The sequence below is a fragment of the Desulfurococcus sp. genome (genome assembly GCF_038881575.1).
Taxonomy (GTDB): domain Archaea; phylum Thermoproteota; class Thermoprotei_A; order Sulfolobales; family Desulfurococcaceae; genus Desulfurococcus.
In genome coordinates, this window is sequence record NZ_JAVZPN010000005.1 from 16045 (window position 1) to 72866 (window position 56822).

General features: G+C 46.1%; 66 protein-coding genes, 4 tRNA genes and 1 pseudogene (1 of these 71 running past the window's edge). 57 read left to right on the forward strand and 14 right to left on the reverse strand.

The genetic code is table 11. The features are described from left to right. Positions 1-112 (reverse strand): annotated as a pseudogene (locus QXV08_RS05735) (pyruvate ferredoxin oxidoreductase); the annotation flags it as partial. A gap of 153 nt (positions 113-265) precedes the next feature. Between QXV08_RS05735 and QXV08_RS05740 the strand changes: the two are divergent. Beyond that, complete coding sequence (locus QXV08_RS05740) at positions 266-1021, forward strand: DNA polymerase sliding clamp (protein ID WP_342786063.1); 756 nt, start codon at positions 266-268, stop codon at positions 1019-1021. Positions 1022-1038: 17 nt separating this feature from the next. Here QXV08_RS05740 and QXV08_RS05745 read toward each other — a convergent pair whose 3' ends face one another. Then, the gene (locus QXV08_RS05745; RefSeq protein WP_342786061.1) at positions 1039-1311 is read right to left on the reverse strand and encodes a hypothetical protein; all 273 of its coding nucleotides are present in this window, start codon (positions 1309-1311) and stop codon (positions 1039-1041) included. An 83-nt stretch (positions 1312-1394) separates the two neighbouring features. On the opposite strand from QXV08_RS05745, the gene QXV08_RS05750 reads away from it, so the two are divergent. Then, a complete protein-coding gene (locus QXV08_RS05750; protein ID WP_342788121.1) occupies positions 1395-1769 on the forward strand; it encodes a hypothetical protein in 375 nt (124 codons plus the stop codon). 40 nt (positions 1770-1809) lie between these two features. On the opposite strand, the gene QXV08_RS05755 is transcribed toward QXV08_RS05750, so the two are convergent. After that, on the reverse strand, positions 1810-2163 hold the full coding sequence (locus QXV08_RS05755) for a hypothetical protein (protein ID WP_342786057.1): 354 nt from the start codon (positions 2161-2163) through the stop codon (positions 1810-1812). 417 nt (positions 2164-2580) lie between these two features. On the opposite strand from QXV08_RS05755, the gene QXV08_RS05760 reads away from it, so the two are divergent. The 7 genes from QXV08_RS05760 (at position 2581) to QXV08_RS05790 (ending at position 11487) form a co-directional block, all read left to right on the forward strand. Beyond that, positions 2581-5379 (forward strand): DEAD/DEAH box helicase, encoded by a 2799-nt coding sequence (locus QXV08_RS05760; RefSeq protein WP_342786055.1) that lies wholly within the window; start codon positions 2581-2583, stop codon positions 5377-5379. 79 nt (positions 5380-5458) lie between these two features. Continuing rightward, positions 5459-7408: a phosphoadenosine phosphosulfate reductase family protein gene (locus tag QXV08_RS05765; protein WP_342786053.1), complete on the forward strand. Its 1950-nt coding sequence runs from the start codon at positions 5459-5461 to the stop codon at positions 7406-7408. A 152-nt stretch (positions 7409-7560) separates the two neighbouring features. Next, a complete protein-coding gene (locus QXV08_RS05770; RefSeq protein ID WP_342786051.1) occupies positions 7561-8391 on the forward strand; it encodes an RNA methyltransferase in 831 nt (276 codons plus the stop codon). 80 nt (positions 8392-8471) lie between these two features. After that, entirely contained in the window at positions 8472-9662 is a 1191-nt protein-coding gene (locus tag QXV08_RS05775) for a 50S ribosomal protein L3 (RefSeq protein ID WP_342786049.1), read from the forward strand. Positions 9663-9671: 9 nt separating this feature from the next. After that, the gene (rpl4p, locus tag QXV08_RS05780) at positions 9672-10490 is read left to right on the forward strand and encodes a 50S ribosomal protein L4 (protein WP_342786047.1); all 819 of its coding nucleotides are present in this window, start codon (positions 9672-9674) and stop codon (positions 10488-10490) included. Beyond that, a complete protein-coding gene (locus QXV08_RS05785; protein WP_198011725.1) occupies positions 10487-10756 on the forward strand; it encodes a 50S ribosomal protein L23 in 270 nt (89 codons plus the stop codon). Before rpl4p ends, QXV08_RS05785 begins: the two co-directional genes overlap by 4 nt. Positions 10757-10767: 11 nt before the next feature. Beyond that, positions 10768-11487: a 50S ribosomal protein L2 gene (locus tag QXV08_RS05790; RefSeq protein WP_342786045.1), complete on the forward strand. Its 720-nt coding sequence runs from the start codon at positions 10768-10770 to the stop codon at positions 11485-11487. A gap of 15 nt (positions 11488-11502) precedes the next feature. Here QXV08_RS05790 and QXV08_RS05795 read toward each other — a convergent pair whose 3' ends face one another. Then, the gene (locus tag QXV08_RS05795) at positions 11503-12720 is read right to left on the reverse strand and encodes an RNA-guided endonuclease TnpB family protein (protein ID WP_342786043.1); all 1218 of its coding nucleotides are present in this window, start codon (positions 12718-12720) and stop codon (positions 11503-11505) included. A gap of 76 nt (positions 12721-12796) precedes the next feature. Between QXV08_RS05795 and QXV08_RS05800 the strand changes: the two genes are divergently transcribed. From QXV08_RS05800 to QXV08_RS05965, 34 genes are all read left to right on the forward strand, one after another. Beyond that, on the forward strand, positions 12797-12940 hold the full coding sequence (locus tag QXV08_RS05800) for a hypothetical protein (RefSeq protein WP_342786041.1): 144 nt from the start codon (positions 12797-12799) through the stop codon (positions 12938-12940). A 128-nt stretch (positions 12941-13068) separates the two neighbouring features. Then, complete coding sequence (locus tag QXV08_RS05805) at positions 13069-13986, forward strand: MoxR family ATPase (protein WP_342786039.1); 918 nt, start codon at positions 13069-13071, stop codon at positions 13984-13986. Beyond that, positions 13970-15880, forward strand: coding sequence for a vWA domain-containing protein (locus QXV08_RS05810; protein WP_342786037.1), 1911 nt, complete (start codon positions 13970-13972; stop codon positions 15878-15880). Before QXV08_RS05805 ends, QXV08_RS05810 begins: the two co-directional genes overlap by 17 nt. Before the next feature lie 36 nt (positions 15881-15916). Further along, entirely contained in the window at positions 15917-16360 is a 444-nt protein-coding gene (locus QXV08_RS05815) for a 30S ribosomal protein S19 (RefSeq protein WP_342786035.1), read from the forward strand. A 13-nt stretch (positions 16361-16373) separates the two neighbouring features. Then, on the forward strand, positions 16374-16847 hold the full coding sequence (locus QXV08_RS05820) for a 50S ribosomal protein L22 (RefSeq protein ID WP_342786033.1): 474 nt from the start codon (positions 16374-16376) through the stop codon (positions 16845-16847). Between the two features lie 2 nt (positions 16848-16849). Beyond that, entirely contained in the window at positions 16850-17521 is a 672-nt protein-coding gene (locus QXV08_RS05825; RefSeq protein WP_342786031.1) for a 30S ribosomal protein S3, read from the forward strand. A 10-nt stretch (positions 17522-17531) separates the two neighbouring features. After that, on the forward strand, positions 17532-17753 hold the full coding sequence (rpmC, locus tag QXV08_RS05830) for a 50S ribosomal protein L29 (RefSeq protein ID WP_342786119.1): 222 nt from the start codon (positions 17532-17534) through the stop codon (positions 17751-17753). After that, positions 17753-18031, forward strand: coding sequence for a ribonuclease P protein subunit (locus tag QXV08_RS05835; RefSeq protein ID WP_342786117.1), 279 nt, complete (start codon positions 17753-17755; stop codon positions 18029-18031). Before rpmC ends, QXV08_RS05835 begins: the two co-directional genes overlap by 1 nt. 6 nt (positions 18032-18037) lie before the next feature. Continuing rightward, entirely contained in the window at positions 18038-18388 is a 351-nt protein-coding gene (locus QXV08_RS05840; RefSeq protein WP_342786029.1) for a 30S ribosomal protein S17, read from the forward strand. Further along, positions 18388-18816 carry a 50S ribosomal protein L14 gene (locus QXV08_RS05845; RefSeq protein ID WP_012608832.1) on the forward strand — a complete coding sequence of 143 codons (429 nt, stop codon included), beginning with the start codon at positions 18388-18390 and terminating at the stop codon, positions 18814-18816. Before QXV08_RS05840 ends, QXV08_RS05845 begins: the two co-directional genes overlap by 1 nt. Positions 18817-18829: 13 nt before the next feature. Continuing rightward, positions 18830-19231 (forward strand): 50S ribosomal protein L24, encoded by a 402-nt coding sequence (gene rplX, locus QXV08_RS05850; RefSeq protein WP_342786026.1) that lies wholly within the window; start codon positions 18830-18832, stop codon positions 19229-19231. 2 nt (positions 19232-19233) lie between these two features. After that, a complete protein-coding gene (locus tag QXV08_RS05855; RefSeq protein WP_342786025.1) occupies positions 19234-19992 on the forward strand; it encodes a 30S ribosomal protein S4e in 759 nt (252 codons plus the stop codon). Then, complete coding sequence (locus QXV08_RS05860) at positions 19992-20555, forward strand: 50S ribosomal protein L5 (protein ID WP_342786023.1); 564 nt, start codon at positions 19992-19994, stop codon at positions 20553-20555. The genes QXV08_RS05855 and QXV08_RS05860 overlap by 1 nt, the downstream gene beginning before the upstream one ends. A 9-nt stretch (positions 20556-20564) precedes the next feature. Further along, complete coding sequence (locus QXV08_RS05865; RefSeq protein WP_012608828.1) at positions 20565-20729, forward strand: 30S ribosomal protein S14; 165 nt, start codon at positions 20565-20567, stop codon at positions 20727-20729. 12 nt (positions 20730-20741) lie between these two features. Continuing rightward, a complete protein-coding gene (locus QXV08_RS05870) occupies positions 20742-21143 on the forward strand; it encodes a 30S ribosomal protein S8 (RefSeq protein WP_014768032.1) in 402 nt (133 codons plus the stop codon). Positions 21144-21154: 11 nt separating this feature from the next. Then, a complete protein-coding gene (locus tag QXV08_RS05875) occupies positions 21155-21709 on the forward strand; it encodes a 50S ribosomal protein L6 (protein WP_342786018.1) in 555 nt (184 codons plus the stop codon). Beyond that, positions 21706-22119 carry a 50S ribosomal protein L32e gene (locus QXV08_RS05880; RefSeq protein ID WP_342786016.1) on the forward strand — a complete coding sequence of 138 codons (414 nt, stop codon included), beginning with the start codon at positions 21706-21708 and terminating at the stop codon, positions 22117-22119. Before QXV08_RS05875 ends, QXV08_RS05880 begins: the two co-directional genes overlap by 4 nt. Position 22120: 1 nt before the next feature. Next, positions 22121-22579 (forward strand): 50S ribosomal protein L19e, encoded by a 459-nt coding sequence (locus tag QXV08_RS05885; RefSeq protein WP_342786014.1) that lies wholly within the window; start codon positions 22121-22123, stop codon positions 22577-22579. A 15-nt stretch (positions 22580-22594) separates the two neighbouring features. Then, positions 22595-23185 carry a 50S ribosomal protein L18 gene (locus tag QXV08_RS05890; RefSeq protein WP_342786012.1) on the forward strand — a complete coding sequence of 197 codons (591 nt, stop codon included), beginning with the start codon at positions 22595-22597 and terminating at the stop codon, positions 23183-23185. 5 nt (positions 23186-23190) lie between these two features. Next, positions 23191-23835, forward strand: a complete 645-nt coding sequence (locus tag QXV08_RS05895) for a 30S ribosomal protein S5 (protein WP_342786010.1) — start codon at positions 23191-23193, stop codon at positions 23833-23835. Positions 23836-23846: 11 nt separating this feature from the next. After that, complete coding sequence (locus tag QXV08_RS05900) at positions 23847-24335, forward strand: 50S ribosomal protein L30 (protein ID WP_342786008.1); 489 nt, start codon at positions 23847-23849, stop codon at positions 24333-24335. Positions 24336-24346: 11 nt separating this feature from the next. Then, positions 24347-24817, forward strand: coding sequence for an uL15 family ribosomal protein (locus QXV08_RS05905; RefSeq protein ID WP_342786006.1), 471 nt, complete (start codon positions 24347-24349; stop codon positions 24815-24817). A 141-nt stretch (positions 24818-24958) separates the two neighbouring features. Next, positions 24959-26383, forward strand: a complete 1425-nt coding sequence (gene secY / locus QXV08_RS05910) for a preprotein translocase subunit SecY (protein ID WP_342786004.1) — start codon at positions 24959-24961, stop codon at positions 26381-26383. A 2-nt stretch (positions 26384-26385) separates the two neighbouring features. Beyond that, positions 26386-26841 carry a 7tm Odorant receptor gene (locus QXV08_RS05915; protein ID WP_342786002.1) on the forward strand — a complete coding sequence of 152 codons (456 nt, stop codon included), beginning with the start codon at positions 26386-26388 and terminating at the stop codon, positions 26839-26841. A gap of 64 nt (positions 26842-26905) precedes the next feature. Next, the gene (locus QXV08_RS05920) at positions 26906-27178 is read left to right on the forward strand and encodes a 50S ribosomal protein L34e (protein WP_342786000.1); all 273 of its coding nucleotides are present in this window, start codon (positions 26906-26908) and stop codon (positions 27176-27178) included. A gap of 28 nt (positions 27179-27206) precedes the next feature. Continuing rightward, positions 27207-27764 (forward strand): (d)CMP kinase, encoded by a 558-nt coding sequence (cmk, locus tag QXV08_RS05925; protein WP_342785998.1) that lies wholly within the window; start codon positions 27207-27209, stop codon positions 27762-27764. Positions 27765-27793: 29 nt separating this feature from the next. After that, a complete protein-coding gene (locus tag QXV08_RS05930; protein WP_342785997.1) occupies positions 27794-28084 on the forward strand; it encodes a 50S ribosomal protein L14e in 291 nt (96 codons plus the stop codon). 69 nt (positions 28085-28153) lie between these two features. Next, on the forward strand, positions 28154-28423 hold the full coding sequence (locus QXV08_RS05935; protein WP_342785995.1) for a tRNA pseudouridine synthase A: 270 nt from the start codon (positions 28154-28156) through the stop codon (positions 28421-28423). A gap of 18 nt (positions 28424-28441) precedes the next feature. Beyond that, positions 28442-29212 (forward strand): RNA-guided pseudouridylation complex pseudouridine synthase subunit Cbf5, encoded by a 771-nt coding sequence (locus tag QXV08_RS05940; protein ID WP_342785993.1) that lies wholly within the window; start codon positions 28442-28444, stop codon positions 29210-29212. Next, positions 29209-29790, forward strand: a complete 582-nt coding sequence (locus tag QXV08_RS05945; protein ID WP_342785991.1) for a methyltransferase — start codon at positions 29209-29211, stop codon at positions 29788-29790. Before QXV08_RS05940 ends, QXV08_RS05945 begins: the two co-directional genes overlap by 4 nt. 5 nt (positions 29791-29795) lie before the next feature. Further along, positions 29796-29879 (forward strand) — tRNA-Ser (locus QXV08_RS05950). Between the two features lie 475 nt (positions 29880-30354). Beyond that, the gene (locus tag QXV08_RS05955; protein ID WP_342785989.1) at positions 30355-31314 is read left to right on the forward strand and encodes a hypothetical protein; all 960 of its coding nucleotides are present in this window, start codon (positions 30355-30357) and stop codon (positions 31312-31314) included. A gap of 59 nt (positions 31315-31373) precedes the next feature. Continuing rightward, entirely contained in the window at positions 31374-34694 is a 3321-nt protein-coding gene (locus QXV08_RS05960; protein ID WP_342785987.1) for a glycoside hydrolase, read from the forward strand. A 144-nt stretch (positions 34695-34838) separates the two neighbouring features. Continuing rightward, positions 34839-36068: a S8 family peptidase gene (locus QXV08_RS05965; RefSeq protein WP_342785985.1), complete on the forward strand. Its 1230-nt coding sequence runs from the start codon at positions 34839-34841 to the stop codon at positions 36066-36068. 8 nt (positions 36069-36076) lie between these two features. Here QXV08_RS05965 and QXV08_RS05970 read toward each other — a convergent pair whose 3' ends face one another. Together QXV08_RS05970 and pcp are read right to left on the reverse strand one after the other, a co-directional pair. Next, positions 36077-36949, reverse strand: a complete 873-nt coding sequence (locus tag QXV08_RS05970; RefSeq protein WP_342785983.1) for a hypothetical protein — start codon at positions 36947-36949, stop codon at positions 36077-36079. Positions 36950-37001: 52 nt separating this feature from the next. Beyond that, positions 37002-37661, reverse strand: coding sequence for a pyroglutamyl-peptidase I (gene pcp, locus QXV08_RS05975; RefSeq protein ID WP_342785981.1), 660 nt, complete (start codon positions 37659-37661; stop codon positions 37002-37004). Positions 37662-37735: 74 nt separating this feature from the next. Here pcp and QXV08_RS05980 point away from each other — a divergent pair, with 74 nt between their 5' ends. The 6 genes from QXV08_RS05980 to QXV08_RS06005 all read left to right on the forward strand — a co-directional run bounded on the left by QXV08_RS05980 (position 37736) and on the right by QXV08_RS06005 (position 45092). Next, complete coding sequence (locus QXV08_RS05980) at positions 37736-38920, forward strand: alanine--glyoxylate aminotransferase family protein (RefSeq protein WP_342788117.1); 1185 nt, start codon at positions 37736-37738, stop codon at positions 38918-38920. Positions 38921-39314: 394 nt separating this feature from the next. Then, positions 39315-40769 (forward strand): MFS transporter, encoded by a 1455-nt coding sequence (locus QXV08_RS05985; RefSeq protein WP_342785977.1) that lies wholly within the window; start codon positions 39315-39317, stop codon positions 40767-40769. Between the two features lie 74 nt (positions 40770-40843). After that, on the forward strand, positions 40844-41827 hold the full coding sequence (locus tag QXV08_RS05990) for a hypothetical protein (RefSeq protein WP_342785975.1): 984 nt from the start codon (positions 40844-40846) through the stop codon (positions 41825-41827). Then, on the forward strand, positions 41796-42935 hold the full coding sequence (locus tag QXV08_RS05995) for a hypothetical protein (RefSeq protein WP_342785973.1): 1140 nt from the start codon (positions 41796-41798) through the stop codon (positions 42933-42935). The genes QXV08_RS05990 and QXV08_RS05995 overlap by 32 nt, the downstream gene beginning before the upstream one ends. Further along, positions 42911-44431, forward strand: coding sequence for a hypothetical protein (locus QXV08_RS06000; RefSeq protein WP_342788116.1), 1521 nt, complete (start codon positions 42911-42913; stop codon positions 44429-44431). The genes QXV08_RS05995 and QXV08_RS06000 overlap by 25 nt, the downstream gene beginning before the upstream one ends. A gap of 4 nt (positions 44432-44435) precedes the next feature. Further along, complete coding sequence (locus tag QXV08_RS06005) at positions 44436-45092, forward strand: ATP-binding cassette domain-containing protein (protein ID WP_342786115.1); 657 nt, start codon at positions 44436-44438, stop codon at positions 45090-45092. Between the two features lie 82 nt (positions 45093-45174). Here the strand turns inward: QXV08_RS06005 and rbcL are convergent, their stop codons facing one another. Further along, positions 45175-46512 (reverse strand): type III ribulose-bisphosphate carboxylase, encoded by a 1338-nt coding sequence (gene rbcL, locus QXV08_RS06010; protein WP_342785969.1) that lies wholly within the window; start codon positions 46510-46512, stop codon positions 45175-45177. 117 nt (positions 46513-46629) lie between these two features. On the opposite strand from rbcL, the gene QXV08_RS06015 reads away from it, so the two are divergent. Continuing rightward, entirely contained in the window at positions 46630-47097 is a 468-nt protein-coding gene (locus QXV08_RS06015; protein WP_342785967.1) for an archease, read from the forward strand. Here QXV08_RS06015 and QXV08_RS06020 read toward each other — a convergent pair. Together QXV08_RS06020 and QXV08_RS06025 are read right to left on the reverse strand one after the other, a co-directional pair. After that, positions 47086-47643 carry an archaemetzincin family Zn-dependent metalloprotease gene (locus QXV08_RS06020; RefSeq protein ID WP_342786113.1) on the reverse strand — a complete coding sequence of 186 codons (558 nt, stop codon included), beginning with the start codon at positions 47641-47643 and terminating at the stop codon, positions 47086-47088. The two genes, QXV08_RS06015 and QXV08_RS06020, sit on opposite strands and share 12 nt — an antisense overlap. Positions 47644-47722: 79 nt before the next feature. After that, positions 47723-47795 (reverse strand) — tRNA-Phe (locus QXV08_RS06025). A gap of 137 nt (positions 47796-47932) precedes the next feature. On the opposite strand from QXV08_RS06025, the gene QXV08_RS06030 reads away from it, so the two are divergent. Together QXV08_RS06030 and dcd are read left to right on the forward strand one after the other, a co-directional pair. Further along, a complete protein-coding gene (locus tag QXV08_RS06030) occupies positions 47933-48658 on the forward strand; it encodes a nucleotidyltransferase family protein (protein ID WP_342785965.1) in 726 nt (241 codons plus the stop codon). 2 nt (positions 48659-48660) lie between these two features. Further along, positions 48661-49209, forward strand: a complete 549-nt coding sequence (gene dcd / locus QXV08_RS06035; RefSeq protein WP_342785963.1) for a dCTP deaminase — start codon at positions 48661-48663, stop codon at positions 49207-49209. 763 nt (positions 49210-49972) lie between these two features. Here the strand turns inward: dcd and QXV08_RS06040 are convergent. From QXV08_RS06040 to QXV08_RS06050, 3 genes are all read right to left on the reverse strand, one after another. Next, on the reverse strand, positions 49973-50431 hold the full coding sequence (locus QXV08_RS06040; RefSeq protein ID WP_342785961.1) for a hypothetical protein: 459 nt from the start codon (positions 50429-50431) through the stop codon (positions 49973-49975). 189 nt (positions 50432-50620) lie between these two features. Next, entirely contained in the window at positions 50621-50788 is a 168-nt protein-coding gene (locus QXV08_RS06045; RefSeq protein ID WP_342788115.1) for a hypothetical protein, read from the reverse strand. A gap of 123 nt (positions 50789-50911) precedes the next feature. Next, positions 50912-51021 (reverse strand) — tRNA-Glu (locus tag QXV08_RS06050). Positions 51022-51131: 110 nt separating this feature from the next. On the opposite strand from QXV08_RS06050, the gene QXV08_RS06055 reads away from it, so the two are divergent. Next, positions 51132-52136, forward strand: a complete 1005-nt coding sequence (locus QXV08_RS06055) for a zinc-dependent alcohol dehydrogenase family protein (RefSeq protein WP_342785959.1) — start codon at positions 51132-51134, stop codon at positions 52134-52136. A 2-nt stretch (positions 52137-52138) separates the two neighbouring features. Here QXV08_RS06055 and sfsA read toward each other — a convergent pair whose 3' ends face one another. Both sfsA and QXV08_RS06065 read right to left on the reverse strand, forming a co-directional pair. Further along, entirely contained in the window at positions 52139-52864 is a 726-nt protein-coding gene (gene sfsA / locus QXV08_RS06060; RefSeq protein ID WP_342785957.1) for a DNA/RNA nuclease SfsA, read from the reverse strand. Beyond that, positions 52833-53192: a hypothetical protein gene (locus QXV08_RS06065; RefSeq protein ID WP_342786111.1), complete on the reverse strand. Its 360-nt coding sequence runs from the start codon at positions 53190-53192 to the stop codon at positions 52833-52835. The genes sfsA and QXV08_RS06065 overlap by 32 nt, the downstream gene beginning before the upstream one ends. 192 nt (positions 53193-53384) lie before the next feature. Between QXV08_RS06065 and QXV08_RS06070 the strand changes: the two genes are divergently transcribed. From QXV08_RS06070 to QXV08_RS06085, 4 genes are all read left to right on the forward strand, one after another. After that, the gene (locus QXV08_RS06070) at positions 53385-55739 is read left to right on the forward strand and encodes a plasma-membrane proton-efflux P-type ATPase (RefSeq protein WP_342785955.1); all 2355 of its coding nucleotides are present in this window, start codon (positions 53385-53387) and stop codon (positions 55737-55739) included. Between the two features lie 341 nt (positions 55740-56080). Further along, positions 56081-56156, forward strand: a tRNA-Gly gene (locus tag QXV08_RS06075). A 364-nt stretch (positions 56157-56520) separates the two neighbouring features. After that, positions 56521-56745 carry a VapB-type antitoxin gene (locus QXV08_RS06080; RefSeq protein WP_342785953.1) on the forward strand — a complete coding sequence of 75 codons (225 nt, stop codon included), beginning with the start codon at positions 56521-56523 and terminating at the stop codon, positions 56743-56745. Continuing rightward, positions 56732-56822, forward strand: the 5' portion of a protein-coding gene (locus QXV08_RS06085; protein ID WP_342785951.1) for a type II toxin-antitoxin system VapC family toxin. The gene runs 305 nt beyond the window's last position; 91 of the gene's 396 nt are visible here — the first part of the coding sequence; its start codon is at positions 56732-56734; its stop codon lies beyond the right edge, outside the window. Before QXV08_RS06080 ends, QXV08_RS06085 begins: the two co-directional genes overlap by 14 nt.

Below are 56822 nucleotides of genomic sequence, written 5' to 3' on the forward strand. Positions count from 1 at the left end.
ATGGGAATCCCTGGCCGTGTTTACCCTCGAGCATTGCTGCCTCTACTAGTATATTGGCTGCTGTTACAGCTCCTTGCCCTCCTCTCCCGTAGAATAATATCTCATGTAGCATTATTATACACCTATATATACACCTATATATCGATCGATACAATACATATTTTGGGCTAATAAATCCAACGGTTAAGACTATCTCTTCATATCGCTCCCTTGTGAATGAATATATTTTAACCACGTATAGAATTAGTTATCAGGGGTGGGTCAATTGTTTAAAGCTGTCTACCCTAATGCATCGAAGATGAAATATATTACACAGGCTATCGCGAAAATCACTGATGAAGCACCAATCTACGTGACACAGGAAGGGTTGGAGGTCAAGGTATTAAGCCCTGATAAATCGATGCTTAGCATAGTTAGAATACCTGCCATGAGCTTCGAGGAATATAGTGTTGAAAAAGAGGAGTCCTTCATCGTTGCATCAACGGATTTAAACAAGATAATGAGGCGTGGGACAAGGAACGATGTGTTAGTTATGGAGCTTGACAGGAGTAACAATGTGTTAAATATAGTGTTTAGAGATAGGAAAACAGGGCTTGAAAGGGTTTTCCAGCTAGAGCTATTACCGAGAACACCGGAGCCGGTTCCAGAATTAAACATTGAGCTAGGGGTAGTCGTTAAAATGATGGTTGAAGACTATATGAATATAATCGGGGACTTGAAAACCATTGGTGAGGAAGCAGTATTCGCTTATGAGGAAAACAAGTTAAAGATATCCTCCTCGGAGCAGCAGAAGGAGTATGTAGGCGTATTCACAGAGGGCTCGCCGCTCCTATACGCGTATTCATCGGTTGAGAAAGCAAGGGCAGTCTACAGTATCGACCTGCTGGCTGTAACAGTCAAACCGGCTTCAGCATCTAAACAGGTGACTATATCCTTTGACACGGATAAACCAGTGAAAGTAGAGTACGAGCTAGCCGGGGGAGGTCAACTAATATACTGGGTTGTCCCAAGAGTAGGCTAGCTGGTTAGAGGAGCTATCTAGGCCGAGGGCTTCCTGCTCTCACTGCTTAATTTCCCAAGTAGCTCCATTAATAGCTTCCTACGCTCCTCGGGGCTGGCAACCCTTGGTTGAGCAGGTTTCTCTAGTACGGCTTCAACGCGCCAAACCGGTCTAGGGCACTCGCTTCTCTTCAGGCATGATATACAGCACTTGGCATCAACTAGTAGGTTCTGGAACAGGGTGCATTGTTTAACAGGGCTGTAGTAGCCGCATACATCGCATCTCTCCCAATATATCGTCAATGTCGACACCCCTGAGTTTAATAATAGCTATGAAAATATTATAATGATGACGTAAAATACGTTATTCTAGCTGGTTTAAGGTGGTTTCAGCCGTGTTGAAGATTTTAATCGACCTAGCTAAAAGCCCTCGGATAGTGCTGGATAAGGAAGAGGCTCTAAGGTTGCTCACGGAGTATGCAGTCTTAAAGAAGTCGAGGGATCTAGAGGAGGCGATTAGGATAGTGAGAAATTTCACCGAGTACCTGTCTTACTCTAGGAGGAAGTTCGAGGAATACATTAACGTACCAAAGGATCCGGGGGATGCTCTGAGGGGCCGGGTCGTAGTGCATAGGATCAGGTTGTTTATGGATGGTGCCAGGGAGATGGTTGAGATAGTTTTCGATAGAAGAATTAATATCGATGAACTAGTCTCCATACTTAAAAAGATGGGCTTCACCGAGGTTACTATTGAGGAGCAGAGGATCTAACCTCCTCTCAACCCTAAAGAGCTGGGTTTTCAGTTGTAAGCTATTTTTTCTTCTCCTTTCTGCTTTTCTTCCCCTTGCTTTTGCTTTTACTTGTCTTCCTCTTCTTCCCTTTACTCTTCTTCTTAGCCTTCTTCCCAGTGGTCTCCTTTGCGGTCTCATGGGTTTTCTCATGTTTATCATGGGATAGCTGTGTCGGGATTATTTTAGTCAACTCCTCTATGCTTGCCTCCCCCTTCAGTATCCTACGCCATGTTTTCGTGACGTCTAGTAATAGCTTCAACTGCTCTATTTGTACTTCCTTCCCTTCTTCTTCCTCGTATTCCTCCTCTATCATCTCTTCTTCTAGGGTAATGTCTTCCTCGTATTCCGTCTCGTTTTCATTAAATAAAAGCATGACTTACACCCCTCTCTTGTTTAGAAAATGTTTTTATCTAGATTTTAAACTAAGATTAACCGATAATTACAGCTGAAAGCCTCGTCCTTCAGGGCGGAGGGGTTGTCAGAACTAGGAGCCTCATTCTTTAAGGTGAGGTGTTGTAGTGTTTATATTGTTTTGATGCTGATACTATAATAAGATGACATAGTATTGTTGGTGTATACTCCTAGTGTATGAGCTATTCTTTCTCCCAGGATGCAAAAAGAAACCGTTCCTATGTATTACTGTTATTACTTTCTTGTTCGTATGCGAGTCAACATAATGCCACTCACACGTGTTGTAGCCGATTATCTTAGCCCTAAACCTCGATATGGTATTTCCTGAGTGTTTAAACTGGTTTAAAGCCCTTAGATTAAAACGGGTAGCTGAGTAGCCATGAGCGGTATTGTAGAATGCATCAGGAAGCTGGGATACAAGAGTTTCACAGAGCTTCAGAAAAAAGCTTTTAACAAGGTAGCTGGGGAAGGCAGGTCAGTGTTAATACTGGCTCCAACCGGTAGTGGTAAAACAGAGGCTGCTGTGTTACCGGTTTTCTACAGGGTTAGAGTTGAAGGGCTGAAACCCATCGCGGTAATCTACATTACTCCCCTAAGGGCTTTAAACAGGGATATTGAGGGGAGAATCAAGAAGATTGCATCCTGCTTCGAGCTCAGCGTCGCAGTAAGGCATGGTGATACGCCTGAGAAGGCGCGCAGAGAGCTAGCTGATAACCCGCCCCATGTATTAATCACCACGCCCGAGTCATTCGCGTACATAATTGTCAACGAGAAGCTCCGCCATTACATCGCTAACACAAGGTACTTGATAATCGATGAATTCCATGAAATGGTGAGGAGTAAGCGTGGACTATTATTCCTGACAATACTATACCTACTCGGGGAGTACCATGGCTTTAAACCATTAAGGATAGCGCTATCTGCAACCCTCTCCAACCCTAGTGAGTACCTTAAACTGTTATCCCCTATAGGTGAAGATGTAGAGGTCATCGTGGATGAATACGTTAAGAAGATGGATGTAAAGGTTGTGGTATCCGGTAAACCCGGCTTGCTGAGTCTACTGGGTGATGACTCCGTTGACCCTAGGTTATCCTATATAGTGGATGCTGGAAGAAGGTATAAGGGGGTACTGGTTTTCACGAACACGCGCTCGCTTGCGGAAATGCTTGGTTCCCTACTGAGGAAGCTTATCGAGAAGCATGGTTTAGACCTCAAGGTGGGTGTGCATCATGGTAGTTTATCCCGTAGTCGCAGAGAGGAGGTTGAGTCTGGATTTAAACAAGGAGAATTAAATATATTGGTTGCTACATCGAGTATGGAGCTCGGTATAGATATCGGGCACATCGACTTCGTTATCCAGTATTTATCGCCCAGGCAGTCCTCGAGGCTTATTCAAAGGATTGGGAGAAGCGGGCACAGGCTTAAAGGCATCGGCCGTGGGGTGGTGTTGAGCACGATCAATCTACTACACCTATTGGAATCCCTGATCCTCGTTGACGAGGCTTTGAGAAATAAAGTGGAGAAGGAAGAGGTGATATCTAAACCGCTTGATGTCCTAGCATACGCCATGGCACTACTAGTCCTCTTGAATCCTGGTGGTGTCAACAGGGATGAACTATATGATAGGCTGGTGAGGCATGTTCTATACCGTGATCTATCCCCCGAGGAATTCAATAGGCTAATCGAATACATGGTCTACACACACGTCTTAAGGGATGATGGAGGATTACTTAAGCCCACTAGAAAGACTAGGCTCTATGTCTATAGGACATCAATGATCCCTTCTACAAGGGACATCCATGTCGTAGAGGTTTCAACAGGTAGGACCATAGGCTCCCTAAACGAGGAATACGTTATACTGAGGCTTAGGCCGGATGACGTGATCATTCTAGCAGGGGAGGCATGGAGGGTAATAGGATTTGATGATGAAAAAGGGCATCTCTATGTTGAGAAAACAAAGGGTGACTACGCCGAGTCGCTCATACCGCACTGGGAAGGCGAGAATATACCGGTTGACACGCGTGTAGCGTTGAGAATTGGTGAGGTAATAGACTATGTAAAGAAGAATAAGAGCCTCCCAGAAGAGCTTAAGAAGTTGTTGGAGACTAATGTGGAGATACCTTGGAGCCTCGCCGAGGAATTAAGCGGGTATAGCAGGATATATGTCGACTACGTGGAGAAAATGAACCTTCTCATCATAAATATTAATGCTGGAAGCAAGGTGAATAGTTTAATACGCGACGTCATCACGTACCTGCTTAGACAGAGATTCCCCATCGTGGATTTCACATCGTATTCTTCTCCCTACGCTGTCTTGGTGAGGGTGAAGGGCTATATATATCCGGCTGAACTGATCAATACCGTTAAAACGATAATCATAAACCTGGGGAAATACATCGACAACAACGCGTTCCTAAGGAGTATTGTGAAGGATAGCCAGGCATTATACTGGAGGATATACCAGGTTGCCCAGAGATTCGGAGCTATAACGCCTGGGGAGACCGGGGTGACGAAGTCCATGCTTAATGCATTAGCCGACACCATTATAGGTGAGGAAGCATTTAAGGAAGTCCTTATAAAGGACTATGACTTGGAGTCGGCTCGGAGCATAGCCTCATTAATTACCGGGGGAGGCATAAGTGTTGAAACCAGGGTCTACGATGACCTGGCTAGACACCACTTGGAGATACTCGGGTATATTGAGCTACCTATTAGGAAGGATGTTGTAAACATAGATATATCCCAGTACTTGGAGAGACTCCTTGAGAGAGAACTAACACTACTATGCCTTAAATGCGGGTACATCAAGCAAGGCAAGGTGAGGGAGCTACTCGAGATAGGTAAGTACTCATGTCCCAGATGCGGTCTTGCCACGTTAACTATTGTTAAAGGAGATGTGGAGGAGGAGAAAGGCATCGTTGAAAAGTTGAGGAGAGGGATGGAATTGAAGGGTGGCGAGCGCCGCCTCTTAGATGACCTCGCCAAGAGAGCGGTTATACTCTATAAATTCGGTAAGCAAGCCCTTCTGGTTTTCGCTGGAAGAGGAGTGGGAACCAGTGAGGCCGTAAGAATACTTAACAATGCCTCGAGGGGTACAGATCTAGTTAGAGAGATATATGAGAGGGAGAAGACATTTCTACGGGTTAAGAAATATATTGACAGCAAGGATGATAAGTAGCCTGCATCAAACTGGTTCAACTCAATCTAAATTAGGTTGATTGTATAGATGATAATCTAGGTAGGTCTAGTGATGCTGTATGGTGAGGATCTGGCCTAAAACAGCGAAGATATACTGGGATCCATGGAGAAACATACCTGTTGTCAGACCTAGGCAGGAGGAGTTGGATTTATACTATGCAGTAAGGCTCAGCGAGCCCGGTGATGCCAGGCCTGTCTTCCCCGGTGACCTGGAGAAGCTCAAGGACGCCATACTATATGAGTATGGGAGCGATAAAGTATATATGAGGCTCTTCAACACCGGCTTTATGCTGTTTAATAAGGTCCCGCACTGGGACTTAATGTATGAGATAGTGTCATCTGGAAACGTCCTCGGCCAATTATATTATGACCCATTCAGGGAGAAATGGAGGTTTAGGCTGACATACTCCGGGGCATATATTGCTAGCGAGGAGGGATTAGTTGATAAAGCTGTGCTGGAGGGGCCGATCTACACTGGTAGGGAGGTTAAGCCGGCTCCGAGTACTAGTATGAGACAATTGATCATCGTAGACAAGACGGGGAATATAAGGGGTCTTGGGGAGGTATACGGGGATAGCTTAATAATTGTTAAGACGTTCCATGATAGAACAATGCCCGTGGAAACCAGTGGTAAATCAGCCTCTATCGAAGACGTGTTAAAGCATAATGAGGAGGGCTTGGAGGCTTTAGCTGGGAAATCTATTTCATACCTGAAGAGGCTTAGAGGAAAGTATAGACTCCCAGTTTCAGTCTCATACTCCGGCGGTAAGGACAGCCTTGTGGCGCTTGACCTAGCATACAAGGCTTTCGGAGAGCTTGAAATGGTTTTCAACGATACAGGGCTTGAACTACCTGAGACAATAAAGAATGTACATGAGGTCTCGGAGAAGTATGGTGTGAGACTACATATCGCATCAGCCGGAGATATATTCTGGAGAGCTGTAACAGTCTTCGGTCCCCCCGGTAAAGACTATCGCTGGTGCTGTAAGGTCGCTAAGCTGGTTCCAATAGCCAGGTTAACGAGGACCCTATGGCCTAACGGGGCTTTAAACATAGTTGGACAGAGGGCTTTCGAGTCGCTTGACAGGGCGAAGAGCCCGAGGGTGTGGAGGAATAAGTGGATACCCCACTTAGTGTCGACGTCGCCTATACAGGAGTGGAGCCAGCTGGAGTGCTGGCTCTACATATTCAAGCATAAGCTACCATACAATAAACTCTATGAGCGTGGATTCGATAGGCTGGGATGCTTCCTATGCCCCTCAAGCGCTCTAGCCGAGTTCAAGGATGTTGAGAAGGAGTATCCGGAGCTCTGGGGTAAATGGGAAAGGATCCTGGAGGAGTGGCGTGTTAAGCTGGGTCAGCCAGCTGAATGGGTGAAGCTGGGATTGTGGAGATGGCTTACGCCGGCATCGGCTAAGAGGAGGATCGCTAGACATATTGAAAACTATAGTATAGACTGGAGGAGGGAGTATACTAATAGGTTACTGGGGAGCAGTATAAATCTAGCACCTCTTGAAATAGTGGAGTCGGATAACGAGTTGAAGATATTGTTCAACAAGGAGGTTCTAGCACCAAGCATCAGGGAGGTTGTTAAGGTGAATATGGGTAGGCTGGGATACAGTGTGGAGGAGCAGGAAGACGTATTCAGGGTTTCATCAGTGAACACGGTTATAACGGTCTCGGAGAGAAGCATCCATGTAAAGCCGTTTATGAATAGTGAGAACACAGAGGATCTTGTAGACCTCCTCAAGGTGATCTATAGAGCATATGGATGCGTTAAATGTGGGAGTTGTATACTCTGGATACCACCAGGCAACGCTATGCTTACGCAAAATGGGCCAATACCTTTAAAGAACCTGGATGATAAAACCAGGAGGTTCTACTTGGAGGCATGCCCTATAAGCGATCAACTAGTGGAGAAGACGCTGGTACCACTCATACTTGGAACCCCTAAAGCATTCAAGCGTAAGACTCGTAGAAGGATAATCACTAGCGAACACTATGGCTGAGAACATATAGTTGTGAAGCATTATTATAAACCTCGGTAATGCTTAAACTGTAGAGGGTGATTTAGATGGGTGGACGGCAGAAGACAACTATTTTCATGGTTAAGGAGAGGAGGAGAGAGTCCCAGAGTAGTCAGAAGAAAGGGTAGGGTTGAGTGGCCAGGATAGGTTTAAGCATTGTTCTACCTACAAGCATCCTCTCGGTGGAGCCCACCCTGTTTTTAAAGTCCCTCAGGATACACCAGGTTGCTCGTTGGTCCTCTATATTCGGTGTTAACAGGGTGGTGTTTTACCGTGAATATGAGACGTCTCGAGACGAGTTCCGTGAGCATAGAGAGATCATAAGTGTTCACTGGAGATACTTCTTCACACCCCCATACTTGAGGAGAAGACTTGTTCCACGCAATCCCTTGCTCCGCTACGTGGGGGCTCTGCCCCCTATAAGGCTCTCAGAGTTCAATGTATCGGGTAAACCGGTTGATGGTGAGGAGAGGATAGGGTTTATTACTCTTGAAGAGGGCAGGCTTACCGCTTACTTGGATAACGTTGAGAAATATAGCTTAGTGAATCCGGGTGAGTGCAGACAGGGGTTTTCAAGGGTCAGGGTTATCGATTCCAGGAGGAGGCTTGCCGAGTGTATTGATACAGAGTACTATATTGGTCCATCACTGGTATTCAGGGGCTCACTTAGAGAGGTCCTGGATGAGGCTGGCGGGAAAGTATTCATTATTGCAACAGATAAGACTGGGGAGGCACCCTCGTCGAGTAAGCTTGCCTCTCTCAAGGAGAGGAAGGAGTTGATGCTGTTATTCGGGAGCCCTGAGCATGATTTATTCGAGATATCACGGGGCGAGGGGTTCGATCTATTAGAGCATGTTGACGCAGTGTGGAATACTATACCGGGTCAGTGTGTTGTATCCGTTAGAACCGAGGAGGCAGTTATAATAACCCTTGGACTCCTAAATTACTGGTTGAAAAAGGAGTAGTGTATATAAGTGCTCATACATTATCTAACACTATGCTTTTAAAACCTGTTTACCTATAGAAGCCTTGAAGGTGTTTAGGGATGGGTCATAGGAAGCTGCATGCGCCAAGGCATGGTAGTCTAGGTGTAAGGCCAAGGAAGAGGGCTGAAGAGCTGACTCCCAGAGTTAAGAGATGGCCTGAGAAATCATGGTTCGATATACTAGTGGAGAGGCTTGGAAACGAGGCTGCATCACAGGGTGTAGTAGCTAGGCCAGTGCTCCTGGGGTTCCCAGCGTACAAGGCCGGGATGACTCATGCTATAATAGTTGAGGATAGACCAAACACTCCGGTGACAGGTAAGGAGGTATTTACGCCTGTAACTGTACTTGATGCCCCACCGATAGTAGTGCTCGGTGTGAGAACCTACATTATTGATGAGGAGGGATACTTGAAGACCAAAGGTGAGGCTTGGAGGAGCCCCTATGGCGCTGTTGCAAAAGCTTTCGAGGAGCTCTATGCTGGCAACCCATTGATGGGGATTAGTGTGAAAGATGTTGTGAGAAAATATCTGCATGGATTAAGAAAGGTGAATCATGGACTAGTTAAGCCTGAGCCATCAAGTGAATACGGCTTCAAGTTTGTTGCCGAGAGTAGTGAAAGCGAGTTAAAGGATGCTCTTAGCGGTGAGATAGCCGATGTGAGGGTAATAGCTTCAACGATACCGGTGTTATCTGGTATAGGTAAGAAGAAGCCTGAAATAGTCGAGTTGAAGATCGGTGGGGGCAGTATAGATGAGAGATTGAAGTATGCCGAAGGCATTCTAGGCGGCTACGTTAAAGCATCAGATGTCTTCATGGAGGGACAGTTCGTGGATGTCATCGGTGTAACAAAGGGTAAGGGTTTCCAGGGAGTTGTAAAGAGGTTTGGTGTTAAGGAGCTACCCAGGTGGCATAAGCACAGGAAGGGTAGTAGGAAAATTGGTGCCAGGAGCCCGGGCTTCGGTACTATGAGTGAGCCGCCACAGGCCGGCCAAATGGGTTTCCATAGGAGGACTGAGTATAACAAGAGAATACTTAGGATGGGGTTGAATGGGTTGGAGACAACTATTGAAGGCGGCTTCCTACACTACGGGCTTGTTTACGGCCCATATATAATGCTTAAGGGCACGGTGTTCGGGCCTGCGAAGAGAATGCTTATACTGCGCCACCCGATTAGACCTAACTTAAAATGGCTACCTCTCTCAGGCCCTAAGATAGCTTATTTAAGCCTTGAGAGCAAGCAGGGCATTTAGGTGGTGGTTATGACTCTCGAGACAATTACTCCATTAGCCTTTAAGGAGAAGATAAAGGTCAACGTATACGGTGTCGACGGTAACGTGGTCGGTGAGATTGAGCTGCCAGAGTTATTTAATGTACCAATACGTGGAGACCTCATTAGAAGAGCCTTCCTATCAGCGTTTACGGCGATGCTGCAGCCGAAGGGAAGGGATCCCTTGGCTGGTAAAAGAACCACGGCTAAATACTGGGGTGTTGGATACGGTTTAGCCAGGGTGCCAAGGCTACCCAATGGTACAGCAAGGTTTGTTGTAAGCACTAGAAAAGGACACGCAGCTTTTCCACCTAGACCCGATGAGAGGATACATGAAGAGGTGAATAAGAAGGAAAGAGTTATGGCTATAATCTCAGCGCTTGCAGCCACCTCGAGACCCGAGCTAGTAAGGGAGAGAGGACATGTATTTACACCTAGCAGGCTCCCTGTGATCATAGTGGATGAAGCCGAGTCAAGTATTTCTAAAACTATACAGGTTAGGGAGTACCTGGAGAAGATAGGATTGTGGAGTGATGTAGAGAGAAGTATGGATGGCATGGGTATAAGGGCTGGTAGAGGTAAGATGAGGGGGAGGACCTACGTGGAGCCACGCAGCATATTATTTATTGTGTCAAGTTACAGTGTGCCACTTGCGAAGGCTGTAAGAAACCTCCCTGGGGTAGACATAGCGACACCTGGGAATCTAAGCATCCTGCATCTGGCCCCAGGTGGTGTGCCGGGTAGGTTAACGGTTATATCTATGAAGGCTCTTAACGAGCTTGCTTCAAAATATAGGGTGAGACCGCTATGAGTATGGATAGACTATACAAGGTCATTATTAGGCCTCTCCAAAGCGAGAAAGCTTTAACGCTCATCGATAAACAGAACACTCTGACATTCATTGTAGATATAGATGCAAGCAAGACCGAGATTAAGAGGGCTGTCGAGGAATTATTTAACGTCAAGGTCGAGGACGTCAGGACGCTCATTACTCCGAGAGGGGAGAAGAAGGCATATGTTAAACTAGCCCCAGAGTATAAGGCCAGCGAGGTTGCTTCGCAGCTGGGATTAATCTAGGGTGGTGATATATGGGTAAGAGGATTATACCTCAGAGAAGGGGTAAGGCTTCCCCGGTATTCAAGACACCTGATCACATACATGTAGCACCAGCCAGATACCCGTTGCTAGACCCCTCTAAAACCTATAAAGCTGTAGTAGAGGACTTAATCCATGACCCCGGTAGATGGGTACCTCTGGCCCAGGTTAAACTGGAGACAGGGCTAGTATTCTACGTCCCCGCTGTCGAGGGAATGTATGCTGGGCAGATAATCGAGATAGGTCCTGAAGCCAAGCCTGTCAACGGCAATATACTCCCGGTAGGCATGATCCCCGAGGGAATGCAGGTTGTAAATATAGAGAAGAGGCCTGGTGATGGAGGGAAATTTGTCCGGGCAAGTGGTACATACGCCATTATTGTTGGCAGAGCTGGTGGTAAAACACAGGTTCAACTACCGAGTGGTAGAGTAATCGAGGTTCCCAACGAGTCCAGGGCCATGATCGGCGTGATAGCTGGGGGTGGTAGATTAGAGAAGCCCTTATTGAAAGCTGGTGCAGCATATTATAAGTGGAGCGCTAAAAGTCGCGTGTGGCCTAAGGTTAGAGGCGTAGCAATGAATGCAGCGTTCCATCCCCATGGTGGTGGTAGCCATCAGCATGTAGGTAGGCCGAGCACGGTAGCACGTAATACTCCACCAGGTAGAAAGGTAGGGCACATAGCTGCTAGGAGGACAGGTAGGAGAAAAGGCTAGTCTTTTCATAGGGGTTCAGGTCTGACATAGATTTATGTTAGTTGATATCATCCCCTCATTTTTGTTCCCCCGCATCCCGCTCGGGTTTGCATCTGGCTTGGGGGCGTTCAGGGCGACCCCGGACACCCCACATCTCGAGTATCTAATGAATAGATTTGTACATGCTATAACGTCTCTGTCTCCTATGAAGCCGCACTTCTTGCACTTCAGAACTCTGTAGCCAGCTTCAATTAGGTTGCCGCCGCATCTCGGGCACCTCGACGAGGTCTTCCTCGGATTTACATAGGCTGTTTCCAGCCTTTTCTCAAGGGCTTTGTACTCTATTGCGAACTGTATTCTCCTATAGAACCAGAGAGATAGCTTTTTGTTGAAGCTTCTGCTCTTCTTAGCGTTCTCCCTAACCTTCTTCAGGTTCTCAAGCACAATTATCGAACCATATTTACTTGCCAGCTCCGCTACTAGGTCCCCAAGCTTGTACACGTAGTCAAAAGCAATACTTCTGATTCTTTCACCATGTCTCTTAATAACCCTTCTAACACCTTTGATGAACCTCCACGACCTTGGGTATCTCCTCTGTATTCTCTCAACCCATATCCTGTGAGTTAATAGTTTTCTGAGAGGAGTCCTAAACCTCTTAACTCTAAGCAACTTACCGCTCTTAGAGAACACAACTAATGTTACATTGTCAAAGTTTATGTCTACTGCCATAACAGTTCTGGAGTTCTTCAGCTCAACAACCTTCTTAAAGTATATCGACACCCAGTAATCTTTTCCATCATATCTGATAGCAATCTCATAGTTGTTCCATCCAAGGAACTTCTCTATCCTCTCCTTGGGCACTAACAGCTTCAGCTTGGCTTCGTAGCCGTTGTGGAGCTTTAGCACCAATATCCTATTCTCTAGGTTTAGCCTGTAGTCGTACTTGTCTATTCTAGCCGTTAATTTTCTCAGAATCGGCTTTTTGCCACTATTTCTCTTTGCTGATTTCACAATAGCTTTGGCGTAGCTGTATATCTGTTTAGCGTGGTGTGCTCTCAACCCATAGCTCACGAGCTTGCTGTAGAATATTTTGTGGAGTGTTTTTAAGGAAGGTGTTGTCTCCAAGCTCCACATGCTGTTTACAACAAGCTGTGTTGCATCACGGAATAACCTCAGGAACTCCAAGAGCTTCTCATCGCTACCCTCAGGGAGAGCCCTGACCTTGAGCGTTTCAACCAGCTCTCGCACCCTCATCGAGTAGCTCCCAAATGTAATTATTGGTGAGAAAACTTAAAAGCTTTTTCCACACATCTATGTCTCTGGTGTCCCTATGCCAGTCTATGTAGTTGAAGGTAGCATAATGAGGTATAAGAGGGACTACTACGTAGTATACCCGCTCGGAAGAGAGAACAGGGAGAAGCTGAGAAAACTGCATGGAAAGAGGGTATACGCAGTAATAGTAGTGGAGGAATAACATCAACCGATACAAACCTATATGAAAACTAAAACAGCAACCAAAGGCGTTATTAATAAATCCCTTTAACTACTTCCTTGTAATTGGATAATGCTTAACGGTTCCACATTATTGAATGGGTTGTAATCATGGTAGTTGACTCTATGGATCCCATTGTTAGAAAGGTTTATGATATATATGGCCAGGTGGTTGAGGCTAGGCAACCTGTCAGGGATCCCGAGGGGATGATAAGAGCTTTAAGGGAAGAGTTTAAGCTCGTGGTTAAACCCTATGTCGTTTACCTAACCATTTCAGCCTTCATCAATAACAGGCCTGTCCTCTATGAGGGTCCCCCGGGTACCGGTAAGACCGAGATAGGTGAGGCCATATTATATCTATGGAGCGGTAGAAAGCCCTTTATACTCCCATGTAGTGAAAACTATGATGAATACAGGGTCATAGGGGACTTCCACCCGGCAATAGCCATGTCAAAGGGTTTTAATGAGGAGAGCTTCATACCTAGGCCGTTGCTAGCCGGCTTGATAATGGAGACCGGTGTCCTAATAGATGAGATAAGGAGAAGTAGTGAGGAGTTCCAGAACCTCTTGTTAGATATTATTGATAAAAGGAGGATAATAATACCGGAGTTGAAGAGGGTTTACAGGCAGAATGGATCAGGGTTTCAAGTAGTATTCACAAGCAACCCCTATGATATTGCCCAGGGAGAGCTTAGTGACGCCTTCCTAAGGAGGGTTGTTAGGATAGAGTTCCAGTATCCATCCATGGAAGAGGAGTATGAGATAGTGGAGTTAAAACTAGGTGACTTAAGCAGTAGGCTCAGTGATGCGGTGATATTTAAGGCTCTTGAAGCGGTTAGGAAGCTGAGGAGTAAAGCAGTATACAAGCCCGGGATCTCTGACACGGTTGCATGGCTCACTCTAACCGCGCTACTATCCAATATCAAGGGTAAGAGTAAGGCTAGCGAGGAAGAACTACGTGAAGCCGGGAGGGCCGTGCTCTATAAGAATCCAGAGGATGAGGAATTAGTCAATGAGATACTTGGATAACGTTGAAGAGTTGAGAAGGCTCATCGATGAAAGGATACGGGTTGAACTAGATGAGCTTAGGGGGGCTCTAGGGGAGTTTAAGAAGGCTTCCATCGACAAGTTGGTATTATATATTGGAATGAAGCTTGCTCTATCAATGATCACTAGTGACCCCATCCTCCTCGCTGAGTTAAGGGATAAACTGGTTGAATCCCTAGGACTCACGTATAGGAGGCAGGTTGAGCCAAGCGATACCGTGGAGTTGTTTACACTGGATGAGAAATTATATAGGAGGCTAGGTAGGGCACGGGTTCTAACCATTAGCAGTATACTCGGCGAGGAGTCTTCGAGGGGAGAGCTGCTCACATACATATGGATGAGGAAGGCAGGGATCCTGAAGAAGCGATCCAACGGTTCCCTAGTAGTCGATAGAGACGAGTTGTCGAGGCACCGGGCTGGCTCCACATATAGGTTAGAGTTAAATGATATAAAGCGGTTCCTCGGTGAGATACCTAGTAGGCTCTGGAGTAAAGTACTCACTGAGGACTTATTAAATAGTGCTAAGACAGGGGACTTAGTGTCCCTAGCCGAGAAGTTCTACGGGTTCAACCATAGCGTGGATAGTAGGATAATCAGTGAGCTGAGGAGGCGTATAGTAGAGGGATGGATGCCCTCGTTCAATGATGCACGTAGACTCGAGAAAGTACTGGGGAAGGTTCTTAAAGGGGTTAAAGCAGACATACCCCCGCATCTACTTCAATACATGGATAACGCTGCCGAGTATGTGAAAGAGAAGGGAAGAGAGCTTGCTGAGAGGATAGAGGAGCTCCCGTTGAAGGAGAGATGGGGGGTTTTAAGGGGGCTTAGACAAAGGGTGAGGGATACTGATTTCTATAAGCACCTTAACCCCATATCGCTAATGGAGTTAAAGAGCCTTGGTAGCCTGGATAAAGCTCTCGCCAGCAAGATAATGCTGGGGGAGGTTATAGGGAGCTATGTGGAGTACATGTTGACCCGTGATACCTCCTTCAAAGTTTACGCCTTATACATTGCTGAGAGAATTGATCCATCTATGCTGGAGCCTGTGTACAGGCCAGTGCTCGAGAGTATTATTGTAGGCGATGAGAAGAAGCTATTGTTCCACCTTGGCAGGGAAATAGGCTTCGACCTGATAGAGCTAATCTCGATAAAGCTCACTGAGGAGTATTCTAGGAGTGGAGCCATCGATCAATCCCTCGTGAAGCGAGCAATAGCCATCGGCATGAGGCTGTTGAACTACATGAAGGGCGGGGAGGGCTATGCGTGGAGGATCGAGAAGACGGGTTTAAGAGGTAGGCTTGACACCAGGGGCACGGTGTATAAGAGGATTCGTTTAAGCAATGAAATAGTCTATAGGAGACATAGGAGAAGGCAACGCATGGTAGGCGTTGTAGATGTAAGTGGTAGCATGGCTAGGTTTGCTCTATGGTCGATCCTCTCTTTGGCAGTGTTATTCCCAAGTGTCTCATACATAGTGTTGTTTAGTGAGAGAAGCCATGTATATAGATCCCCGGTTAAGAAGACTACCCGGATGCTCGCAGGCTTCCTGGAGAAACTATATACGGAGGGATTCAAGGGGTATACTAATATATCTGATGCATTAAGGAAAGCCGGTGAGTTAGCTCTGAGAAGTAACTCTAAGACCATTGTGGTATTCAGTGACTTAAAGCAGACGATCCCTGATGTAGACCCATGGATCGTTGCTGGCGAGCTTGTTAAGAAGGGATTGAAGGTGATCATCGTAGTGCCGCGTAGCATCGAGGAGGAAACTATAGAGAAGTATAGGAAAGAGGGATGTGATGTCGTGGTTGTCGAGAACCCTGAGAACATAGCAAACATTTTAAAAAGGAGGATAAATCTTAAAAATAGAGTCTAGTAGTGTCTATTACGTGAGTGCTTAACGTGTGAGGGGATGATGGATTTGGCGGTGAATTTACAGGATCTCCCGGTGGAATGGAGGAAGTTCAAGTATAGGGGTAAGAGCCTCGAGGAACTCTTGAATATGTCGATGGATGAACTCGTGACGTTGCTACCGGCTAGGCAGAGAAGGAGCTTGAAAAGGGGTTTAACAAAGGCCCAGATAAAGTTGCTTGCGAAGATAAGGAAGATAGCCAGGAACCCTGAGCTAGCTAGGAAAGCCGTGATAAAGACGCATGTAAGGGATATGGTGGTTCTCCCGGAGATGGTGGGATTGACGATTGCTGTGTATAATGGGAAAGAGTTTATCCCGGTTAAAGTCACGCCGGAGATGATAGGTCATTACCTTGGTGAGTTCAGCCCCACTACCAAGAAGGTTACTCATGGTGAGCCAGGACTTAAGGCTACAAGGGCAAGTCGCTTCGTAGCCATGAAGTAGAGGTGTTACATGTATGCCTACATGGCATTACTCTGTAAAACTCGAGGATGAATCAAAAATCGCTAAGGCAGTCAGGTATGATATACCGGTCTCAATAAAATATATGCGTGAAATAGCTTACACGCTTAAAGGGATGAAGTTGAGTGAGGCCATCAGGTTCCTCGAAGACGTTGTGAAAATGAAGCAGGCTGTCCCATTTAGAAGGTATCATGGGAAGCTGAGCCATAAGAAGGGCCTAGCTGATAGGTTTAAGTGGCCTATTGGCAGATACCCTGTTAAGGGAGCTAGATATGCTTTGGAAGTCCTCAGGAATGTTGAGGCTAATGCTGAGAACAAGGGGCTTGACAAGGATAAACTGGTGATAATCCATATAGCGGCCCATAAAGGGGTTACGTTGAAGAGGTATATGCCGCGTGCTTTCGGTCGGGCCACTCCTAAGTTCCGTAGAATGAGTAACCTAGAGGTCATTGTTAAGGAGGTTGGTTAAGCATGGTCGGGCCCCGGGTTAAATCGTACTTCCTTGAATATGGGTTGAAGAAACTAATGATCGATGAGTTTCTGGCACACTACTTCAAGGATGCTGGATACGCTGATGTAGAGTTATATAGGACTCCAACAGGCTATCGTGTCGTCATACATGCTGAGTACCCTGGTAGACTAATAGGTAGGGGAGGTAGCGTTATAAAGAAGCTGTCCACGATACTCCAGAATAGATTCGGCCTCGACAATGTTAACATAACGATATCGCCTGTAATAGACCCTGATTTAAACGCTAGGGTTGTGGCGCTCAGAATTGTTAGGGCATTGGAGAAAGAGATACCTTTCCGCCGGGTAATGATGTACATGCTTAAAAGGGTGATGGATGCTGGCGCAGTTGGCGCCGAGATCATTATAAGCGGTAAACTGAGGGGTGAAAGGGCGACATATGAGAAGCTTAAGGCCGGGAAAGTGTACAAGGCTGGCGAGCCAGTGGAGTACATAGTTGACAGGGCAGTAGTCAAAGCACTCTTAAAGCCTGGTATATTCGGTGTTGAAGTCGTCATTGTTAAACCAGGTATAAAGATGCCTGACCACGTTGAGATAAAGACCCTGAAACCCGAGGAGCTGGAGGCTTTAAAGCCAGCTAAGGCAGCAGAGGGTGGTGGTAGTGAAGGCAAGTGAGATAAGGAGGATGGCCCCGGAGGAGAGGCTTAGGAAACTAAATGAATTAAGGCTAGAGCTGGTTAAGCTAAGGCTTCAGGCTAGAATGGGTACTCTGACGAATACCGCTAGAATACGGAATGTGAGGCGCGATATCGCGAGGATATCAACGGTGATCAATGAGGAGGGCGGCGTGCCCGTGAGCGGGGCAAGCACTACTAGTGGAGAAACTGGCTCAGAGGGTCAGGCGTGATGAGGGTGAGTAGTAGGAACATCGCCTACCACGAGCTCATAGGGCTAGAGGTCAGGATCCTACAGTACCCTGATCCATCGCTTGTGGGGTTGAAGGGTAGGGTGGTTGATGAGACGTTGAAAACCCTTGTTATTGAGACTCTATCTGGTAGAAGGGTGAGGATTTTTAAGTTCAACAGTGTACTCGAGTTCATGCTTCCTGACGGGGAAGCCGTGGTTATTAAAGGGTCTACGATTATTGGTAGACCCTGGGATAGATTGAAAATGGTTTCGAGGTAGGTTTCCATGAGTCAGAGCAGGGTTAATAACATAGGTGTAACGGGTATTAATCCACCCGAGAAAACATGTAATGACCCCAAGTGCCCCTGGCATGGAAGACTTAAGGTTAGGGGAGTAATTTTAACAGGTGTTGTAGCCAAGAAGAAGATGCAGAGGACTGTTGTTGTTAGACACGAGTACTTGCACTACGTGAAGAAATACATGAGATATGAGAAACGCCATAGAAACATACATGCCCACCTACCTCCATGCATAGATGTTAAAGAAGGTGATACAGTAGTGATCGGCGAAACACGTCCCCTCGCAAAAACAGTTGCCTTCGTAGTCCTAGGAGTGATTAAACGGGGTGGTGAGTGATGGGTGCAAAGAGAGCTGTAGCCGGTAAACCAGCCTTCTCGAGGCGGAGGGTTAACACCGGCCTCCAAGTAATGTCCATAGCTAAGGCAGCTGATAACAGTGGGGCAAAGGAGGTAATGATCATAGGTGTCCCTGGATACCATGGCAGACTGAGAAGGGTTCCGCCAGCCGGTGTTGGAGACCTAGTTGTCGTGAGTGTTAAGAAGGGTATTCCAGAAATGAGGAAAAAGGTGTTTAAGGCTATAGTGGTGCGTCAAAGGAGACCCTATAAGAGGCCTGATGGTACATGGGTTGCCTTCGAGGATAACGCTGTAGTGATATTGACGCCTGAGGGCACGCCTAAGGGCACGGAGATCAGGGGGCCTATAGCCAGGGAGGCAGCCGAGAGATGGCCCCAGATAGCTAATCTTGCATCAATGATTGTGTGAGGAGGTGTAAACTATGCCGTTAACAAATTCCATTAAGCCCAGTAAGCAGAGGAAACAGCTGGCTTTAATGCCCCTTCACCTAAGGCATAAATTATTTAATGCACCACTCTCAGACGAACTGCGTCAGAAACTTGGCGTGAAGAGGTTGCCGGTTAGACAGGGCGATACTGTTAGGATCATGAGGGGGGAGTTTAAAGGGCATGAGGGGAAGGTTGTGGAAGTCGACTTAAAGCGCGTCAGGGTGTTCATTGAGGGTGTGCAGAGAAAGAAGGCTGATGGATCGCCTGTTTACGTTCCAATCCATCCTAGTAAGGTCATGATTATAAAGGCTGATCTAAGTGATAAAAGAAGGCTTGAGATAATTGAGCGGAGGAAGGTTGGTACTAGTAGCGAGCACGGTCAAGAGGTGGCTTAGAAATGGGTGGCATGGGTGGTAGCAGGCATTTAAAAGCGATCAATGCACCTAGGTATTGGCCTATACTTAGGAAGGAGTATAAGTGGGCTGTTAAGCCATCGCCTGGCCCACACCCCATATCTAGGTCGATTCCACTATTAATCCTTGTCAGAGATATGCTGGGTTATGCTAAAACAGGCAAGGAGGCTAGGAGGCTCATAGCCGAGGGATACTTCAAGATCGATGGGAGAGTGAGGAGAGATTACAAGTTCCCCGTTGGCGTAATGGATGTAATCGAGATCGTGGGGATCAATAAATACTACAGGGTCATCCCAGTACCAACCAAGGTACTTGGGTTGATTGAGATATCGAGGGAGGAGGCATCCTTCAAGCTTTGCAGGATAGAGAATAAGACCACGGTGAAGAACGGGCATATACAGTTAAACCTGCATGATGGACGAAACGTATTGATTAGGGTCAATGATCCAAGAAATCCTGTTGAAGACACGTATGATACACTAGGCACGTTAAAGCTATCCATACCTGTTCAACAAATCCTCGACTATGTCCCCTTGAAAGAGGGTGTTATAGCGATAGTGTCTGGTGGTAGAAACGTTGGGAGAGTGGGTAAGATAGTATCGATACACAAGGGCATGAGGAGATATAGGAGTATAGTCACGCTTGAAGATAAGCAAGGCAATAAGTTCCAGACTAGCTTGGACTATATATTTCCAATAGGTGTTGAAAAACCATTGATAAAACTGCCGGAGGGTGCATGGTAATGAGTATCCTTACACAGGATGTTGAAAGCAGGATCCTTGAAAAATGGAGTAGCAATCCGATGCTTAAGCCTTTCATAGCTAAGGTAACAGTTAACATAGGTGTAGGCGCTGAATCCGATAGGCTTCCAAAGGCTATGAAAGTGCTTGAGGAGTTAACAGGTGCAAAGCCTGTCCCAAGAAGGGCCAAGAAGACCATTAAGGACTTCGGGATTAAGAAAGGCGATAACATAGCCGTTGTAGTCACGTTGAGAAGAGGAAAAGCCATTGAATTCCTGAGGAAAGTATTCGAGACCATAGGGTATAGAGTAAGGGAGTCAAGCTTCGACGACTACGGGAATGTCAGTATAGGTGTTAAGGAACACATACACATGCCAGGCGTAAGATATGATCCAGAGATAGGAGTATTCGGAATGGATGTAGCCATAACTATTGAGAGACCTGGGTACAGGGTGATGAGGCGTAAGCGTGCTAGATCCCATGTACCGAGGAGGCATAGGGTGAACAAGCTGGAGGCAATGGTGCTTTTAAAACAATTATTCGGCGTTGAAATAGTTGGTGAGTAGGTGGTTTAAATGGCTAAGTATAAACCCCCAAAAATATACAAGTACGGGCGTGGGGTACAGGTTTGCAGGAGATGTGGTTCACGTGATGCGGTCATACAGGCTTACGGGCTTTACCTGTGCAGGCAGTGTTTTAGAGAAGTAGCCTCCGTAATAGGCTTCAAGAAATATGAGTAGGGGTGTTAAGCCATGGTGGTCATGGACACGCTTGCAAATGCTCTTTCAGCAATATATAATGCCGAGGTAAGGGCTAAGAAGGAAGTAGTTGTATGGCCCGCATCAAAGCTGACGTTAAACGTCTTAAAGGTCCTCCAAAGGGAGGGCTATATCGGTGAGTTCGAGTACATTGATGATGGTAGATGGGGTAAGATAAAGATACAGTTGCTCGGCAGGATAAACAAGATCGGCGTTATCAAGCCTAGATACCCTGTTAAACACCGCGAGCTCGCTGAGTTCCCTGAGTGGCTTAAGAGATACCTGCCAGCATATAATATAGGTGTAATAATAGTGTCAACGCCTTACGGTGTCCTCTCTCACAAGGAGGCTGTTGAAAAACAAACTGGTGGGGTATTACTTGCATACTGTTACTAGGTGATGCATGTATGGCCAGGGTGTTTCATGTCGCTGAGAAAGTAGAGATCCCTGAGAACGTCACTGTTGAAGCGGATGGCTTAAGGGTAACAGTTAAAGGGCCCAAGGGCATTATTACAAGGGATTTCAGTCATGCTAGAGGAGTATTCATAAGGCTCGAGGACAGGGTTGTCATCGTTGAAACATATGTTGCTGATAGGAGGCAGAAGGCCCTAGTTGGGACGATAGCTGCGCATATACGTAACATGATTACAGGTGTTGTAAGAGGCTACCGCTATAAATTAAAGATAATATTCTCACACTTCCCAATCACAGTATCCGTTGATGAGAAGAACAAGGTTGTCAGGATAAGAAATTTCATGGGGGAGAAGTCAGATAGGGTAGCCAAGATATACGGTAATGTCAAGGTGAAGGTGAGTGGTGAGGATATAATTATTGAGGGAGTCGATATCGAGGAGGTTGGGTTAACGGCTGCATCAATTGAGAGGGCCACTAGGGTCACTGATAGAGATAGACGTGTTTTCATGGATGGAATATATATTTATGAGAAGGGTGAGGCCTTATGAGCACGGAGCTGGATCGTTTACTCAGGTTAAGGCAGGAAATGAATAAGAGGAGGCCGGTTTTCCTCAGGTATCTATGGTGGAAGAAGCCGAAGTTCAAGAATGACCTTAAGTGGAGGAAGCCAAAAGGGATAGACAACAAGGTGAGGCACCAGCTTAAAGGATACCCGCCCCTAGTTAAAATAGGGTATAGAGGGCCAAGCCTAGTTAGGGGGCTCCACCCATCAGGCCTGGAGCCAGTTGTGATTAATAATCCAAGAGACCTCGAGGGACTGGATCCAGCCAGGTACATAGTATACATTGGTGGGAGCGTTGGATTAAGGAAGGCTATTGAACTATACAGGGTAGCTGTCTCAAAAGGCTTTAAAGTAGCTAATCCACCTAAAACAACTCAGTTAACACAGGGTGCTTAACATGAGTGACCTAACACTCCAGAAAAGACTAGCGGCTGATCTACTTGGCGTCGGTGTGTCAAGGATTAGAGTGGATCCTGGTAGAATAGAGGATGTCGAGGCAGCCATAACAAGGGAGGATGTGAGGCGGCTGATCAAGGAGGGGGCTATATGGGTTGCCCCCAAACACGGTATAACAGGTTATAGCTCCAAGGTTAGGCATAAGCAGAGGGTTAAGGGAAGGAGAAGGGGGCATGGTAAGAGGAAGGGGAGTAAGACCGCTAGGCTGGATGAGAAGGAGGTATGGATGAATAAGATAAGGAAGATAAGGAGGTATCTTAGATACCTGAGGGATAAGAAGTTCATCGATGCAAAAACATATAGGAGGCTATATATGCTTGCTAAGGGAGGACACTTTAACTCTCTTTCATCTCTGAAGCTATACCTTAAGGAAAACAATATCTTGAAGGAGGTTAGGTAGAGGGGTTGGTGAGGTATGGCTAAGGGTCCCCGGTATAAGGTTCCAAGGAGGAGGAGAAGGGAGGGTAAGACTAATTACTACAAGAGATATAGAATGATTGTATCGGGACATCCACGTTTCATTGTTAGGAAGACGTTGAACTATATATGGGTACAGGTAGCCACGGCTAAACCAGAGGGGGATGTAATCATAGCTGCAGCCCACTCAAACGAGTTAAGGAAGAGATTCGGGTGGAAAGCGGGTACATGTAATACCCCTGCAGCCTATTTAACAGGGTTGCTGGCTGCTTTAAGGGCCCTGGAGAAGGGGATTGAATATGCTGTACCAGATATAGGGTTACACAGGCCCGTTAAAGGGGCAATAGTGTTTGCAGCTATAAAGGCAGCCAACGATGCCGGGCTCAAGGTGCCAATAAGTGAGGAAGTAGCTCCTAGTGAGGAGAGAATTAGGGGCGAGCATATAGCATCATATGCTAAAATACTGAGGGAGAATGGATTGCTTGAGAAAAGGTTTTCAAGGTATCTAGCCAATGGTTTACAACCAGAGGACCTCCCCTCGCATTTTGAAGAGGTTAAAAACAAGATCTTGGAGGCTTATAAGAGGTGATAAGTGTGTCCGCGAGCGCGGTTGATAAAGCTGCCTTAGAGAAATGGGTTCCCAGGACACGTGTAGGTAAAATGGTTTTAGAGGGTAAGATAACTAGTTTAAAGGAGGTATTCGATAGAAACCTCCCGTTGCTAGAACCAGAGATAGTGGACTACCTCCTACCCGATTTAAAGTATGAGAGGATCGATACTAAGATAGTTCAGAAGATGACTGATGCAGGTAGGAGAACCAGGTTCCTGGTTGTAGTAGTCATCGGTAATGAAAATGGCTTTGTCGGCGTTGGAACCGGTAAGGCTAAGCAATACGTTGACGCATTAGCGAAGGCCATAAGGAATGCCAAGCTAAATATCACCCCTGTGAGAAGGGGATGCGGGAGCTGGGAGTGCAGGTGCGGCGAACCCCATAGCGTCCCATTCACAGTCAGGGGTAAAAGCGGTAGTGTGGAAGTTGTATTGAAGCCTGCACCACGTGGAACAGGGCTTGTAGCAGGGGATGTGGCTAAAGTGGTTTTGAGACTGGCTGGGCTCAGGGACGTGTGGACGGAGAGTTTCGGCGAGACAAGGACGACGCTTAATTTCGCCAAGGCCATTGTCAACGCATTATATAACACATATAGATTCGTTACACCGGTTGACTGGTTAAAGGCCTGAGGTGGTGCTGGATGGTTAAGCTTTACGCTATCTTAAGAATAAGGGGGCAGGCCGATACACCGCCTGACGTCGAGTACACGCTGAAACTCCTAAGGCTCCATAAGAAATACCACCTAGTAATATATCCAGCAGAACAACCAGGCCTTGAAGGAATGCTTGAAAAAGTGAAGGACTGGGTTACATGGGGTGAGATAAATAAGCCCACGCTAGTGAAACTGTTCAAGGTCCGTGGAAGAGCCCCCGGTGGCATAAGGATAACAGATGAATATATTGCTAAAGCCTTCGCAGAGCAAGGCATTAAAGATATTGAAGGATTCGCAGAGGCATTATTAGAGGGTAAATTAGTGCTCCACAAGCTTGAAAACATTGTAAAACCAGTTTTCAGGCTGCACCCGCCGCGTGGAGGTTTCAATGGATCCAGTAAAAAACCCTTCACTATGAAGGGTGAGCTTGGATACCGTGGTGAAGAAATAAATGAATTAATTGAGAGAATGCTATGAGGTGATAGATGATGGTTGTTAGAAAAGGTAAGAAATCCAGGAAGCTTCAGGGTCGCACGAGGACAATGGGTTGGGGCAGGGTTGGGCAGCATAGGAAAAGTGGTTCACGCGGTGGATTCGGTGCGGTAGGCTTCCATAAGCATAAATACATCTGGATAATAAAGCATGCTCCAAACTGGTATGGTAAACACGGCTTCAGGCCTCGTGGTAGAATCCATGAGAATACAACCATTAATGTTGGCGAGTTAGATGAATTAGCGTGGAGGCTGGCCTCCAACGGTCAGGCAGTCATCGAGGATGGATTAATAGTGTTAAATACTGTTGAAATGGGTTTCGACAAAGTACTAGGCTCCGGTAAGGTTACCAGGGGTTTAAAGGTTATAGCCAGGGGGATAACAGAGGAGGCTAAGAGAAAAATCGAGGAAGCAGGGGGCAAGGTGATACTTCTCGAGGAGCTTGAAGCGGGTAGTAGTGCAGCCTAGGATTTTTATATTTTAGAACATGCAATCGCTCCTAGCTTCCATAATGAAATGAATTTAATAAGCCCCTCACGACTCATTATAGAGTCTAGTCTAGACTAAATACCGGTCTTATACTACAGTGATAGATGGGTGGTTTAGGGAATGGGTTTACTCAGGGTGATGGCTAAAATAGCGGATTACCTACCTACAGTGGTTAAGCCGCAGGGCAAGCCCTCGATGTATGAGAGGTTGTTCTGGACCGGTGTGGCTTTAATAGTCTACATGATAATGGCTAATACACCGCTCTACGGTATATCCTATGCTGGGCCAGAGCAGATATTATTAATACAGATAATATTCGCGTCCAACAGGGGCACGTTAATGGAGCTCGGTATAGGACCTATTGTAACAGCCGGCTTGATAATGCAGATCCTTGTAGGCGCTAAGTTGATTGACCTTGATTTAACAGATCCCGAGGACAGAAGGGTTTTCACTGCCTCCCAGAAAACCCTGGCCGTTATACTGGCGGCCTTCGAGGCTGGAATGTACGTCTTGTCATGCAGGTACTGGATGCCTCTGGGTAATCCTGTGACAGCCTGCAGTGCTGGATGGCATGTCCGCTTAATAGTGTGGCTCCAATTATTCGTTGCATCCTACCTTGTAATAACCCTGGATGAGATGATTCAGAAGGGCTGGGGCATAGGCTCCGGTGTCTCCCTGTTCATACTGGCTGGTGTCGCTACAACTATATTCTGGAATATCTTCAGTACTGTAACTTATCAGGGACAGCCCATAGGCTTCATACCATACATGATCCAGGTGATAAGCAGTGGCGGTGGCTTAGGTAATGCATTGATTAGGCCCGGCGGCAGAGACCTTGTTGGACTCATAGCTACTATAGTTATAATGCTTATCCTAGTATACCTGGGTAATATGAAGGTTGAAATACCTGTTACATCGCCGAGGTTGCAGAGCATTAAGACCAAGATACCGCTTCAGTTCCTCTATGTAACCAATATACCCGTGTTATTCGTGGGTATACTTTACGCCAACATACTTGTCTTCGCGACATTGTTCAGGGTTTACCTGGCGTCAGTGGTGCCTCAGAACCTCGTCGACTTATTAGCTAAATACGATACCTCAGGCAGGCTTGTCGGTGGATTAGCATACTACCTTGCATCGCCTAATGGCTTATATAGTGCTCTATCTGATCCAGTTCATCTAATAGTATATAGTTTACTAGTCTTCATACTGGCCGTCCTATTCGGGTTGATGTGGGTCGAGGTCGCTGGATTAAACCCGGCTGCACAGGCTGAACAATTAATCAACAGTGGATTCGAGGTTCCAGGGTTAAGAAATAACCCGAAGATCCTTGAGAAAATACTAGCTAAGTACATTTATCCCTTGACAGTGCTTTCAAGCCTTATTGTTGCAGCGATAGCTGTGCTAGCGGATGTATTAGGGGCCTATGGTACTGGCACGGGGATACTGTTGGCTATAGGTATCCTGCAACAGTACTACGCGTTAATAGCTTACGAGAGAACTCTCGAGGCATACCCGTTGCTAAGGCGCCTTGTGGGAGAGTAGTAATGATTACAACGATTGTTTTACTTATCTCCATCTCATCAGCCGTATTAATATCCCTGCTTATTAAGGCAGCTAGGAATCATCCATATTTCAGTGAAGCTGTTAAGACATACCAGAGTATACAGGTTCCCGAAACCCCTAGGAGCAAGGGGGATGTAAGGAGGCTTAGGAAGTATAGGGCTCTATATAGGTCTGCGAGGAGGAGGATGCTCCTCCTCTTCATAATACATGTATCCATCTTCTCACTGGTCTATACGCTGATGATACTAGTTGTCTCGCTAATAGCTCGTTCAACCCAGTACGTGGATATACCCGTGTCAATACCCTTCCTCTCTGGTTTAAACGCTGAGAGAGGCATTTACTACACACATATATACATTATAGCCTTAATCGGCTTCGCTGTACCAATATACCTGGTCTCAAGGAGTATTAGGCTGGAATCAAGGCAGCCACCCTAGTAAAATTTAAGAATCCCTCGTAAGTTATTACTCTAGAGCTAGAAATGCTTACGGTGAGGCATCGATGCCTAGGCCAATGTATAGGAATAGGAGTTGGAGAAGAATCATTGTTAAAACACCTGGCGGAGATGTTAGGGTGCACTATGAGAAGAGGAGGCCTAATGCGGCTAAGTGTGCTATATGTGGTAGGCCACTAAACGGGGTTCCAGCTCTAAGGCCAGCGGAGCTCCGTAAACTAGCTAAGACTGAGAAGCGTCCTGAAAGGCCCTATGGAGGCTATATATGTCACGAGTGTCTTGCAAGGGGTATAAGGGAGGCTGTGAGGTCAGCGCTCTAACCCCCGTTCCCCCTAGCGGTGTCTTAAATTGGTTAAGATAGTTTTTAGTGGTCCACCCGGTAGTGGTAAGACGACCCAGGCTAAGCGTGTTGCTGAATACTATGGGTTGAAATATTTCTCGGCTGGTTCATTGTTCAGGGAGTATGCTAGGAGAAGGGGTGTAAGCCTGGAGGAGCTGAGTAGGGTGGCTTTAGAGGATCCCTCTATAGACCTCGAGATAGATAGGATGACCCTTGAAACAGTTAGGGACAACGATGACATCGTTATCGACGGGCATTTAGCAGCCTGGATAGTATCCGACATCGTTGACTTAAAGATATATGTTACAGCACCTCTCACACTCAGGATACTCCGTGTAGCCGGCCGCGACAACGCCTCCCTGAGTAAAGCGTTGGCTGAGACCCTTATAAGGGAGTACTCTCAGAGAAGAAGGTTTATGGAATACTATGGCATAGACATATATGATACATCGATATTCGATTTAACTATAAACACCAAGCTAATCGGGGTTGAGGAGGCATTCAACATTATTAAGTCTACAATAGATAAGATTTTAAAAGAGAAACATGGTAGTATGAGTGAGTAGTGTTTAAATGAGTAAAGGGGTGTTTAAAAATGCCCGCAATAGAAATAGGTAGGATATGTGTTAAAACAGCAGGTAGGGAAGCAGGCAGGAAATGCGTTATAGTGGACATAATAGACGATAACTTCGTCTTAGTAACAGGGCCTAAGTCGCTGACAGGAGTTAAAAGGAGGAAGGTGAACATAAAGCACCTGGAGCCCACTGATAAATCAATTAAGATACCCAGGGGCGCCAGCGATGAAGAAGTCTTAAAGGCCATCGGTGAAAACGGTTTAACAGACTACATGGTGGAGCATGTAAAGCCGAAGCTAACGCCTATTTAAGCTGGGTCCCGGCGAAATAATTAATATTTTCTTTAAATATTTTCTCTCCACTAGGGAAGGTGCAGTATAATGGACCTGGTTGAGAAGGGGTTATCCTTCATAGATCATATAACAGCGAGAGCTGGCTACAGGAATGAATGGATAGTACTAAGGGAGGCTGAGACAAGCCCGGACCACGGGGTACTACCATATGAGAGAAAGGTAAGCGATCACATAAACTACGGTGTGATAAACCTTGATAAACCACCGGGGCCCACGAGCCACGAGGTCGTGGCATGGGTTAAGAAAATGTTCAACCTGGATAAAGCCGGTCACGGGGGCACCCTTGAGCCCCTTTAGGGGCGGGGAAACCCCAAGGTGACCGGTGTTCTACCAATCGGGCTAGCGAATAGCACGAAGGTCATTGGGAACGTTATACATAGTGTTAAGGAATACGTGATGGTTATACAGTTACATGGGGATGCCAGGGAGCCCGATGTTAAAAGAGTTGTAGAGTACTTTAAGGGCGATATATACCAGAAGCCGCCTCTGAGATCCAGTGTTAAGAGAAGTATTAGGGTCAGGAGGATATATGAAATCGAGTTACTGGAGATCAGGGATAGATTCATACTTGTGAGAGTTTTAAGCGATCCAGGTACATACATGAGGAAGCTTGCACACGATATCGGGTTAATGCTTGGCACCGGGGCACACATGAGGGAGTTACGTAGAACCCGTACAGGCCCTTATAGAGAGGATGAAACACTGGTTAGGCTGCAGGATGTCAGCGAGGCCCTTGCATTATGGAGGAGTAGCGGGGATGAGAGATACATTAGGAGGATAATACTCCCAGTTGAGACATCGATAGCTCACCTACCGAAGATAATGATACTTGATACAGCTGTAGACGCTATAGCTCATGGAGCCAATCTAGCTGTACCAGGCATCGCGAGGTTGACGAGTAATGTTGAGAGAAATAAGACTGCGGCTATTCTAACGCTTAAAGGCGAGCTGGTGGCACTGGGCACTGCACTATATAATGCAGAGGAGATAGCTGGGATGAAGAAGGGTATAGTGGTGAGGACTCGGAGAGTGGTAATGCCCACTGGGATCTATCCCCCTGCATGGAGGAAGGGTCAGCCGGGATGACGCACTACTATAAGCCTGGCCAGCCAGGCGAGAGGAAGCTCTTTTCATTCACTATTCACGGCCATACATTCGAGTTCATATCTTACACGAGCCTCTTCTCGGGATCCGGCTTAGATGATGGGACAAGGCTACTCCTCGAGAACATCATAGTGCCGAGGAGCGGTGTGATACTGGATATAGGATGCGGCTACGGAGTGATAGGTATAGTGGTGGCTAAGTTAAACCCCTTGCTCAAGGTATATATGACCGATGTAAACCCCTTAGCGGTCAAAGTGGCTCGTTTAAACGCTTCAAGGAATAATGTAGGGGATAGAGTAGTAGTCCTCCAGGGTGATAGGTATAAGCCTGTAGAAGGAATGAGGTTCAACGCAGTATACTCCAATCCCCCGCTCTCAGCAGGCATGAGGATAGTGGAGGACATAGTCTTAGGAGCTAGAAGATACCTGGCTGAAGACGGCTTCGCACAGTTCGTGCTAGCTAGAGGAGGAGAGTACCTGGCTGAGAAAGCAAAGGAGAATTACAGCATCGTCGATGCGAAAAGTAAAAAAGGCTATATCCTCCTATATCTTAAACCATGAGGAGTGCCGGGGTGCCCGAGCGGTCTAAGGGGCTGGCCTTGAGAGCCAGTGGGCTCACGCCCGCGCGGGTTCAAATCCCGCCCCCGGCGCTTATCTCCTCCAGGCATGACAATCGAATACGATGTTCTAATACTTGTTGTAGACCCGAGGAATACGTTATCAATATGTCCAAGATATAACACAAGCTAAACTACGTACATGGGCTAGCCATTCGCAGAAGATGCAGGTTTATGGGTGACAGAGGTTTTGTTGAAACTATGAATATCTGGTACAGAGTACTCAGTGTATACAGGAATACTAGGGTTCCATTAAGCGTCTCCGCGATGAAGGGATGAAGCCGGAGGGAGCGGGGGAACCAGAGATGGAGCAAAGTATTCAAAAATATTATTCAGACAGAATCCTGGATCCTTGATCCCAGTTATCAAGTCCCGTGGTATTAAATGCCTGGGTTCTTGGTTTAAATAAGTGATGCAATCCAGCTGGTTTATTCAACATCAGGGTTTTTCAGTCGCTTGGTTAAATTTAAATATATGTGTAGATAAAAATATTTATTTGGTGAAATAAATGTCTAAGCCATTGGTATTGTTATTCTCAGCAATATTCATGATGCTACTTACAACACCGATACTAGCTATTGCGCAGCCACAGATAATAGTGGATGGTGATCCAAGCGACTGGAAAGCCCCTCTCCCCAGCCAGGATAACACGTACATTATTAGTGATGGAGAATTCGTGTGGAAGGATGCAACGGGGGATGAGAGAACAGATTTCGCAGGTTCAGTAAACCCGGATCTTGTAGACCTTGTCGAGTGGAGGATAACTGGTGATGGGGACTACCTCTACATGTTGTTCAAGTTCAAAAATATGAGTGGTATAAGTATAGGTGATAATGGGGCAACATTTATCGCTGTAACAATCGACAGGGATTTAACAAGTGGAAGCGGCGAGATATGGTTTGCTGGAGAATCCGATACCAAAGTTAACTCATCAGCCGCCTGGGAATACCAGATAGTAGTGAACCTCGCTGACTCAAGGTATAGAAATCAAGGTCTGAGGTCTATTACTCATCCATTGAATGAATCCACTAATAACTGGGGTGCTATATTCCAGTTGCTGGATAAAAACTGGAATCACTTATATGTCCCAGGTGATACAGGTGCAGCTGGGCTCCTCGCGGTAAACCTGGATAATAATTGCATAGAGCTTAAAATCAACTGGAGCCTTATAGGCGGGGCACCAGCCGGTGGCTCTATAAGATTCGAGGTTATTACTGCGGTGGGCTGGAGCAATTACGGTGGGAATGGAGGTGGAACATGGGATATTAGTGGCTCATCTGACGCCCTTGATGCTGTGACAACCATTGGGCCAAATACATGGAGTGAAGTTGAAGATGGAGTAGTAGACTATTATGTTGAAGTGTCGTTTGCAACACCCGTGCCCTACCCTGTTCCAGAGCCGTGGATTGTAGGGTTAGTGGCATTGGTTATCGCCGGCTTATACCTCGTGTTTAGGAGGATGACATAGTTTTTTCTATTCCTCATCACTATATTCTACTCTAAGCCTGGAAAGGGGCGTGTTTAAGCATGCATAGGCTTCCTTATATAGCAGGCTCTCTACTTATACTGCTCGCCATCTCACTTTATAGTTACAACACTGCACCAATCTATAACTCCCAGAGTAGTGAACCGGTTATAGTTGATGGATTAGGTTATGAGTGGAGGTATGAGTACCTGCATGGTTTAACCAGTAGCGGCGGGTTTAGAGATAACTTGGAGGATTACAGGGATAGCAGGGATGTAGTTGCATGGTATTATGTCCCTGGAACCAATTATGTATTCTTCAGGATAGACCTGCTGGATCTAGCATATGGTGCAGAGGTGGCTAGTGGCCCAGGGTATCGTGATGCACTCGATTTATACTTGTTAATCGGCTGGGATGGAGCCCCAGGATACCAGGAGTGGCTTCCCGACTTCATACTTGATTCTAATGGGAGGGGTGTTAGGATGGGTGATTACCCATGGGTTCTCGCGGTAGCCATATATGATGTAAATAACATAAGGGTTTACAAATATGACTGGAGCTACTGGACTCAAAGCAACTTGAGTATCAATATAGCTTTCAATGCTCAATGGGACCTAGTGGAGCTGTCTCTCCCAGCTGGTTTTCTAAGGGAGTATGGCTGGGATAGCTCTAAGACCGTGTGGTGCAGGATTGCATCTACATGGGTTGACTCTAGTGGCGTTAAATGGCTCTCGAAGCCTGTGCCAGGATATATGATGAGCGGTGATCCAAATACATGGTATGGTGTATGGTTCAGTAATCAGACAACAGGGACAGTGAAGCTTATACTGCTTCACCATGGCAACCAGCATTTAACCGATAACAGGGGGTTAAATAACCCATCGTCTAGAAACAGCTATGGCTACATATTATGGATCCATGAAGATGCATCAAGGTTGACTGGTAGAAGGATACCAGTCATGATCCATATGAGCGGGACGTTGATGGCTAGCTTCCTATGGTGGGATCCAGGCTTCATTAAGTATGTGAGAAGCCTTGTTGAGCAAGGGATAGTTGTGCCTGTTGGAGGGGTGTGGGCTGAGTATATCACGGCTTACTTCTACGATAATTTCAATGATCCTAGTGCCTACCTAGCCCTTGACTACAACTATAAAATACTAGGGTATAGGCCTCTGACTGCATGGGTGCCCGAGAGAACATGGGATGATGAGAGGACTGGAATAGCTTGGACCCTGAGTAAATACTATAAAGCCGTTGTACTCGATGGCAATACTCATCATGACGAATGGAGTCCAGGGACAAACAACCTTAAGCCTCACAAGTACAATGAGACAAGGACGAATGGTAATACGCTTTACGTGTTCTTCATACACTGGGACACACAGCAGAAGCTATTATCTAATACTGATGGTGGGTTGAACAGGGATCTCAGGTTAATATACCTAGATAAAGCAATGAGCTGGGATCAGCAACAGGTGTTCATCTATGCTGATGACTGGGAGAAGGCTGCCGGGGTAGCAGGATGGCCCACGGATCCCTCATGGTATGAGAACGCTGTTAGATGGATTGCTATGCATCCATGGATACAGATTGTCACAATAGATGATGTAGTAGGCTGGCTTGAAAAAGGATACTGGACACCTGAATACAACTACTACTGTGGCTATGATACCTACGTCTACATTAAGCAGTGGGTCAACAACTATCCTTACGACTATAGAAGAGCTTATGACGGCTGGTACTGGGGCACCCTTAGTGAGAAGGCTTTCAACGAGCTCGGCGATCCATCAAGATGGAACTATAGGCTCGGGGATAATATTGTCAAGCTAGGAGATATATGGAGCCCTGGGACAATACTCTACGAACTTCTTGCACCGGGTAGGCTGATCGATTCAGCATCGAGGAATGAGCTGTGGTGGACGACCATTATAAGCCTCAACGCATTACTCTACGAGACGGCGTGGCATGAGGAAAGTGATTGGGATAGAGATGGATTACAAGACATGCCTGGCTGGGCCCTGGGAGGATATGCTCACATAAGGTTGACCAGCATATACTTCCTCTCAGCTAGGTGGCTTGATGATGTGAGAAATAACAGGGTTGCAGGGATTCAGTATATCAGGGGCGATCTCGACTGGGATGGAGTCGATGAGATAGTAGTCTATAATAACAGGTTATTCGCCTGGATCGACCCCCGTGGCGGGGCGATACCCTACGTGGTTGTCTATGATCCAAGCAGGGATACTGCATGGATACCTATTGGTGCCCCCATGGTTTACTGGGGTAGTATGGAGTCTGAGACATGGTATGGTGGTCCTCAGGTGGGTTTATTCGTTGATGACTACCTCGATTATACTGGGGACAATTACTATGGAGACACCTATAATATCTCGAGAATAACCCTCCTCGATAACGGTAGCCTCATAGTGGAGCTCTCATCACCTGATAAAAACAGGAATGGCTTTGTAGATATAGTTAAGAAATACAAGTTCAATCCTGGGAGTCCCGAAATAATTGCCGAGTATAGTGTTGAAGGCGGAAGACTATACATTGCGATAGGGTCTAGTGTAGACCTACTTCAAAGCCTTTATACAGGGCAGGCAGGTATATCCTTCATAGGGTCTCCTAGTGGCGGGCAGATGTTCACCGTGTATAATAATTTAACCAGTAACGCGGTTGAGTTTACCCCACTCATTAACATGTACTATACTGGCCCCCAGGATCTTGCAACATATACGCTTCAATATGTTTTCAAGCTATACACTAATAGCTCGCAAGCCCCTTATACGGCTCTTGCCAGAGTGAGATTTGGAAGCCTCCAGGAGCTGATAGCGGGTCCGGCCTCAACTATTACTTCCACTACGACTAGCCCGATTATGACTTCAGCGACAACCATCACAACCACTACTACAACAACAACGGTAACCACTGTGAGTAGCCCGATTACTACTGTTTCTTCAACAATTACTACTGCGACAACCGGTCTAACTACTGCTTCCCCAATAACTACCACAACCATTAACCCGTCAAACACCACCGTGGTAACGACTACTCAGCCGACTACTACGACTCCAACGAGCACTACCACGGAGACAACTCAACTAACTACTGAAGTAACTACAACTATAACCATTACTTTCACAACGGTTTCAACAACCACTGTGACATATACTACCACCCTACCTCTAACAGTTACTAGTGTAAAGGAGTTAACCTATACAACCACTGTGACTACTGTTGAACACGAGTCAGTGGTTACCACTGTAACAGTGGCAGCTGAGTCATTCACCGGGTTAACCTATATCACGATGGCTCTTGGAGCAATCGTGATACTACTGATGGCGTTAATACTCTATTCCTGGTTGAAGGGCAGATATAGGTGAATAATGTTTTCTCGGTTCTCTCTTGGCCGGTGAATGGCTCAGTATACCTCCTGGCCAGTGCTATGGCTCAGGCTTGCCCTCTAGATGGAAAAATTTATAAAGTATCCCCTTGATTACCGAGTGTGATCAAATCTGGGTGGGACTATGGTGTCCAATAAATATGTCTTACTATTACTGGCTCTAGTATTAATCCCACTAGTATTCTCCATTGAATCAGAGGCGTTACTAGTCAATGAGGGCTCAAGTAAGGTAAGAGTAGTGGTAGGATATAGGGATGAATCCTCTAGGCAGAGCTTGTTAAGGATCCTCGGGGTATCACCGGTGAAAGAGATCAGGGATCTAAAGGTACTGGTTGTCGAGATCCCTGAGTCTTTGATAACCCGTGTTAAAAGCCTGCCGGGTATTAGATACGTTGAGAAAGATGTGGAGGCCAGGGCTTTCGGCATAAGTGACTATTATGGTGACATCAAGTGGAATATGTACATGATCGGCATAACGGATGTCTGGGACTACTATTACCAATACTATGGCAGGTATGCATTCGGAATGGGAGTAGTCGTAGCTGTCCTCGACACAGGCATTGATTACACTCATCCAGACCTCTATGGCAGGGTTGCATACTGTATAAGGACAACTGGCTCAACCACTTATAGGGGTACCTCACTAAGTAATTGCATGGATCGTAACGGGCATGGAACACATGTAGCCGGGATAATCGCGGCGACTATAAATGGTGCCGGTGTAGCAGGTGTAGCGCCAAACGTGACCCTGATAGCGGTTAAAGTACTCTACGACTCAGGAAGCGGGAGCGTCACAGATATAGCTGAGGGAATAGTAGAGGCTGTGAAGGCTGGAGCATACATACTCAGCATGTCGCTTGGCTCCTCAAGCGACAGCAGTGTGTTAAGGGATGCATCAAACTGGGCTTACCAGCAGGGCGCTATACAGGTTGTTGCAGCAGGTAACTCTGGTGATGGAAACCCAAGTACAGACAATGTTAACTACCCAGCTAGATACCCATGGGTGATAGCTGTTGCAGCAGTGGATTCAAACGGTAATACACCGTCATGGAGCAGTGATGGACCGGAGGTTGATGTGGCTGCACCTGGAGTCAACATATTATCCACGTACCCGAATAAGCAATATGCTTATCTAAGCGGTACATCAATGGCTACCCCGCATGTAACAGGTGTTGTGGCAGTTATAGAAGCCATAAGGTATGCTGCTGGTAAAAGCTGGCTGGGCTTCGACGCTATTTATAAAGTCCTAACATCTACAGCATATGATCTAGGTTCCCCAGGCTTCGATGTTTACACTGGGTATGGACTAGTGGATGCATACAGCGCAGTTCGATACGCGTTAAGTCTACCCTAGTCTCTCCCTCAATATTTTTCATGAGGCCTCAGATCCTCAATTCTTTTCACACTCCATGTCTCAGTATGGATGTTTGATCCACCTGGTTCTATTCTCCTCAAGGGGCCAAGGGTCTCCAACTCCAGGAATCTATCATTAGTGTATACTTCGACACTCGAGCCGAAGTCAGGATATACAGTGTCTTCTTCTCTGAAAGACTTCTCGAACAAGTATCCCTCCACCCAGTACGCGATCCATGGGGGGTTGGCTCTAGCACCTATTTTAACCGGGTTTTTAACGCCTGGGTCTTGATGTACTATGATGTAGTCGCCTCTAAGCTTAATCCTAGGGTCATCCAGCCTAGTGTACGGCCATGCCACAATGAATCTATCTGGGAGTAGGCCGTGGTGATCCACCTGCCTTGGCTTAAATGGTATTATAGCGAATCCATTACTCCTCATAACTGAGATAGCCCAGCACGAGAACTCTAGTGGCCATCTACCTATATTGATTATTTCATGGACTACTTTCACCGAGTAGTCTTCTTCACCCGGTGTAACATGTATCTTCTTTAAAACATTGTTAGCATGCTCCGGGTTGCCGACGATCTCGATCTCATCTCTCTCAATCCTTAATTCAACTGGTTTATCGTCAAGTGAGTAGGAACGTGGCATGGCTTCAGGCGATGTCCAGAGCCTGTGTCCCCCATGTATTTTCCAGGTGCCCTCGGGTGTTTCAATACTGATATCTGGTATTATACTGAATAAATTGAACTCGGGCTTCTCAAGGGAGGCGATATATAGTATCCTGGGACCTATGTCTAATGGTATGCCGATCAGTAGCTTGTTGACAGTGTAGATTCTAAGCCTATACCCCTCGACTATCTTCTCGGTGTACTCCATTGGCGCGTCCCTCGGGGAAGTTGTTTTTAGTGTGGTGCGTTGACACATCTTACTACTCTAATCTAGGTTTTTGCCCGGTTGTATCCTCACTTACTACGGATTCGATGACTACTTTAACGGCTTTGATCATTAATTCGAGGCTCATACTCGGCGGAACACTATGCGGCTCCTTTTTGGCAGCTTGCTCTGGTAGGTAGGGTAGATGGATAAACCCGGCTCTTAAGGGATAGCCATAAGTGTATCCATGATGCAGTAACTCGTAGAACACTAAGTTGCATACATATGTGCCAGCAGTATTGGATACAACAGCTGGTATGCCTTTCTCAGTTAGTTTCCTAACTATCTTCTTTACAGGTATTGTTGCCAGGTAAGCTGTGGGAGCCCCGGGTTCAATTGGTTCATCCTCAGGCTTCACGCCATCGTTATCAGGTATTCTCGCATCCATCAGGTTTAATGCGACTCTCTCGACCCTAATGCATTGAGTCCCAGGTGCTAGCCCCAGGGCCATAGCTATCTCGGGCTTATGCTCCCTGAGCAGTGTCTTGACGAAGTCTTTGGCTCTTCTAAATGAAACAGGGAGGATTGCTGTCACTAATTCTACATCTCCCCTCTCTAATGAACCGGTAAGCCTTCTCACTACAATCTCAGATGGATTAATTGATTCATCAGCGAAGGGTTCGAAGCCTGTGACCAGAATTCTGGTTCTAGACATTTACGTCACCTTATCCTGGAAGAAGATCAATGGTTGTTTAATAAATAAATAGATCCAGCGCTATGTATTAAAGCATGGTGGACCCGATGAGTGAAAGACGCCTCGTAATGGTACCTGGTCCTATAAACTATGAGCCCAGCGTATTAAGGGAATTAGCTGTCAGCGGTCTGGATCATACTTCACCGGAGTTCGTTGAGATATTTGCCGATGCACTAGGTAAACTTAGGGAGATAGTTTATGCTGGCAAGGAGCATCAGCCCGTGGTGATCGCTGGCACCGGCACCCTGGGCATGGAGGCATCGGTAACTAATTTCCTTACTAAAGGCAGCAGAGTCCTCGTTGTATCCAATGGCTACTTTGGTGACAGGTTCAAGGAGCTTCTCTCAAGGTACCCTGTGAAAACAGATGTGCTCAGGCCGGATACTATAGGAAACGGTGTTGAGGCATCACGGATAATTGAGGCTGTTGAAAAAGGGGGATACGACCTGGTTACGCTTACACATGTAGATACTAGCACAGGTGTTTTACAACCCATCAGGGAGGTTGGTAAGAAGCTGAGGAATACGGGCACGATCCTTGTTGTCGACGGAGTATGCAGCGTTGGAGGCGAGGAGATAAACCTCGTGGAGGACGGGGTCGATGTATTATTCACCGGTTCCCAGAAAGCACTTGGCGTGCCACCAGGCTTAGCAATAATATGGTTGTCCCCGAAGGCTCTCGAGAAGCTTAAAGAGTTAAAGGAGCCCCTATCCCCATACTACATGGATTTAAAGAAGTGGGTTGAAGTAATGAGATCCTATGAGGAGAAGAAGCCAGTATACTTTGGAACCCCAGCGGTAAACCTGGTGGTTGCCTTAAGGAAGAGCCTCGAGCTAATACTAAGGGAAGGAATGGAGAACAGGGTACGGAGGCACATGGTATTATCAGAGGCCTTCAGGGAAGCCATGAAGGCGCTTGGACTAGGTATTCTAGCAAGTGAGAAATATACTGCGCACACGATAACAGCTGTTAAGCTACCAGGTGGTATAGATGCAGGAACGCTGGTATCATTTGCTAGAAGTGCTGGCGTAGCTATAGCCAGAGGACTACTCAAGGAGGTAAACTACTTCAGAGTTGGACACATGGGTCCTGTGAACGCTAACGATGTAATTGCCACGATAGCGGTTATCGAGAGAGCCCTGTATAAACAGGGATATTTATCAAGGCTTGGAGATGGATTGATAAGAGCGCAAGAAGTCCTCGCTAGACACGAGTTCTAAGTTTTATCATGATACAAGCCCGCCTTTGACTTTTTGGTTACAACTGGAAGCCTCGTTTTTTAGGGTGGGGATGGTGATAAGCTTATAGGCTGGGTTCTCTAGTGTATTCTTTGGGAGCGGGAAACCCGAGATGGGGCGAGCACTGGCCCCGCCGACTGCCCCGCAGATGACAGGTGTAACCCCGGAATAGATGCGGGGAACCAATGAACCACCCTGAAGGGAACCCCAGCCCTTCAAGGCGGGGAGGAGGTCGGCCTCTTAGGCTATTAGGTACGTTGATGCCATGTATCTCTCTAGCCAGATTGGTTAAACATGTTTTCCAGGTATATGGAAAGTTTTTATTCTCTTAAATCCCATACTTTATCCCTATCATGGTTAATACTATGGGACCATGATGAGCGGGAACACTAATACTACTAGAAGAAATATACTCGGCGTCTTATCGGTTACGACGCTAGCGTCATTTTTGACGGGTCTAAACGCTCGTTTAACTGTTGTAGGTATACCGGATATAGCTAGATCTCTTGGCGCCGGTGTCCAGGAAGTTATATGGATAACTCAGGGATACATGCTTGGAAGCATCTTTATGCAGCCATTGATAGGGAGACTCTCGGATCTCTATGGCAGGGTCAGGTTATTCAATCTAGGGTTCCTACTCTTCACAATAGGCGCCGTCTTCTCTGGTTTATCAGATAGCTCCTACCTCGTTATATTATCCAGGATAATACAGGGTATTGGTGCAGCCCCCTTAATCACGCTTAGCATAACGATTCTAACAGATAATGTACCGAGTAGTATGCTGGCCACATGGCTTGGAGTGAACCAGGTAGCGTGGAGGGTTGGTGCTGTACTAGGTATGACTATTAGCGGGATCGTAATTGACATGCTGGGTTGGAAATGGATATTCCTCATACAGGTGCCAATAGGCTTGGCTGCATTCATATATGGCTCACTAAGACTTAGAGATGTTTACAGACCGGTGGAGAAACCCGTATTCGACCTAGCGGGTTTCATATTGTTCACGGCATCTGTGACACTGGTCTTAATGGGCTTAACATTTACCACATATGGCCTCGGATTCAAGGAGTATGCTGTAGCAATGATCGCTACATCAATAGTAATGCTTATTGCTCTAATACCGCTCGAGCTAAGGCATGGGTCGCCTATCCTAGACTTAAAACTCTTTAAGAACTGGGGGTTTTCAGGGGGTATAATCTCCCAGTTCCTTTACTCAATAGGCTTCGGTGGCTCACTCGTATTGTTATCAATATACCTCCAAACTGTTAAGGGATATAGTGCCAGCGTAGCCGGGTTACTCCTTGTTCCCTTTGAACTAGGGTTTCTAGTGGCTGGGTTACTGGGGGGTAGATTAGCCGATAAGTACGGGTATGCAACTATAATAGTGCCTGGCCTGCTCACAGCATCTATAGCACTCTACATTCTAAGCACTTTAACCATTGATTCCAGCCTAATACATTTAATCAGCGGCATGATCCTACTCGGCATTGGTGCTGGCTTATTCACTGGACCTAATACTAGCTCTATAATGGCTTCTGTACCGCCTCATAGAAGAGGTGCTGCTTCGTCGCTGAGGACAATAATGTTCAATATTGGCTTCGCCTTGAGCCTTAACCTAGCATTGATAAGCATGACGATGGTTGTACCATATACCGTTGCATCTAGTTTAATAGCAGGAGAGGGCTCAGGCGGAAGTATAGAACTAGGGGAGATCGGCGAGCTGGCATTAGGCATAGGTAACTCATTCAGGATCCAGTCTATAATAATGCTCTCTGCATTATTCTTCTCTATCGGGAGGATCAGGGTTAGACGTATACGTAGAGGTGGTTAAACTCGTTCCTCTAGGATTGGGTGGCAAGGTTTTAACCTAGTGGTGTACAATAGAATATTATTAGGCGTGTGTGAATGAATAAACTTAAACACTCAACCATGGTGCTACTGGTCTCTATTTATAGGCATGGCTATATCACTATACTGCTTCCAGCTCTCTTAGCCCCTGTGCTTTTCTCGATGCTTCCACAGGTTTTCGCAAGTTTAACTTGGCAAAGATCTTTGATCTCTAATTACCTCCCAGATAACACTGTGCTCACTGTTACCACTAGCCCCCTTGGCGGTGATTGCATCCATGTTAAATATGGTTTAATGGGTTTAAGTGGCTCCGGTAACGGGTTTATGGCTCAGTATATTGTTATCAAGGATATCTCCATGCTTAACATTAGTGGTTTAATCATTAAGTCGCTTAGTAACCCATGTAGCGGGATTTACGCATCAATACCATATATTTTCTACAGAGATCACGAGTTAGACACAGGGTTCACAGCTCTACTCAATAATGGTAGCATAGGGGTTTGCCCCTGCTATATTCATAGTGGTTTACTCGAGGACACTATTATATTAATAGGAGAAGTGGATGGTGCCCCGGGCTACTTATGTAAAACCAGCGCCAGCATTATTGTAGGAGGCATCATTAATTCGCTGGTTAGCAGCGTGGTTTTATTCATGGAGAAGTACTCTATGATTATTCTATTAGCATATATACCGGTCTTAATTATCGTGGATGAGAAGATATTAAGGGGAGTGATCCACGAACTCCGCATACTCCACAATCAAGGAGTAGGTATCAGGATGCTGGCGTCTTCCTTCGCGGCTGCGCTCACAATGTTGTCGACACTAATGGCATTATACTCCTATGCTTTAAGCTATCTCCTAATACTACTCGGTCTACGCATCCTCAGCCATTACAGTGGATTACTGGTATTCAGCATGGCTAACCCTGCGATGGAACCCATTGTACTACTATCCCTCATAGTGATCCAAGCCTTTTTCTCACTATTGATATCGGTAAGGGGGATGGGTATTGTTTCCAATGATTCTAAGGGTAATCTTTAGATCCACCAGTATCACGGTGCATGCTGGGCTACTCCTGGTACTCTTAATGCTTGAAACAGTCTCCCTGCTACTAGTTGGTTATGCTTCATCTGTATTGAACCTGTACGAGGACGTGATCTATGGTAATGGGGGAAGGGGGTTGGCTGTATCCAGCTACGCGTTGTCGCCTTTCACATCAGTTATTGGTGAGAGAGAGATCATAGACCTCGTAGGGAATACAACAGGGGTAAACGTTAAGTACGTGGTCTTCGCAATAGTGTACGTAGACGACATGGTCATCGTGGTCCGCGGCATGGATGACGAGTCTTTAAGCAGCTTGACAGGAGGTGTTACACTAGGTGATAGATGTGTGTTTATAAGTGGGGAGTTAAGCCGTGAGCTAGGTATCGGGGAGGGGGATTTACTCCCCTTATACTCCGTCTTCACCCATGAAACAATTATTACTAGGGTGTGTAGGATCATAGAGTCCGGTTACCCCTATACCTATGAGCTGATAACCTCTATAGATCTCGCCAGGATACTCCGAGGTATAGGCAGGGGTTACTACTCCATTGCACTACTCTACTTCGACAACGAGGACTCAGCGAAGGAGATAACTGGTAAACTAACAGGGGAGGAGTATAAATCCATTATTGAGAGGGCATTGATATATCTTTCAAGGATAAATAAGACTGTTAACCTAGAGATGATAATGGATGTCTCAAGCGGGTACTGGGCTAGGCTGGGTTTCTACAAGGACTCTCTTCTCCTCCTGGCTTATGTTACTACTGTACTTGTGCTTCTATGTACACCCTTGATTAGTGATGCATTGTATAGACACCTCTACACTACTCTAATCCAGCTCCATGGGATTGGGGTCTCTAGGATGGTGATCACTATGGCTTTAGCACTTCTCCTCCTATTCTACACAGCGTTATCAATGCTTCTATCACTGCCCCTCGCTATATGGATTAGCGGCATCCTTGAGTTAAGGGTTTTCTCATATGTTGTTAAAGCCCATGTGGATGCGTTGGCAGGGATCTATGTATCCATGGTACTCTGCGCATTGTTGTTAACGGGTGTAATGGGTGGGGTGGTGAGGAGTTGGGGAAGGCTATCCCTTTACTAGTATTGCTTGTATCAGCCTGTCTACTCCGGTTAATACCATACATAGCCACGGCTCAACCGTTTTCAACTGATGTATGGCCCCTGATATTGTTCAGCGATAAATTAATCCGGGAGCCTGATTTAAAGATCTGGGATGACGCGGCTTTCGATGGACATAATAATAGATGGCCTGCCCTACTCCTCGCGTCAACTCAGTACTCTATTCTAACAGGGTTAAGGCCTGAGTACTTCTTCTCATTCACTGGTGTTGTAATCGTAGCTGTGGAGATCATTCTCGCCACATATATATTGCTCAGGGAGCTTCTTGGTGGTGCATCGATTCTCTCACTCTACGCCATTGCACTGGTTCCCTCATTTACCCTCTTTTCCTCTACGCTACTTAAAGAGGTCTATTCATACCCTTTAATGATACTATTTCTCCTCATGGCATTGAGATCCTCTAAGAGAAGCAGAGTTGAGGACATACTGGTGCTTACACTAGTATCCTTAACGCTTGTGTTGTCTCATCCATTATCGCCATTGATGAGCATATTGTTTATCGCCTCATATCTCTACTCGGTGCTCGTTGAAAAAGCTGGGAAAGGGGTGTGGCATGGCCTCAGTGGTGCCAGGGGAATCTATGTTCTTTCCTTATTCACCATCCTCTATGCTGTGTATAGTTTCATATATGCTTTTAGAGGGGGTGTGGTTGCTCTTGGTTATAGTGATTTCATGGGTTTACTTGTTATCGCTGTAGCTGTATATGGGTCATACATGGTCTTTAAGCAAGGGCCTCGATATGTTATCGCCCCCGTGGTGATGGCTATAGTCTTTTCAGCATTGATCCTCAACTACGGTGATGCCTTATCTTTCAGCATACTAACACTAATACTATATATCGTCCCAGTTGTATTATTTCTACTCCCCCTTGCACGCTTACTTGTAGTGGAGGATGTATATGAACCCTACTATGCTAGCGTGCTCCTCCCCATTACATTGATACTCTTCTATGTTCTACTTATAGATCCCTTATATCTCTCGGTGATGCATAGGGTGTTAAACTATGTATCCTTTCTCACCCCGATCGTGCTGGAGACCATGGATAAGCATGGTAAACCATTATTAAGGCTCTACAGGTTGTTAACTACTGCTTCCTCACTGATCATATGTTTCATAATAATCTTGGAGGTATCTCTGGGAAGCGATCCTGTTGCCTTCTACTGGAGGTACACTGTAGGCGAGGTCATAGGTTTCACGGAGGTCCGTGAGCTATATGATGGGGTTATATGCGGTGATTCCAAGGTAGCATATTTCTATGGTAATGCTAATGCTTCAACACTATGTATGCTGCAGGAATACGGTGGATCCCGGGGCCTATACCTGTATTACATGGATAACTTTAAGTACGGCTATGTATTATCACCTCTGGATGTACTACGCCTTAGAAGCCCATGTGAATACTATGCTGGACACGACCTACTATATAATAACCGGGACGTGATGGCCGTGGGTGGTTGAAGTGATGGTGCTTAGACTGGTGGACGTATACAAGTATATCGGCGGCGACACCATTCTAAATGGAGCCGAATTAGAAGTAGGGGAGGGGGAGATCATAGTTGTTAAGGGGAGAAGCGGCGTGGGGAAGACAACGCTGGCTAAAATAGCCTCTCTCCTAGTTAAGCCTGATGGAGGAAGCGTTTACTTTATGGGTAGGGATGCGACGAGCATAAATGAATATGAGAGATCACTGATAAGGCTGAGGAAAATAGGGTATATAGACCAGGAGTACCGTTTACTACCAAGGCTGAGAGTATATGAGAACATAGAGCTACCACTAGCACTCTTAGGGTATCCTCGTGAGGCCAGGTGGAAAATCATCATGGAGGTGGTAGAGCTACTAGAGATCAAGGGGTTAGAAAACAGGTTCCCCCATGAGTTAAGCGGGGGGCAGAGGCAGAGGGCAGCTATTGCAAGAGCATTGGTTAAGAAGCCTGCATTAATAGTGGCTGACGAACCATTTTCAAACCTCGATGAATACAGCGCTGAGAGAGTTCTAGGGGTCTTCAAAGAAATGGCTAAGGATGGGACAGCCATACTGATAACTACTACGGAGATGGAGGCAGAATATGGGGCAACCCGTTACTATGTGCTTAAAGGTGGAAGATTATATGTGGATTAAAAGCCTTACAGAGTATTGGCAAGGATCAATCCACTTATGCTTATATTGCTTTGATTACTATTTTGATTAAAAAAGCAAATGTCTAGATAGGTTTTACGAAGCCCCATTTCTCCAGTGCTCTTGCAAGCTCTCTATGTGTCTTAGCGTACTCGTTTAGTGGAATATTATTCATTATTGCCTCTAGTGCCTGTCTAACAGCCAGTGCTCCGGCTCTGGGCCCGTCTGGATGACCTATTACTCCACCACCTATTTGTAGCACTAGGTTTGTACCTAGAGCCTCTATTACTAGTGGGAGGTTGCCTGGGTGTAAACCACCTGACGAGACAGGCATTGCCGGCTTGATGTGGTACATTGGTTGCTCTAGATGGTATATGTCATCTGGGTCTGGCTTGAAGTGCGTCTCCCTCAGTATTTTGGCGTATCTTATAACGTCTAGTTTCCCGCCCTCGAGTTTTCCTGCCCCGGCTGTGCCGATGTGTAGTTGGTCTATTCCTATGATCCTGTATAGTTTAGCTAGCACGTACATTGAGATACCGTGGTATGGGTTCCTAGTGAAGGCTGCATGCATTGCTCTGTGCCCATGTATTGCTAACCCGTACTCCTCTGCTAGGTCCCTGATATATGTTAGCGCGCTCCACCCGGTGATCACGACGTCAACCATTATGTATGGGTTACCGTAGTCTGCTACAAGTCTCAGCCTCTTCTCCATTTCACGTATATCGGAGGTAATGTTGGCGAACCAGACTTTTCTCTCACCTGTCTCCTTCTCTACTTTATCAATGACCTTCATAATGGCCTTAGCTCTGGCCTCGAACCTGCAGAAGCTCGGACTGGTCAGGTTTTCATCGTCTTTTATGTAGTCTAATCCACCGCTCAACAACTCTAAAGCCAGCTTCTCCACTTCCTCCGGTGAGTAACCCTCCTTGGGCTTCGGCACTGTGCCTACTATAGGCCTATCCTTTACCCTGAATATCTCTCTAACACCATTTATTCCCTTACTGGGTCCCTTAAATGACTCGAGGAATTTCTTGGGGAGATATATGTCTTCGAGCCGTAATCCTTCAACACGCTTCATGCCGAATATGTTTCCAGCTATGGATGCCAGTAGGCCCGGTATATTTCCTTCCTCGAATAACTCTACTGGGTATGCTATTTTCACAATCCATGATCCATCGCCAAGGTCTTTGAAGTAGTATGCTTTACCACTTAGTCTTCTAACTCTCCCTACATCGTACCAGTTGTAGAGGCTAGTCCATGTACCAGTACTACTCTCAGCGGCCACGCCTCCCGCTGCGTCCTCAATAGTGAATCCCTGTGCAGGCTTAACCCTGTATATAGCTATTACATCGTTGCTAGGATCGGGGGTATAATTCTTGTTTATGTACTCATGGTATGTTTCAAACTCGAATTTCTCACTCATCAACTCCACCTGTTTTTGTAAAGCTAATTTATATTAATTAATTTCTTTAAAAATATTAATGATGTTAAGATACCATTGAATTTATTCCTGAGGGTAAATGAGGCCGGGTGGTCTTTCATGGGAGAGGAAGTGATTGCATCGAGAAATGGCAGGTTTGATTTTCTCGAGCACACGAGTGATATATATGTTAGAGCCTATGGTAAGGACGTCTTAGAGTTATTCGAAAACAGTGGGTTAGCGTTATTTGACTCTATGACTAATATTGATCACCTTAGACCAGCCGTGGAGAAGGGGCTAGAAGTTGAGGGCTTTGACATGGAGAATTTACTGTATAAGTGGCTTGAGTCCCTTCTATTATTATATTATAATGAGAAACTAATGTGTGGAAGCATAAGTGTGAAAGAATTAAGTATTGAGAGGATTAATGGGGATTTATCATACAAGCTTAAGGCACGGGCATTATGTGAGGAATTCAATCCCTTAAGGCATGAGGCAAGGGTTGAGGTGAAGTCTCCAACATATAACTTAATGAGGATATTGAAGCAGGAGGATAAATGGGTGGCTTACTTCGTCCTAGATATTTAACTCTCTTATTCTCCTAGCACACTCCTCGCAGAAAAACCTCGACTTAGCATCGACTTCTACGACACTATTACTGAAACTCATAACACAGCCCTGGTTACTACAGTGGTTTAATCCTAGCAGGTGCCCTACTTCATGCACTGCTTCCTTAACCAATCTATTAAAGTACAGGTTGAAGTCTGGTTGTAAACCATAGTATTCCTGGCGGAGCCTCCTAGTAAACACTAGTGCCGTGCTATTACCTGGCACGGCCTCACCGAAGACAAAGTTCAAGCCGTCTTCATACCCGTCTAAATAGCCTATCCCAATCACTATTGAGTCCTCGTTAACCCCAGCCAGCTGAAGGGATGAGCGGATGTGATTTATCACACATCTTGCCAGGTACTGCTTCCTTTCCCAGTTGAAGCATTTTATAGGTGGCTTTAAAACCTCGCTCCATATATATGCCTCTACTTTAACACCGGTTCTCCTTAATGAATCCACTAGTAGATCCCTTAACGCGTCGAGATACTCAAGTACACCATAGCTTGTTAACGGGACAATGATCATCTTTACCAAGACTTTGACCACCTAAACTTGGATTAGATTACTGAAGAATATAAAGACGCTGAGAGGGTGAATAATGATATGCCGCCGCGGGGACTTGAACCCCGGACATCCCGGTCTTCAGCCGGGCGCTCTCCCAGCTGAGCTACGGCGGCATCATTATTAATTGATTAAACAGGGGTTTATTAGGTTTTCCACGAGCCAGAAGGGGATCTACTATCTTAAGGGAGCTCTTTACCGTGTCAAGTATTTTTATCTTAAGTCCTAGATAGATATTACGTGGTGCTCTAGAATGCTCGCTGTGATCCTGGCTGGAGGATATGGTAAAAGGCTTAGACCGTACACGGATGACGTTCCTAAACCAATGATCCCAGTTGGGGATAAACCTATCCTGGAATGGCAGATCGAGTGGTTGAAGAAGCATGGGTTTAGGGAGATAGTTCTCCTAATTGGCTATAGGAAGGAGAAGATAATAGAGTATATTGGTAGTGGGAGCAGGCTTGGCGTGAGGGTTACATATGTAGTTGAGGATGAGCCTTTGGGGACTGGGGGAGCCATTAAAAACGCTGAGTATGTCTTATCCAGGAACAATATGTTCCTAGTCATCAACGGAGATATAATTACCAACCTTAACCCGCTAAAGCTAATCGAGAAACTCGAGGGCTCAAGATACCTCGGTGTAATAGCATCGATACCTCTGCCAAGCCCATATGGTGTCCTCGAAATAGAGGATGAAGACAGGGTTAAGGGATTCGTTGAGAAGCCCCAGTTAAGTGACTACTGGATCAATGCCGGAGTATACGCTTTAAGCTCTGAGGCTTTAAGATACTTCCCAGAGAAGGGGGACTTGGAGAAAACAGCGTTCCCTGCCATGGCCCGGGATGGAGTACTAGGTACGGTGAGATACACTGGTGTATTCTGGAAGGCTATAGATACATTCAAGGAGTTAGAGGAGGCATCCAGGGCGATCCATGAAATATTCCATGAACCACCTCAACCACCTAGAAGGAGGGAGTGAGAATGATTCTAAGCGACTGGGATATCCGTGTCTACATCGAGAAGAAGCTCCTGGTTATAGACCCGTTATTCGAGGATACAGTGAGGGAGAACGGGGTGGACTTAAGGTTCGGGGACGAGTTCTGTAGGTTCAAGAGGGAGAACAGTGTAGTGGATACCTCGAGGGACGGGGTTGACAATGTGTTAGAGTGCTATAGGGTTGGAGCCGAGGGGTTCGTGATAAACCCGTTGGAACATGTTTTAACCACGACCCTCGAGTACGTTGAGTTCCCCCATGACCTAGTGGGCTTGGTGAACCTTAGAAGCACTTTTGCCCGCTTCGGCTTATACATTCCGCCGACAGTGATAGATGCCGGGTTCAAGGGGAATATAACCATTGAACTCGTAGGGAGCACTGTGCCGGTTAAGGTTTACCCAGGTCAGAGATTCCTCCACTTAATACTGGCGAGGACCAGCAGCCCTGTGTACAAACCTTACACGGGTAAGTATCAGGGACAGCGAGGTGTAACACCACCCAGGCTCGATAACAACCCCTCTAATAGATCACAATAAATACTAGTTGGCTTCCAATTCAGGGTGTTCAAGAGGCTCTAGCCGATAAAATACGTGGCCTCCTGGTTGCTGGGTAGGTGATATATGAATAAGGTGTTAATCCCACCTCATCGTTTCCCATCTATGGTTTTCTGTGTTTCCGTAGGGTGGTCTATCATGGTTTCCCCCCTCCCGGCCCTCTTCCCGTGGTCTGTCAATGGGTCTCGGAGACCCGAGGGCCACCGCTAGGCTTATAGGTGTATAAAGTTATAAGGCAGGGAGAATGCTAGGCAGTCTACAACTCAGAAACGCTTGTCAAACCCTGATAAGGTATAATAGGTTTAGCCTTCTTAACAATACATGGTTAATAGTTCTTGGATCACGTGGATCAGGTGGTTTAAGTGTATTTCATAAGTAGGGTTGATGCGGTTATACTACTGCTCATTACATTGGTGGGTGTGCTTGTTAGGGCCCCCTTCCTATGGACCACCTGTGGTAGTGATGTAGTCCAGTTCGCTGGTTTCGCAGATACCTTTCTACACTATGGTTTCCGCTTCTACGATTACAACTACCTTGAGGCGCCCGGTAATAGCTGGCCGTATCCATGGAAATATATTTATGGACCAATACTTCTCTTCATATTAGCTCCTTTAAGGCTTATCGCACCGGATCCCGTGAAGGTGGTCAGGGATCACGGGTTGAACATATATGCCTCTCCATCGTGGTGCGGGATTGTTAAATCCGTCTTCTCACTATTTGATGTTCTAACAGGGATCCTGCTCTACTATATTGCTAGAAGGATTTTCTCAACGAGTAGGCTGGTGGCGGTGATTGCTTCCCTACTATACTTATTGAACCCGATGACCATATATATCTCAGCGATATATGGCATGTTTGATAACATTGCCTTATTCTTCCTACTCCTCGGATTATACATGTACATGGATGGCAGGCATGTGTCAGCCGGGTTATTCATTGCTGGATTCTCGGTCTCCGTTAAGCAGACTATCCTACCTTCACTGCTAGTGTTGATAACCGATGTCTTTAAGAAGCATGGTTTATCGAGGACTTCATTAAAGTATATCATGGTGGTTTTAACAGGTGCATTAATCCCCTTCACACCATTCATCATCGCTAGCCCGGGCACGATGGGATCACTGCTTAATGCGTTGTTAGAATCATCTAGGCCTGGATACACTGAGCCCGTTGTATATAGCTTCAACGGTTTATCAAGCCTTATCACGTATAATTACAGGGATTACATCTGGGTTATTGAGTCATGGTGGGTCTTTTTCACTGTTATAACCCTCTCACTTCTACTACTATACTATAAGCGGGGAGGTAATTTACTCCTAGGCCTCTCACTCGCGTATATTGCTTTCACAGCTTTCTACTGGAGGGTGAACCACCAGTACCTGGTTCCTTTAATAGCCTATGTATCTCTGCTACTGGTAACCAGGGAGAACGCTGTATCTAAGCCCCTCTTATTATTTACATATATATGGATAGGGTTATGGCCTGTGGCGTTTCCCACGAGCTGGTGGAGCCATGTACACATTGAGAATCCCGATATGAATATATGGAGGTTCCTGGACTCCATTACTCTAATGATCTTTGATCCAGCCTTCTACGTAGCCTACTCGCTTGCCTTAACAATAAGCTTCTACACTATTATAGGATCCACTATGGTATACTGGCTGAAGCAGTTGATGAATAAGAAGAGTGCCGCCGCCGGGATTTGAACCCGGGTCTCCCGCACCCTCTCCTCAACGGGCCTTAGGGTGTCACGGGCTCGAGAGGCCCGCATACTTGACCGGGCTATACTACGGCGGCAGCCCGGATATGAATCATATGGATCAAGGTTTTTAAAACATTACTATTCAAGGCTTAAATAGTGTTTCACAGATTAGAGAACATAGGTTTGAGATTGCAAGGTGTACACGTTGAAGGCGATGATCCTCTATTCTCCAGCCCCTATTGAATCAAGGCCGTTGAAATACATGGATGTCGAGAAACCAAGCCCCGGTAGAGGCGAGGTCTTGATAAGGATTCTCAAATGTGGTGTGTGTAGGACGGATCTCCACATTGTTGAAGGCGAGTTGAAACCTGTAAAGCTCCCGCTGATACCCGGGCACCAGGTAATCGGTGTAGTAGAAGATGTAGGTGAGGGGGTTGAAGGAGTAAGGAGGGGGGAGCGCGTCGGGGTTCCATGGCTATACTATGCTTGCGGCGAATGCAGGTATTGTAGAAGAGGCCTCGAGAACCTCTGTGAAAACGCTTTATTCACAGGCTACAGTGTGGACGGCGGGTACGCTGAGTACATGGTTGCAAAGGCAGGCTTCATACACAGGATACCTGGCGGAATAGATGACACTCATGCAGCTCCATTAATGTGTGCTGGCGCAATAGGCTATAGATCCCTAAAGCTAACAGGGCTCCTTGGCAAGAGTGATGCAACCCTGGGTCTATTCGGCTACGGTGCAGCTGCACACCTTGTTCTACAAGTGGCTAGGAAGCTTGGCTTAAGAGTATACGTGTTCACGAGTAGCAGGTGGAAGATAGAGAAGGCTCTCGAGAACGGTGCTGAATGGGCTGGCTCAACGAGTGAAGAACCCCCGCGTAGACTCGATGCCGCAATAGTGTATGCACCTGTGTCCAGCGTCTTCATTGAGGCATTGAAGAAGATAGATAAGGGTGGGAGAGTAGTATTGGCTGAGATATATATGACTCCAATCGAGAAGCTGGATTACAGCCTCTTATGGCATGAGAAAGAAGTCAAAAGCGTTGCGAATGTAACTAGGAAGGATGTAGGAGAGTTCCTGGAGGTAGCCAGTAGGCACGGTGTGAGGCCCGAGGTGAAAACCTATAGGCTTAGCGAGGCCAATGAAGCATTAATAGAGTTGAAGAAAGGAGGACACCTGGGGCAACTAGTACTGGATGTGGCTTGAATCTACTCTTCACACATACTCCAGAGATCCACGGTTAAATCCGGGTCTTCAAGCATTACACTGTAGGTTGAGTGGTTAAAGCTTATTGACACAGCCTTAAACAATACTCCTTTAGCAACGGCATCCTGGACAACCTTCCCTATTTCCGTATCGAAGCCACAATACAGCTTAAAGCCTCTCGTGCCTGGTACACTGGATACAAACACAACTATTGATTTAACACCGGTCGAGGCCAACTCACTGAGAACCCTTATCTGTCTCCTACCTCGCTCTGTTGGTGCATCCGGATACCCAGAGTAACCGTTTAGATCCATCACGGCGCTCTTCAACTCAACGAATACCGTGGCGTCCCCGCATTTAAACAGGTAGTCTATTACAGCCTGATTAATCCTCGTGTTTCTCTTAACGAGGCTACAGGGGCTCAACCATGGTATCAACCCTGACTCAACCGCCCTCAGAAATGCTTTCTCCTGGATACTGGTATCCAATAAGATTACTTCTCCACCGTTGTAGACACCTAGAAGTCTATGTCTGAGCTTAGCGCCATTTATATCCATGAGTAGGCCCCGCTTCCCGGGTTCGAGTATTCCATATAGCCTACCGGTATTGTTGAGGTGTGCCTGGATCAATTCATCACCAGCTTTGACTAGCACTGTGAAGCGGTTAATCCGTTTAATTATGATGCACTCGAGTATCTCACTGGGATTGAACATTAGAAGGGGGTGCACTGTTTTCTCCCCCCTGTAATAATCCGAGGAGCTCTCTCCGCCAGAGAATAATCAATGCTAGTATTGCTATCTGCCCGATGTCAGGGGAGATGCTTCCCCCTATATCTGTCTCCTCTAGTATTATAAACGGGTATAATACAACTCCTTCGTAATGGGATATATTATATATGACAATGTAGTGTAACGTGATGAGTATTAGGGCAACCGCTGTAAAGAATATTTTCGCCAACCCCTTCAACTCGAATAGGGAGAGCACGAATAGTAGCACTACTATTAATACGCCTACTACTCCACTATACAAGTATACTGATGGATCCAGCATTATCATTGCACTCAAAGCCTCTCCAACCCTACACTTGACAGTATCAAGTACGCTGGATAGAGGCTTATAGCCTTATGCCCTTCACTCCCCAGTCACCTGGATAGCGGGTAAAAGGTATAATAACCTGGATAGCGGGTAAAAGGTATAATAATGAGGATATGTAATGATATGAATTCCAATATACCTCGGTGACTTCCTATGGACTCTGATGGCTTGAAGGGTTTAACTAGTGTTGAAGTCCAGGAGATGATTAGGAGGTATGGTCTCAATGTTATCCCCGAGAAAAAGGAGGGCTTCCTGAAACTATTCCTCCGCAAGTTTATAGGGTTTACTCCATTCGCTATAGAGGTTTCAGCAGTTATATCTTTTATCCTCGGTAGATACATAGATTTCACCGTTATAATCGCGTTACTACTGGTTAACGCAGTCATAGGTTTAATCCATGAGAGTAGAGCCAACGAAGCCGTTGGACTCCTCAAGCAGAAGCTCAAGATCTCCGTGTATGTTCTTAGGGATGGCTCTTGGGGCAAAGTGCCCGCGGAGTATCTCGTCCCAAATGATATTATTAAGCTTAGGCTTGGCGATATTGTTCCAGCCGATGCTGTAATCGTTGACGGCTTCCTATTAGTCGATGAGTCAGCTCTCACAGGGGAGTCTCTACCGGTTGAAAAGAAAGCAGGGGACCCCATATACGCGGGCTCCCTTGTTGTCAGAGGCGAGGCTGTGGCCAGGGTTACCGCTACAGGTATTCGTACAAGGTATGGGAAGGTTGTCGAGCTTGTGGAGGTGAGTAAGCCTAGAATGATAATTGAGGAGATAACGAACAGCATAACCAAGTGGCTTATGGCCGTGGACATGTTCTTCATAGTGGTTGTAGCCTTATACCTTGTAATAAAGGGCTCGAACCTCTATGAGTTGCTTCCATTCTCGCTCACATTGTTTCTGGCATCAATACCCATAGCCCTCCCAGCTATGACGACAATAACGCTGGCACTTGGGAGTGTTGAGCTAACTAGGGTAGGGGTTATTATTAAGAAGCTTGAGTCGGTTGAGGCGGCAGCCATGATGGATACGATATGCCTCGATAAAACCGGGACTATAACAGAGAACAAGCTTGTTGTAGGAGAGGTAGTACCAGTCCTGGAGGGTTATAGTGTGAAAAATATTATTTTATACGCCGCCTTGGCATCTGAGGAGATAAGCGAGGACCCCATAGATAAAGCAATACTTGCTAAAGCTAGCGAGCTAGGCTTCAAGATGCAGGGATACAGGATCATAGAGTTTAAACCATTCAGCCCCGAGACGAAGCGTAGTGAAGCCCTGGTGAATCTGAATGGGAAGACCATAAGAGCTGTAAAAGGAGCTCCCCAGGTTCTCTTGGACCTCGATAAAGAGGTTGAGAGGGAGAGATTCGAGAACGTAGTAAGGGAGCTCGGATTAAAAGGTATGAGGCCGCTTGCAGTAGGCATCGAGGAGGACGGAGTATTTAGGCTCGTTGGTGTGCTAGGGATATTTGATAAGCCTCGCGAAGACTCGGCGAGATTCATAAGGGAGATAGAGGGTCTCGGAGTAAAGCCAGTAATGATAACCGGTGACAACCTCTACGTAGCCAGCGCTATAGCTAAAGCCGTGGGTATAAAAGGCGAGATCATTTCTCTCAGGAATACTGCTAAGGATATTCTTAAGGAGAGGATTGAGAGCGTTGGTGTTATAGCTGAGGCCTACCCGGAGGATAAACATGATATCGTGGTAGCCCTACAATCAAGGGGGCATGTCGTTGGCATGACCGGCGACGGTGTCAACGATTCACCAGCCCTTAGGAAAGCTGATCTAGGTGTAGCCGTGTATAATGCAACGGATATAGCGAAGTCATCGGCATCCATAGTGCTTACTCAGCCGGGTTTAAGGAACATAGTGGACGTCATTAAATTAGGTAGGGTCATATACAGGAGAATAGTTGTGTGGAGTATAAATAAGATTGTGAAGACATTCCAGATAGTGTACTTCGTAGCTCTGGCAACATTATTGCTTGGAATACCTGTACTCTCGCCAACCCACATCATATTAATGTTATTCATGTATGATTTTGTAACATTATCTATAAGTACGGATAGGTTAAGGCCCTCGGCCTCTCCGGAAAGGTGGAATATAAGGAAGCTCGTTAAGGTATCCACTTTCCTCGGGCTTGTCAAGGTTGCCGAGCTCTTCCTAGCCCTTTATCTAGCACTCAGTGTCTTGAAGCTCAGCATGCATGAAACACAATCGTTCATATTCTATATACTCTTAATATCGGGCTTATTCAACATAGTCAACTTCAGAGAGCTCGGATTCTTCTGGAACTCCGCGCCGAGTAAGCCAATGTTGGTGGCGATAGCATGTGATATAATTGCGGCAACGATACTAATATACAAGGGCATTATGGTAACCCCTATAAGCCCTGGAGCAATAATTATAGCACTACTCTACGCTGTTACTATAACACTGGTATTAACCGATATAGTGAAAATAATCATTTATAAACTAGAAGGCCTGGATAAAACAAGGCTCATCTAGAAGATACATTAATAATGGGTCACACTACGACCGGTATTGATTAAGGATATATTCGGGTCAGATTTTCCGGCTTTCATCACTGCGGGGCTCATGAGACCCTCTTCTCATCACTATGATAAAGAGTATTCGCTTCAAGGATTTTAATATCTACCATAATAAAAAGATAAAAAGCTTAACAGCTTCATCGAATCCATGTTATAAACTCGGGTGTAAACGGTTGAATTACCTGGTTTATTTTTGTTCAGGCATCAAATACGTAACACGCATCATTAATTAATGGAGGAATAATTATTGGATAAGAATGTTTTAAAACCTATCAAGATTCTAAGAGATTATTGGATGCGGCGGTCGTCTAGCCTGGACTAGGACGCCGGCCCTCCAAGCCGGAGATCCCGGGTTCAAATCCCGGCCGCCGCACTCCGGTCTCTTTATACATGGTTGACGAGAATTTGTTAATGGGATATGAGACTATACCTAGATGTAGAAACCTGTAAGCCGAAGGAGGGGTCTTTCAGGGAGAAAAAAATAATGATATTGGCATGATAAAGGATTGGACTCTGTATGAGCTAGAATCCTCGAAGATATGGATGAGCAAAGTGTAAGGTCTCGCTACTTTATATATCAGGCTTGGTGTTTAGAGTACTCAGGGAAGCCAGAGATCCCTCCGCCTTTTCCAGGGCTCTTCTGTAAACTAAATAATTGGTAAATCTATCGTGTTCTATGCTTTGTCAACAGTTATGTTTATATAACTGTAAACATATATGTTTACCTGGTGAGGTTTATGTCGACTGTTATTAGTGTTCGTGTGAGAGAAGATGTGAAGAAACTCCTGGAGGAGGAGGGTGTTGATATTGCTGGCGAGGTTAGGAGGTTCCTAGAGGAGCTTGCTTTAAAAGTAAGGCTTAGGAGATATGTTGATAAGTGGACTAGGCTCCTGGGGGAAGTTGTCCCTAGTGAGAAAGGATTTGCAGAGAGGTCTGTGAGGGAGGATCGTGAGAGTCATTGACTCCTCATCCCTTATCAAATTCTTCTCGCGTGAAGAAGGATGGGAGAAAGTAGCAGAGGTGATGAGGGAGGGCGTTG

Coding starts and splice junctions, on each gene's coding strand:
- QXV08_RS05990 (WP_342785975.1), top strand. CDS start 40,844: ATGAATAAACTTAAACACTCAACCATGGTGCTACTGGTCTCTATTTAT.
- QXV08_RS05860 (WP_342786023.1), top strand. CDS start 19,992: ATGAGTATCCTTACACAGGATGTTGAAAGCAGGATCCTTGAAAAATGG.
- QXV08_RS06005 (WP_342786115.1), top strand. CDS start 44,436: ATGGTGCTTAGACTGGTGGACGTATACAAGTATATCGGCGGCGACACC.
- pcp (WP_342785981.1), bottom strand. CDS start 37,661: ATGTCTAGAACCAGAATTCTGGTCACAGGCTTCGAACCCTTCGCTGAT.
- QXV08_RS05890 (WP_342786012.1), top strand. CDS start 22,595: ATGGCTAAGGGTCCCCGGTATAAGGTTCCAAGGAGGAGGAGAAGGGAG.
- QXV08_RS05905 (WP_342786006.1), top strand. CDS start 24,347: ATGGTTGTTAGAAAAGGTAAGAAATCCAGGAAGCTTCAGGGTCGCACG.
- QXV08_RS06015 (WP_342785967.1), top strand. CDS start 46,630: ATGGGAGAGGAAGTGATTGCATCGAGAAATGGCAGGTTTGATTTTCTC.
- secY (WP_342786004.1), top strand. CDS start 24,959: ATGGGTTTACTCAGGGTGATGGCTAAAATAGCGGATTACCTACCTACA.
- QXV08_RS06045 (WP_342788115.1), bottom strand. CDS start 50,788: ATGGAGTCCAGGAACCTCCATATATTCATATCGGGATTCTCAATGTGT.
- QXV08_RS06030 (WP_342785965.1), top strand. CDS start 47,933: ATGCTCGCTGTGATCCTGGCTGGAGGATATGGTAAAAGGCTTAGACCG.
- QXV08_RS05915 (WP_342786002.1), top strand. CDS start 26,386: ATGATTACAACGATTGTTTTACTTATCTCCATCTCATCAGCCGTATTA.
- QXV08_RS05865 (WP_012608828.1), top strand. CDS start 20,565: ATGGCTAAGTATAAACCCCCAAAAATATACAAGTACGGGCGTGGGGTA.
- QXV08_RS05930 (WP_342785997.1), top strand. CDS start 27,794: ATGCCCGCAATAGAAATAGGTAGGATATGTGTTAAAACAGCAGGTAGG.
- rpmC (WP_342786119.1), top strand. CDS start 17,532: ATGGCCCCGGAGGAGAGGCTTAGGAAACTAAATGAATTAAGGCTAGAG.
- QXV08_RS05755 (WP_342786057.1), bottom strand. CDS start 2,163: ATGCTTTTATTTAATGAAAACGAGACGGAATACGAGGAAGACATTACC.
- QXV08_RS05985 (WP_342785977.1), top strand. CDS start 39,315: ATGAGCGGGAACACTAATACTACTAGAAGAAATATACTCGGCGTCTTA.
- rbcL (WP_342785969.1), bottom strand. CDS start 46,512: ATGAGTGAGAAATTCGAGTTTGAAACATACCATGAGTACATAAACAAG.
- QXV08_RS06065 (WP_342786111.1), bottom strand. CDS start 53,192: ATGATAATGCTGGATCCATCAGTATACTTGTATAGTGGAGTAGTAGGC.
- QXV08_RS05900 (WP_342786008.1), top strand. CDS start 23,847: ATGGTTAAGCTTTACGCTATCTTAAGAATAAGGGGGCAGGCCGATACA.
- QXV08_RS05765 (WP_342786053.1), top strand. CDS start 5,459: ATGGTGAGGATCTGGCCTAAAACAGCGAAGATATACTGGGATCCATGG.
- QXV08_RS05980 (WP_342788117.1), top strand. CDS start 37,736: ATGGTGGACCCGATGAGTGAAAGACGCCTCGTAATGGTACCTGGTCCT.
- QXV08_RS05825 (WP_342786031.1), top strand. CDS start 16,850: ATGGTCGGGCCCCGGGTTAAATCGTACTTCCTTGAATATGGGTTGAAG.
- QXV08_RS06070 (WP_342785955.1), top strand. CDS start 53,385: ATGGACTCTGATGGCTTGAAGGGTTTAACTAGTGTTGAAGTCCAGGAG.
- QXV08_RS05800 (WP_342786041.1), top strand. CDS start 12,797: ATGCCAGTCTATGTAGTTGAAGGTAGCATAATGAGGTATAAGAGGGAC.
- rplX (WP_342786026.1), top strand. CDS start 18,830: ATGCCGTTAACAAATTCCATTAAGCCCAGTAAGCAGAGGAAACAGCTG.
- rpl4p (WP_342786047.1), top strand. CDS start 9,672: ATGACTCTCGAGACAATTACTCCATTAGCCTTTAAGGAGAAGATAAAG.
- QXV08_RS05875 (WP_342786018.1), top strand. CDS start 21,155: ATGGCCAGGGTGTTTCATGTCGCTGAGAAAGTAGAGATCCCTGAGAAC.
- QXV08_RS05885 (WP_342786014.1), top strand. CDS start 22,121: ATGAGTGACCTAACACTCCAGAAAAGACTAGCGGCTGATCTACTTGGC.
- QXV08_RS05855 (WP_342786025.1), top strand. CDS start 19,234: ATGGGTGGCATGGGTGGTAGCAGGCATTTAAAAGCGATCAATGCACCT.
- QXV08_RS05835 (WP_342786117.1), top strand. CDS start 17,753: ATGAGGGTGAGTAGTAGGAACATCGCCTACCACGAGCTCATAGGGCTA.
- QXV08_RS05845 (WP_012608832.1), top strand. CDS start 18,388: ATGGGTGCAAAGAGAGCTGTAGCCGGTAAACCAGCCTTCTCGAGGCGG.
- QXV08_RS05880 (WP_342786016.1), top strand. CDS start 21,706: ATGAGCACGGAGCTGGATCGTTTACTCAGGTTAAGGCAGGAAATGAAT.
- QXV08_RS05775 (WP_342786049.1), top strand. CDS start 8,472: ATGGGTCATAGGAAGCTGCATGCGCCAAGGCATGGTAGTCTAGGTGTA.
- QXV08_RS05920 (WP_342786000.1), top strand. CDS start 26,906: ATGCCTAGGCCAATGTATAGGAATAGGAGTTGGAGAAGAATCATTGTT.
- QXV08_RS06020 (WP_342786113.1), bottom strand. CDS start 47,643: ATGATCATTGTCCCGTTAACAAGCTATGGTGTACTTGAGTATCTCGAC.
- QXV08_RS05840 (WP_342786029.1), top strand. CDS start 18,038: ATGAGTCAGAGCAGGGTTAATAACATAGGTGTAACGGGTATTAATCCA.
- dcd (WP_342785963.1), top strand. CDS start 48,661: ATGATTCTAAGCGACTGGGATATCCGTGTCTACATCGAGAAGAAGCTC.
- QXV08_RS05810 (WP_342786037.1), top strand. CDS start 13,970: ATGAGATACTTGGATAACGTTGAAGAGTTGAGAAGGCTCATCGATGAA.
- QXV08_RS05945 (WP_342785991.1), top strand. CDS start 29,209: ATGACGCACTACTATAAGCCTGGCCAGCCAGGCGAGAGGAAGCTCTTT.
- QXV08_RS05815 (WP_342786035.1), top strand. CDS start 15,917: ATGATGGATTTGGCGGTGAATTTACAGGATCTCCCGGTGGAATGGAGG.
- QXV08_RS05970 (WP_342785983.1), bottom strand. CDS start 36,949: ATGGAGTACACCGAGAAGATAGTCGAGGGGTATAGGCTTAGAATCTAC.
- QXV08_RS05955 (WP_342785989.1), top strand. CDS start 30,355: ATGTCTAAGCCATTGGTATTGTTATTCTCAGCAATATTCATGATGCTA.
- QXV08_RS05935 (WP_342785995.1), top strand. CDS start 28,154: ATGGACCTGGTTGAGAAGGGGTTATCCTTCATAGATCATATAACAGCG.
- QXV08_RS05805 (WP_342786039.1), top strand. CDS start 13,069: ATGGTAGTTGACTCTATGGATCCCATTGTTAGAAAGGTTTATGATATA.
- QXV08_RS05760 (WP_342786055.1), top strand. CDS start 2,581: ATGAGCGGTATTGTAGAATGCATCAGGAAGCTGGGATACAAGAGTTTC.
- QXV08_RS05820 (WP_342786033.1), top strand. CDS start 16,374: ATGCCTACATGGCATTACTCTGTAAAACTCGAGGATGAATCAAAAATC.
- QXV08_RS05795 (WP_342786043.1), bottom strand. CDS start 12,720: ATGAGGGTGCGAGAGCTGGTTGAAACGCTCAAGGTCAGGGCTCTCCCT.
- QXV08_RS05965 (WP_342785985.1), top strand. CDS start 34,839: ATGGTGTCCAATAAATATGTCTTACTATTACTGGCTCTAGTATTAATC.
- QXV08_RS06080 (WP_342785953.1), top strand. CDS start 56,521: ATGTCGACTGTTATTAGTGTTCGTGTGAGAGAAGATGTGAAGAAACTC.
- QXV08_RS05870 (WP_014768032.1), top strand. CDS start 20,742: ATGGTGGTCATGGACACGCTTGCAAATGCTCTTTCAGCAATATATAAT.
- QXV08_RS05960 (WP_342785987.1), top strand. CDS start 31,374: ATGCATAGGCTTCCTTATATAGCAGGCTCTCTACTTATACTGCTCGCC.
- QXV08_RS05790 (WP_342786045.1), top strand. CDS start 10,768: ATGGGTAAGAGGATTATACCTCAGAGAAGGGGTAAGGCTTCCCCGGTA.
- QXV08_RS05785 (WP_198011725.1), top strand. CDS start 10,487: ATGAGTATGGATAGACTATACAAGGTCATTATTAGGCCTCTCCAAAGC.